This window comes from Maribacter sp. 2-571, from assembly GCF_050589625.1.
Taxonomy (GTDB): Bacteria; Bacteroidota; Bacteroidia; order Flavobacteriales; family Flavobacteriaceae; genus Pelagihabitans.
This window is the reverse complement of sequence record NZ_JBNGOP010000026.1, coordinates 1-57671: the sequence shown is the minus strand read 5'-3', so window position 1 is coordinate 57671 and position 57671 is coordinate 1. Positions and strand designations below refer to the sequence as shown.

Here is a 57671-nt window from a genome sequence, read left to right as displayed (position 1 = left end):
CATTTTTATTATTTTTTTAATACATTGCTAATAAGAACACTAAATACATATTAACAATGACAAGAACAACCACTTATTTGCTTGGAATTCTCATCACCATCCTGGCAGGTATCTTTCTTTATCTGAAGCTCTGCAGTTCCTGCGGAACCCAGATGGTAGCGGAGGAACCTGTAACGGAAGAGATCGTTCCGGCCGCTCCCGAAGCAAGCTCTTATCCATTCGCCTTTCGCGATGGGGACTACGCTTACAACGTAAACGACAATTATAACTTTAAGGTGTCGTCATCCACTATTTTAATGCCATTGTCCCAAAAGGTATCCGATGGGATAACAAGCCTTAAAGGCTTTTTGTCCGAAAACGCGAACAAGGTAATGAACGTTACCGGCTATTATAAAGCGGATGAAACCAATACCTCGGCCTTTCCAAATCTGGGGCTGGCCCGTGCGAACGCAGTTAAAAATCATTTGGTCAAAAACGGTATTCCGTCCACCCAGATCAATACCATGGGTGCCCTTATGGACGATATGGTGCCCAAAGAGGACACCTACCTTGGCCCTGTTGCATATGGGATAACCGAGACCGCGGTAGACGCGGAAGAAGAATTGAACGCATTGTTCGATAAAATTGTGGCGAATCCCTTGGTGCTGTATTTCGAAACAGGGGAAGCATCAATCAACCTTACACCGGAACAACGCCAAAAGGTGGCCGATATTTCCAGGTATCTTGACAAGGTCCCTTCCGCAAAAGCGCAAGTGGTGGGGCATACCGATAACACCGGTAGAAGGGCCAGCAATATCGCATTGGGGCAAGGCCGCGCCGATTTTGCCAAGGCATACCTTTCCCAAAACGGAATTGCCGATGCAAAAATTGTTGCCACAAGCAAAGGTCCGGATGCTCCTGTCGCATCCAATACCACCGACGAGGGGAAAGCAAAAAACAGAAGGACCGTAGTAACATTAATGAAATAACCACTTATAAAACGAAAGCAAAATGAATTTTGAAAATTTAAATATATGGTGCTGGTTGGTGCCTGCCCTTGTAGGGATCATCTCTGGAATATTAGGATATCTAATTGGTAAAGGAAGCCACACGACCATCGATAATTCGGCGGATTTAAACCTCTTAAAGGACAAGAACGCAAAATTACAGGCCGATCTGGATGCCTGTAACGGTAAACTAACAGCAGCCAGTGCGGCAGCTGCAGCGGCTACGGTAGCGGCGGTTGCACCGATCGTTGAAAAAGACCTTCCCTTTGATGCCGAGGCCGCCAAATTGGCCATGGGCAAGAAAATCAATCAAGACGACTTAAAAGTCGTGGAAGGAATTGGGCCCAAAATTTCCGAAATGTTCCAAAATGCAGGAATAAAGACCTGGAAGGCCCTATCGGAAACTTCTGTGGCCAAATGCCAAGAGGTACTGGACGGCGGTGGAGAGCGATACCGCATTCATGATCCCGCATCATGGCCCATGCAAGCAAAAATGTGCTACGAAGGAAAGTGGACCGAACTCGCCAAATGGCAGGATGAGCACGACCACGGAAAACTGTAAACGTACAAAACCAAGTTCCCCCATTGAAAAACCCGGCGCCAATCAAGGTGTCGGGTTTTTAGTTTTACTCGATAATCGAGATTTAAAATGCTCCGACGCTTGCGTCGAAATCAATGTTAATTTTCGTTCTAATGTCTCGTGGACCTGCCCGAGGTTATTTACTATTCACAAATGTAATGCTACCAATTGCTAGTCAAGGGGAGGCATTCTAACTAACAATTGGTATTATAGACCTATAGCATTCCATTGGCCTCTACCCACTTGAAACGATAGGTATCCTCCGGAAACTGCATTCGAGTGGCGATACGTTCCAAACGTTCGGGAAGTTTGAGCAGATAATCCCGTGCTTTTTGGGCCTCATCGTTCAACGCCCGAACGGCATCGAGTTGCCAATAGGCATTCAACTTTTTCAAAATATCGATATAATCCATAGCGGTATAGACACCCAAACGCTGTGCGCAGTTCGAAAAATTTTCAAAAGCGGTGCCCGCACTTCCTCCCGATTCCCTTAAAAAATGGGCCGGCATCACAATCTTTTTCTTCATCATATCGGCAAAGGCCAACATCATGCCGCTAGGGTCTTCTCCAAAAATCGTTTTTACGAATTCCCGATACGCCAAGTGATGCCGCATTTCATCACCTGCGATAATGGTACACATTTTACCCAACAGGGCATTTCCTTTTTTCTTTGCCATTTGACCGACCCGCTTATGGGAAATATTGGTGGCCAGTTCCTGAAAGCTGGTATATACAAAGTTCTTATACGGGTCACGATCGGTACCGATATCAAAACCATCGGAGATCAAATGTTGTGTGGTCATCTCGATTTCCCTCATGTTGACGCGGCCCGATAAATAGAGGTATTTGTTCAACACATCGCCATGTCTGTTCTCTTCTGCCGTCCAAGCACGAACCCACTTAGACCATCCGTTTTTATTTTCGGCATGCTGATCGATCCCCTCTACGTCCATCAACCAAGATTCGTAGGTAGGTAGTGCCTCTTCGGTAATGGTGTCGGCGACCATGGTAACCCAAAAATCGTATCCCAATTCTTGCGATTCGCCCCGAAGTTCCTTTACTTCTTCCAAAAAGCCGTCGCTTTGGGAATCGGGCAGAAAATCGGTCGGTTGCCAAATGTCCTCGACCGGAATCAAAAAATCGTTCATAAAACCGGTTACCCGTGGTTCTATAGCCCGCATAACTTCCAATCGTATATTTTTCGTTGCCATGTTCCGTTTTTTGCAAAGTTCGTCAATAAAAATCCGTAATCGTTCGGAAATGCCGACTTTTTCAATTTCTACCCCGTTCTTTGGGGTACAGCTCGTGAACGGGATCGCTCTGCCAAACTTCTTTGGTATCGACATCCATAATGGAAAGGGGGCCCTTGAACGCAGCGCCAGTATCCACGTTCCATACGTTTGCGGCACGCTGCGGCACCGTTTTACCAATTCGTGTAACCGGGGTATGGCCGATGAAAATTTCTTGGTAGTGCGTCAACCGTTTAGGATACCAAGGATCGTCCTTTCCCAATTTTGGATTTAGCGAAAGGGCAAGTTCCCAAAGGGTTCTGTCCCAATAGAAGGTTTTGGGAAAATACTCAAAACCGACGCCCTTTAAATTGGTAAAGCCTGCGTGTAAAAAAAGGCGGTTTTTTTCATCGATATGATAATTCTCCAAGGTTTCATAGAAGGCCATGTGTCTTTCCCGAGTTCCCGAACCACTGTTTTGATAAGACCGTATGGTAGCTTCGCCCCCATGTTGGCGCCATACGGGATTGTCTTTTTCCGACTTCAACCAATCGTTATAAAGTTCGTCATGGTTGCCCCGGATCAAGATACAGTGGTGCGTTTTCCGGAGTGCCAAAAGAAAATCGACGGTTTCTACGGCATCGCTCCATCCATCCACATAATCCCCCAGGAAAATAAGTTTATCCCCGACAACTACATTGGCCCGGTCCAAAAGCTGCTCCAGGGCCTTAAGACCGCTGTGGATATCTCCGATTACTAGTGTTCTCATGCCTGCACGTTTATGGTTTCAAAAGCTGCAAAGATACCGGAATAACAATGGAGATGCTCATTTCATATCAATGCCAAACCGTTTTCCCATTAATTTCACGACCCGGCCAACGTTTTAACGATATTGCTTCAAAAATTCCAATAAACTCCAATATTTTTTATACATTCCGCACCGACTAAATAATTTTAAAGACTCACCGTATGAAAACAAGATTACCCAACAAGGTTCGCCTTGTGCTTGGGCTGTTTTGCTGTTTTGCAATCAGTTCCTATTCGCAAGATTTAAAAACTACACAGGACGACGCGCCTCAAAAAGGCCACGCCCTCTACAAACAATCTAAAATTTATGACAGTAAGACCGGGGCCACCGGAGTTCGGCCTCCACGACAGGGCGATAGGGCATTGGACCGTATCGCTTATGAACGTAGAATGCTTCAAAACCCTTATACAAAGCAAATACCTACGGACATTCGTTTATTGGAATCCAAATTTTCGGATAATATCAAAGAGCGTAGTTTGGCTACGGAGGCATCGAAAAAGTCCAGCGAAATGTCTTCCAAAAGTAGATTCGAATACTGGAAGAACAGAGGGCCGGGCAATGTCGGAGGGCGAACTAGAGCGCTGGCAATCGACAGAATGGACGAAAATACCGTTTTTGCCGGAGGTGTTTCCGGCGGACTATGGCGTTCCACCGATTTGGGGCAAAGTTGGAAGAAAGTTACACTTCCTTTTCAGTCGCCCAGCATTACTTCCATTGTTCAAGATCCGCGACCCGGAAAGCATCGGATATGGTATTATGCCTCCGGCGAGCGATACGGAAACTCGGCAAGTGCCGGTGGAGCCTTTTATACCGGAACCGGAATTTACAAATCGGTGAACAACGGTAGAACTTGGTTCCGTCTTCGCAACTCCAATGATAATGACTTGACGGCCATTACTTCTTTGGATATTATAAACAGCATTGCTGTAGATCCTAAGAACGGAGATGTTTACGCCGCTACTTTTGAAGGTCTATTTCGATCTCAAAATGGTGGAAGGGACTTTGATCTGGTTCTTCCCAGTACCAGGGATAGTCAAACGGAGGTAATGATTACGCCGGAAGGAAAAATTTATGCTACCGTTGATATCGTACGTGGACCCGAAAACGCAGGGTTCTTTGTTTCTGACAATGGTGACGATTGGACCGCCATAACGCCCGAAAATATCGTTCCAGCCTATGGTAGGACCGTCATGGCGCATGACCCGTCCGATGAAAATCGAATCTTTTTCTTTTCTTTTGATGCCTCTGGCAATACAGAAGCCTTTTTATGGAGGTATCAAGCCGACGCCGAAACTTCGGAGGAACGATGGGTCGACCTCAGTGCCAACCTTCCTATTGCCATTGGGGGCAGGGCAGGCAATCTGAACCTACAGGGGGCTTACAATATGATTATTAGGGTACACCCTACCAAGCCCGATTTGGTTTTTCTGGGTGGTACCAACCTATATCGCTCAACAACGGGCTTCACCACTCCGACCGGTTTTGAGGGTTGGATCGGCGGATATACCAACTTAAGCGATAGTTTTGCATTATATCCCAACCACCATCCTGATCAACACAATCTGGTTTTTTTACCTTCGAACCCCGATCGTGCAATTTCATCGAACGACGGTGGTGTTCAGCTTACGGAAAATATTAGCGATACCGACAACTTTGTTGCCTGGACCTCTCTTAACAACAACTACGTAACCACCCAACCTTATGCCTTCTCCTTTGATCCCGAAGGAAATAGCGATGATCTTTTAGCAGGTTTTCAGGATAATGGAACATGGTTTACAAATTCGAAGAGTCTGAACGAACCATGGATCGAGGACTTTGGTGGAGACGGATCATACAATGCCATTGCAGATGGCGGACGTACCCGATACGTTTCTTCCCAATTTGGAAATGTTTTTAGAATCAACCTTGATGAAAACGGGGAGTTTGTAAGTTTTGCCGGGGTACAACCCGCCGGTGGAACGAATTTTGATTTTGTAGCCCCTTTCCTTTTAGATCCCGTGAACGACAACATTATGTATATGCCGGCTGGAGATCGTTTATGGAGAAACAATGATTTGGACGGCATTCCCTTAGGAATCCCCAGTGCTACCGATGTCAATTGGACGGAAATTACGCAAGCCGCTACTCCGGATGGCTCCTTTATCACTGCATTGGACGTTTCTAAATTCCCGATAGCGAACCGATTGTATTACGCAACTGAGACCGGAAAAGTTTTCCGAATGGACAAAGCCAATATTGATGGCCAAAAAGTAATCGATATCTCTACGGGAAAAGGACTTCCGGAAGGAAACATCAATAATGTCTATGTAGATCCAAAAAATCCCGATCGTGTGTTTATCGTATTTTCCAACTATGGAATTCCAAGCGTCTTCTTAACAAGGGACGGTGGAGAGAGCTGGCGGGATATCAGTGGTAACCTTGAAGAGAATCGCGATGGCTCCGGAAACGGGCCATCAGTGAGGTGGTTTGCCATGAACGGTAAAAATGATGGTTATTTTGTAGGGACCAGTACCGGTCTTTACTTCACTTCCCGATTGCAAGGAAAAAACACCTATTGGTTCAAGGAACCCTTTAGAATCGGAAACGGGGTAGTTGCGCAGGTCAAGACAAGGGCCGATGGTTTTGTAGGGGCCGCGATCCATGGAAACGGGGTGTTCAGCGCCAACTTTTATGTTAGGCCAAGGCCGGAACCTACCTTGAGCGTGGCGCGCTTGCTACCCGATGTTACCTTAGCGGTAAATAGCGACCCTATTGAGATAAACACAAAAGATCTCTTCGTAAGTTCGAAAGGAAAGAAACCAAAAATCACGTACCGGGTTCTCAACCCCGAAGTGGTGGATTTCCTTACCATTAAAAGAAACAAAATACTGATCGGCATAAAACCGGATACGGAAGGAACAAGTGTTATCGAACTTACGGCAAAACAAGGCCGGGAGGAAGTGGCGGAAGGTTTCACCATTAATGTTGTCGAACCGGCACTATACGAACAAAATGGACCTGTAGTTAGCAGTAGCCCATCTCAAAACTTCTTAGATTTTGGAGGTATTGCCCAATCTGCCGATGATTTTACAGTTCCGGAAGGAAATACCTGGACGATCAAAAGTATCATCGCCAACGGTGGCGCAAATGGCTCACCAGGAATTACCGATGCTACGGTTATTGTATACCAAAACAACAACGGGGTTCCGGGAGAAGAAGTTTACAACAGTGGATCGATCACCCCTACCTCAGACCCGAACAACTATAACTTAATGTTGGACCTACCCGAAGAAGTAGCGTTGGAAAGCGGATCCTATTGGCTATCCGTTTATACCAATCTACCTTTCAATGGAGGAGACCAATGGTTCTGGAATACCCAATCTACGGTTGCCGGAGCGGAAGGAACCTTCAAAGATGCAGCAGATCTTTTTGGAACCGGAGCGATTGATTGGACTCCACAATCCGTTGTCTTCGGCAAAGAATCGGAAGACCAAGTATTTCAAATTTTTGGTAAGGCTCAAGAAGTCTCTTTTCAAGAAGCAAATCCTTCCTCAAGGATAGCGGATACAGCCCTGGAAGATCAAAACCTCGCAGAAGTCAATGGCAACATGGTCTCTGCGGTATGGCCCAACCCTTCTTCTTCCGAGTTTTTCTTCTCTTTGAAAAACAATGTCGATACCAAGGTTACGGCAAGGGTTTATAACATGATTGGACAAATGATTTTCGAAATGAAAGATCTTGACGCCGCACAACCATTTTCTTGGAATGCTTCCTCTTCTCCAGCAGGAATTTATATCGTTAAGATTACGGGTAAGACAACCAATAAGAATTTCAGCATTGTTAAAAAGTAACTCCTTTTTAAAATCTATTTTCTGATCAAGGGCGCGACGTATCGCGCCCTTTTTCATGTTAAAAAAGGCTGCTTTATCCCAAGAAACTTTAACTTTATGTTATTGAATTCATTTAAACTTTTCGAGTCGGGGCGACCCCGATATTTCGAAACACGGTTCTTTTCCATTTTAAAGTCTTTTTTTGCTCAAATCGGGGCCAAGGACGGAAAGGAAGTCAAAAAAAGCGTGAGAAAGTATCCGTTTTTAGCTCCGTGCGGTTTAATAGGTAAAAGCTCATTAAATTCATCAAAAAGGGACCAAATGAAAATCCTGTTGCTTGCCCTGTTTCTAATTCCATATCTGGCATGTAATCCAAACTCGGGCGCGGTTTTGGAAGACACTTCGGATACTGCAGAAAATACGGACGAAACCTTGGCGGACAGTTCCAGTGTCAATCCAGGGGAAGTCGTATTTCACATCAAAATTTTGGAAACTTTTGATAACAAAAAGGATATTTGTGGGGTATCCAATGACCACGTGGTCTCGGTTGAAGTTTTGCAGGTGCTTGAGAGGGGAATGGGAATTTCCAATATTCCACGTAAAAAACGGCAACTACTAATGAACTTTATGCTGGCACCAAAAAACCTTCCTTCTATTGGAGTTTTAGAAGTTAAAGCACGGGAATCCCTTTGTATGGAAGTTTCCAAAAGTTACTTCACCATAATTTCACATAAAATATTGGATTAAGCCCCTTTTTGTGGCTACCTTGCCCTTCTTATGATGAGGTCCATATGACGGTTTTATCGGATGCTCGATGCTTACCATATTTAAGTATTGAAACCGTTCACCAAATAAAAAGTACCGGAAGTATATGAAGGATGTATTCTGTATTGGGGAATTGTTGATCGATTTTGTTGCCGAAAAACAGGGAAGCGACCTCTCCAAGGCAATGGTGTTTACCAAGAAGCCTGGAGGTGCGCCGGCAAATGTTGCCTGCGCCATTGCAAAACTTGGCGGTAACGGAAAGTTCGTGGGAAGTGTCGGCAATGACCCCTTCGGTAATTTTTTACTGTCGGTATTACAGGAAAACCAGGTGGATATCGCACATGCCCAACAATGCAAAACGTTTACGACTTTGGCTTTCGTATCCCTGTCGGACGATGGCGAACGTGATTTTGTGTTTAGCCGCGGTGCCGACAAACAACTGGTATACGATCCCGAACTGAAAAAGGGTATTAAGGACAACTTACTGCATTTGGGAGCTGCTACCGCGCTTTTGGGCGGTGCACTGGAAAAGGCATATGGCCGATACTTTTTTGATGCCCTTACCCAAGGGGCCTTTATCAGTTTTGACCCCAATTTTCGGGGCGATCTTTGGAAAGGCGAAGAAGATTGTTTTGTTAAAAAGTGTATGCCCTTTATTGAAAAAGCACATCTTGGCAAATTCAGTTTGGAAGAGGCCCAATTGCTTTCGGGCAAAAAAGAGTTGTCGGAATGCTGTGCCTTTTTACACGACGTAGGTACCAAGGTGGTCACCATTACCCTGGGTGCCGAGGGGACCTTGGTAAGTACGGCCAAAGGCAGGCATACCATACCAAGTATTCCCGTAAAACCCATTGATACCACCGGCGCCGGGGATGCGTTTATCGGTTGTTTGTTATACCAGATCGCCGACCTTAAGGACCCCTATGAAGTATTGGAGAACGAAGCGCTATTACTGCCCATGATCGCAAAGGCAAATACCGCGGGAGCATTGACCACCACGGGCTATGGAGCAATTCCATCCCTTCCAGTGGCCAGTGCCGTGTTCGACCGCTAACTGTAGCGTACCTTTCTCAGGATGCGCAAGGCCTCCTTTAGTCCCATATAGCTGTCGGCATCATATTTTTTTAAAACCGATCGGGCGTTTTCAAGTTGCTCTTTGGCCTCCTCAAAACCATTGAGATAACAGAGCAGATAAGTGTCCGGCAAATGTTTTAAATCGGCTTTCTCGCGAGGCCGTAATACCAGTCCTTTGGATAGCTTGTCCAGCAGTGCGTTGTTGGAATTGAATATGTGGTGAAGGGTTTTTTTATCGTATTGTGGAGGCTCGAAAAGTAGTTTGCTCTGCAGTTGATAGGTACCGTTTTCCTCAAAGGAGATTACCACTTGTTCCAGCGGGAAGTACGCCTGTTTTTTATCAAGCCCCAATTGTACGTATTCGATCGTGGTGAAGGAATGCTCGTCATAAGCAATGGTTACCTCGTCCAATGCGGAATAAAACAATTTCACCTGTTCGTTGATCAATTCAATGTCTACCCGGGAATAGTAGGTGCGATCCTTTACTTTTTTTTGATTCCCGGCCCAACAGACCACAAATTGCTCCTTAAAAACCTTATAATTGCTTTCGAGGTCCCTATGGCGGTGGTTCATGAAATCGATGACACCGTCCAAAGTAAGTTCAATATTGTTTTTGGCATGCTGCTCAATGGTTGCCACGGCTTCCGAATTTATGCTCTTCAACTCGATATCGAAAGCCTTGGGCATGCTTATACTCCCTTCCCGAAAAAAAACGGCCCCACCATAATACTTCCATATATTCTTGCGCAGGGCGCATACCGCGCCGCTGGATCGAATCGTGACCAAGCCCACCACCTTACCCTCCGACAAATGCGGAAAGGGAATGTTTTCATAAGCGATTAGCGGAGGGTTCTCCAAATAGGCATTTACCAGGTTCTGGATTTTACTGTCGTCAAAGAAATCGACCCCTACGATTTTATTGTCCTCGTCCTCGACCCCGATAACAATGAACGAATTGTTTTCGGGATTGCTGTTTGCAAGGGCACAAACATGTTTTAGAAACTTTGCCTTGCCTTCTTTTTCCCCTAAACTCAAAAAACGTTTTTTATCATAAAAACTGTTCTCATCATTATGGGCGAGCAAGTTTTTTATCAAAAGACGTTTGTTGATCATAGCAGGATTCCTTTTCGGCAATTTTTCCTTAAATATCGGAAACAATACTCAAAACGGAAACGATTACTAAAACTACCACAACCAAGGAGCTCCCGAATCAGGGGGTACTTCATGCTCCTTTTTTTCGAACAATGGTGCTGCTCGCCTGGGCCGTTGGCATGACCACTAAATCGGCGATGTTCACATGATAAGGACGCGATACCACAAAGTATACGATATCGGCGATATCGACCGCCTTCAGGGGTTCAAATCCTTGATATACACCCTCTGCCCGATGTTCATCACCCTTAAACCGCACCTTGCTGAACTCCGTTTCTACTAGTCCCGGATTAACGGCACCGACACGGATGCCATATTGGTTCAAATCCAACCGCATTCCCTTGTTTATGGCATCTACGGCATGCTTACTGGCACAGTATACGTTCCCCTTTGGGTACACCTCCTTTCCGGCGGTAGAACCGATGTTGATGATGTGGCCCTGTTCGCGCTCCACCATTCCCGGTAAAATTGCCTTGGATACGTACAACAGGCCCTTTACATTAATGTCCAACATGGCGTCCCAATCGTCCAAACTACCGGCTTCTATAGGGTCTAGTCCGTGGGCATTGCCCGCGTTGTTGATCAGCACATCGATCGTCTTGAATTCCGCTGGCAGTCCCATTATGGCTTCCTGAACCAGGGTACGATCGCGTACATCGAAATTAAGGGTCGTTACCTTCGTCAAAAGGGCCAGTTCGCTCTTTAATTCCTGAAGGCGACTTTCGCGACGGCCACACAAGATTAGGTGTATTCCCTCTTTGGCGAACCGTTGGGCGATCGCCTTACCAATACCACTGGTGGCACCGGTAACCAAAGCTGTTTTCGTCATGATAGCGAAATTTGAAATTTACAAAAGTATTGTTCGTTAGGGCACTTCTTGCCCCCTGCTTGCCTCGTGCAATATAAACCAATCCTGAAGGTCCATTGTAATGGTAGCTGCCTTTAAGGCATCGGCCAACCGTTCCTTGGTGGCCGTACCGACTACGGGATATACGTTCGCCGGATGTTTCATGATCCACGCCAACAACAGTTGGTCATAACTAGCGCCATAGGCTTCCGTCATCGGTTCCATTGCCTTTCGGATCCGCGCCGTTCGTTCTGTTTTTTCACGAAAAAAAGCACCGAGCGGACTCCACGACATGGCCATCCTTTTGTGGGCCAAACAATCGTCAAGGGTACCGTCGTACAGTACCTCATCCGCGGTCAGGGAAAACTCTACCTGATTTCCCATAACCGGAAGTTCGGTCTCCAATACCGCTATTTGGGAAGGACTGAAATTGGAGACACCAAAGGACCTTATTTTTCCGGCTTTCTGCAATGTCCGTATCGCCTCCCCAATTTCTCCGGGGTGCATTAACGGGCTTGGCCGGTGCAACAATAGCATATCCACATAATCGGTCTGCAAGCTTTTTAACGAACGTTCCACCGACGATATGATATATGCCTTGCCGTATTCGTAATGCTTGACCCGATTCGGACGCGTTTCGGCATCGAACTGTATTCCACATTTGGTAATCAGCTGCACCTTGTCCCGCGGCACACCGCTCTGCAAAAAGGCAGTTCCAAAAGACGCTTCATTGGTATAATCGCCATAAATATCGGCATGATCAAAAGTAGTAAGGCCCATACCAAAACAATACTGGATCATATCGGTCATTTGGGCCGTGGAAAACTGTTTCCCCCAACTTCCCCAAGTCATGGTACCGGCAATAATTTTTGAGTATCGGTCTTCTTCCTCCATAGCCTGTGAAATTAAAAAGAAATCCCTTAATAACTTCATAAAAATGGGGCCTTCCCCATTTTTTTAACCAATCGTTAACAGCATAACAATGAATTAATTTTCAATTTGCAATCCTGTTCAATAGTTAACCGATCAAAACCAAAATTTTAAACGTTTTTATGGAACAAAATACTACAGTAGATATTAGTGCAGTCAATGAAAAAATTGCCACGGAAAGCGCTTTTATCGACCTATTGGTATCCGAAATGAACAAGGTGATCGTCGGCCAAAAGCACATGGTCGAACGCTTGTTGATAGGCTTATTGGGCCAAGGGCATATTTTGCTCGAGGGTGTTCCCGGACTTGCAAAAACACTTGCCATCAACACCTTGTCAAAGGCGGTAAAAGGGAGTTTCAGCAGAATACAGTTTACTCCGGACCTGTTACCGGCGGATGTTGTAGGAACCTTGATCTACAACATGAAGGTCAGTGATTTTTCGATAAAAAAAGGTCCTATTTTTGCCAATTTTGTGCTTGCTGACGAAATTAACCGTGCCCCTGCCAAAGTACAGTCGGCCCTGTTGGAGGCCATGCAGGAGAAACAGGTGACCATTGGTGACGAAACGTTTATATTGGACAAGCCCTTTTTGGTCATGGCAACGCAAAACCCTGTCGAGCAGGAAGGTACCTACCCCTTGCCGGAAGCGCAGATAGACCGTTTTATGTTGAAAACGGTAATCGACTACCCGAAAATGAGCGAAGAACAGCTAGTGATGCGCCAGAACCTTTTGGGCAACTATGAAACGGTCAACCCCGTAGTAAGTCTTAAGCAGATCTTAAGCGCACAACAAACCGTGCGCGAGGTGTATATGGACGAAAAAATTGAACGGTATATTCTCGATATCATTTTCGCGACCCGTTATCCGGAAAAATACAACTTGCCCGATCTTAAACCGTTGATCAGCTTTGGGGCATCGCCTAGGGGAAGTATCAATATGGGTATTGCAGCAAAATGTTATGCCTTTATCAAAAGAAGGGGCTATGTCGTTCCTGAAGATGTACGGGCGGTAGTGCACGACGTGCTGCGGCACCGGATCGGGATTACCTACGAGGCAGAGGCCGAAAACATTACATCCGAAGAAATCATCAATCAGATCGTGAACGAAATCGAAGTGCCTTAAATGGGACCAAGACCGTTATCGGTAACAGTTAAAGACATCGGTAGTGCCGATAACCGGCCTACCTTGAAAACTGCCCCCCTGAGAAGATGGATACTAAAGAACTACTAAAAAAAGTACGTAAAATTGAAATAAAGACACGACGTCTCTCCGACCATATATTCGGTGGGGAATACCATTCTACATTCAAGGGTAGGGGGATGACGTTCAGTGAGGTACGACAGTACCAGTTCGGGGACGATGTTCGGAACATCGATTGGAACGTTACCGCCCGCTACAACGAACCTTATATAAAGGTTTTCGAGGAGGAAAGGGAACTCACCATGATGCTCATGATCGATGTAAGTGGCTCCGAACTCTTTGGCACCACCAACCAATTCAAAAAAGAGATCATCACAGAAATTGCGGCAACGCTTGCATTTTCCGCCCTTCAAAATAACGATAAGGCCGGAGTGATGTTGTTTTCCGATACCGTGGAACTGTACATCCCGCCAAAAAAGGGAAAAAGTCATGTGTTGCGCATCATCAGGGAGTTGTTGGAATTTCGTCCGAAGAGCAATAGAACCGATATCTCTGAAGCCTTAAAGTTCTTGAGCAGTGTAATGAAAAAAAAGGCGATCGTATTTATTCTCTCCGATTTTATATCCGAAGCCTATGAAAAAACCCTGAAAATAGCGGGCAATAAGCATGATGTTACGGGCATACGCATTTATGACCAACGGGAAGAACGTATTCCAAATTTAGGGCTCGTACAAATGCAGGACGTCGAAACCGGAACGGTCGGACTGGTCAACACCGGTTCCAAAAAAGTACGCCAGTCCTATGAAACCCATTATAAGGAAAGAGAAGCTTATTTTATGAATACCTTCACCAAGTCGGGCTGTGGTACCCTAAGTTGTCGCGTGGATGAAAGTTATGTGAAAAAACTATTGGGTTACTTTAAAAGAAGAGGGTAAAATGAACGATTCGAAGAGCCGATATAAAAATTCCTTATCGAGAACGCGCTGCTTGTTTTCGGTCGTCTTTTTGTTTCTGACACTTACTGCCATCCGAGCCCAGCAAAAACCTAAAATAAGCACTACTGTTGATACTACTTTCATAAAAATCGGGGAACAGGTTTTATGGAAAGTACAGGTAGAGGTCGATAGTACCGACCAGGTCATCTTTCCGGAAGGGCAAACTTTTTCGCCCCTGGAAACCGTTGAAGCCTTTGAAACGGATACCACTAGAAAAAAAAGTCGTTTACAGCTCCAAAAGACCTATGCGCTAACGCAGTTCGATTCGGGGATGTACAAACTTCCGCCGCAACGGATCGAAATAAACGGACAAGGTTATTTTACCGATTCGCTACAGATCGCGGTAGCTACTGTTCCCGTGGACACCCTAAAGCAAAAATTGTACGACATCAAGCCATTGATGGAGGTAAAGAAAAGTACGGGAATCCTTTGGAAAATTATTTTGGGAATCCTTCTCGCCTTAGCGATCATCTCGGGTATCCTGTATTGGTTCCTATTCCGTAAAAAGCCGCTTACGGAAGAAGAAAAAACGGCCCTGTTGCCGCCCTATGACCGTGCGCTGCTAGAGCTCAAACAGCTGGAGAACTCCAGATACCTCATTCAGGACGAATACAAACAATACTATTCGGAACTTACCGATATCGTGCGTTCGTATTTGGAGGAGGATGTTCACGTATCGGCATTGGAAAGCACCACTGACGAACTGATCGAGAAACTCGAGCTTTTAAAGGATGCCGGCGAACTAAAACTGGACGACCACACCTTGAGCCAGTTCAAAAACATCTTGAAAACCGCAGATCTGGTAAAATTTGCCAAATCGAAACCATTGACAAGCGTTGCGGAACAAGATCGAAAGGCCATTGAAGAAATCGTTATAAAAACACACGAGGCGCTTCCGGAGCCTACGGAGGAGGAACTTATGGAACAGGCCGAATTTCAGGAGGCCCTAGCACAAAAACAACAACGTCGGAAAATAATCATCGCCTGTGCAAGCGTAGTAGGGCTCTTGCTGTTGGGGGGAGCGGCCGCAACCTGGTATTATGGATTTTCAAATGTAAAGGATACCATATCAGGCCACCCGACCCGAAAATTACTGCATACCGAGTGGGTGACCAGTTCTTATGGCTATCCGCCCATAACATTGGAAACGCCCGTGGTACTGAGAAGGCAACAGCTTACCTTGTCCACCGAAGAAAAGGAGACGGTTTCCGAACTTACCGCTTTTCGGTACGAACACCCCGAAACGCTGTTCAGCATTGCGGCCTCTTCCTTGATCGGCGTAAAGGAAAAGGAACTCAAGCACGACGCCGCAATTGAAAAGTATTTAAAGGAATTGGAGTCCCAAGGCACGAAAAACATCATTACCAAACAAGAGGAGTTTAAAACCCTGAGCGGAGTACCGGGGGTAAAGGTATATGGTAGCGGAAAATTCCCGATGAAGGGAAGCGAAGAACTTGTCGCCGGAAAATATGTAGTGCTCTGTTTTGGAGGAGCAGCGTTTCAACAACAAGTGGCCCTAACGTGGCGCAAAGAGGATTCGTACGCACAAGAAATTATAGATCGCATTTTAAAAACCATAGAAGTAAAAACGGAAATTTAAATGCTGAACAAGGTCGAATTTGCAAATCCCGAATTTTTTTGGTTGCTCCTACTGCTTCCATTGGCCGTTGCATGGTATGTGTTCAAACGAAAGGAGCAGACCGCTTCCCTTCGTATTTCCAGTATTCAGGGTTTTGGAAAACAGAGTATCCTTTCCCGGTTAAAGCCGGCGCTCCTGTTGTTGCGCCTTGCGGCATTGGCGGCCATCATAATTGCAATGGCGCGGCCGCAGACCGAAGATATTTCTACCCGTACCAAGACCACCAAGGGAATCGACATTGTAATGGCGATCGACGTATCGTCGAGCATGCTCGCCCGCGACCTCAAGCCCAATCGGCTTAGAGCCCTTAAAAAAGTGGCCGGTGATTTCATAAAAAAACGTCCGAACGATCGTATCGGCCTGGTGGCCTATGCAGGTGAAGGGTATACCAAAACCCCGATTACCAGTGACAAGACAATTGTATTGAATTCCTTAAAGGAAATTACCTACGGCCAGTTGAACGACGGTACGGCCATTGGTATGGGGTTGGCTACTTCCGTAAACCGGTTGAAAGAGAGCAAGGCGATCAGTAAAATTATTATTTTGCTGACCGATGGCGTGAACAATTCCGGATTTATAGAACCGCAGACGGCCGCCGAACTGGCATTGGAGTACGACATTAAAACCTACACCATAGGCCTGGGAACCAACGGGAACGCCCTATCGCCCATTGCCTATAAGCCAGATGGCACCTTTCGCTATGGCATGCGACAAGTGGAAATTGACGAAAAACTGTTGAAGGACATCGCCAAATCTACCGGAGGAAAATATTTTCGTGCGACCAATAATGAAAAGTTGGAAGAAATATATGATGAGATCAACAAATTGGAAAAAACCGAAATAGAGGAGTTCAAATACTACAAGTACGAAGAAAAGTTTCGCCCATGGATTTTGTTGGCAGGCGCCTTGTTGTTATTTGAATGGCTTTTGAGAAATACCCTGTTTAGAAGTTTTATATGATTCAGCTCGACGAGAAAATATACTTTTACCTTTTGGCCGTGATCCCGGTTGTGGCCATCGTTTTTGTCCTGCTACAAATTTGGAAAAAACGCACCCAAAACCAATTTGCCGACACCGGTCTGTTCAAAAAACTGGTCCCCAATAAGTCCCGTTTTAAGGCGACCTTAAAATTACTGCTCTTTTTAACGGGATTGGCCTTTTTGATCATGGGGCTCGTAAATCCAAAAATGGGCACCAAACTCGAAACGGTGAAACGGGAAGGTGTCGATATCGTTTTTGCGGTGGACGTCTCCAAAAGCATGTTGGCCGAGGATATCGCCCCAAACAGGCTGGAAAAAGCAAAACGTTTGGTATCGGAAATCGTAAACCAATTGGCCAGTGACCGCATCGGCATCATTGCCTATGCCGGGCAGGCCTATCCGCAGCTTCCCATTACCACCGACTACGGTGCGGCAAAAATGTTCCTACAGAGCATGAATACCGATATGCTTACCTCTCAAGGTACGGCGATCGATCAGGCCTTAGACCTTGCGGCCACCTATTATGACGATGAGGAACAGACCAATAGGGTATTGTTCATTATAAGTGATGGCGAGGACCATTCCGCGAACGCGACCTTGGAGGCCGTTGAACGTACGGTGGAAGAAGGAATCCGAATTTATACCATCGGGGTAGGGAAACCCAAAGGTGCACCGATTCCCATCAAAAGAAATGGAGTGGTCGAGCGGTTGAAAAAAGACTCGCAGGGCGAAGTGGTCATTACCAAGCTCAACGAATCGGTATTGACCGATATTGCCGAGGAAGGCAACGGGGAATATATTGACGGGGCCAATACCGATGCGGCAGTGGCATACATAAAGGAACAGTTATTGCAGATGGACAAGAAGGAGTTCGAAGCAAAACAATTTGCCGAATTCAAAGACCAGTTTCAGTGGTTTTTGGGCGCGGCCCTACTATTGTTTTTCTTGGATATTTTTGTGCTGGACAAAAAAACCACCTGGCTCCGACGCCTGAACCTTTTCAACGATAGCCCAAAGCGCCAGTAGGAAACAAAAAACGATTTTTAACGTATAACAGCGAATTATGAACAGTAAAAGACCCATAGCAGCGCAACGGTACCCCATCGATGGCTTTTTCCGTTCTGAAAAACCGGGACATGTTCGTATAAGATCATATCTCACCTATTTCTTTTTTGTAGCATCCTTTGTGGTAGCTGCCCAAGATAATGAGGAACAGGAAAGGCTCGAAGCATTAAAAGAATCCAAAAACCTAACTTGGACGGGCAACAAGAACCTGTCCGAAAACAATTATGTAGAAGCCGAGGTAGCTTATCGTAAAGCAATCTCGAAAAGCGATAAAAACGTTGCGGCACCCTTCAATTTAGGAAATGCCCATTACAACAACGCTACCTATAGCGAAGCATTTGGTCGCTTTAAAGAGGCAGGGGAAACGGCAGATCAAAAAGATCAAAAGCATAAGGCCTACCACAATATGGGCAATGTTTTTATGAAAAGAAAAGAATATCAAAAAGCGGTAGAGGCCTATAAGGAAGCCTTAAGGAACGACCCCAAAGACGAAGAAACACGATACAACCTTGCCTTGGCAAAGGAAATGCTCAAAAAGGAAGAACAAGAAAACAAGAACGACCAAAATAAGGACAGTAAGGACCAGAACGAGGACAAGGACCAAAAGGACAAAGACAAAAAGGACGGCGATAACAAGGAGGACAAGCAAGACCAGAACAAGGAAGGCGACGAAGGGGATAAAAAGGAAGATGATAAAAAAGACGATAAGGAAGGTGAGGGAAAGGACAAAGAACAACAGCAAAAAAAACCCAACGAAAATGGGGATAACGAGCAAAAACCCCAACAACGACGGCCCAATCAATTGAGCAAACAGCAGATACAAAATTTGCTCGACGCCATGCAACAGGAAGAAAAAAAGGTACAGGAAAAAATTGATGCCAAAAAGGTGAAGGGGGTCAAGGTCAAAAACGAGAAAGATTGGTAATCGTGATGGTTTTCAAAAAATACATACCGTTATTGGCACTGTTCGTCTGCTTTAATACCCTAAGCGGCCAGGGCGACGATGGTGGCGTAACGTTCGAGATGAACCTGAGCAAATCCAAGCTGGGCATCAACGAGCGCCTCAGGGTCGACTTTAAAATGAATAAGGACGGTGATAACTTTACCGCCCCCGATTTCAATGGCTTCAAGGTACTTATGGGCCCTTCCCAGGCCATCAGCTCTTCATGGATCAATGGGGTCCGTAGTTTTTCAAAAACGTATTCGTATACCTTGAGTCCGACTGCGAGGGGTACGTTCACGATCGGTCAGGCCTCCATAACAATCGGTGGCAAAACGTATAAATCGAGTCCAAAAAAGATAACGGTAGGCGCTGCCGTAGATAAGCCGAGCGATCAAATGACGGTAGATGATGTTGCCGATGAAAGCTTGCATTTGGTGGCCGAAGTTTCTAAAAACGCCCCCTATTTGAACGAGGCGGTAAGCGTCGTGTATAAGTTGTATGTGAGCCCTACCATAAGTGTGTCCAACTATCGTCCTTTGGACAATCCGAAATACAATAACTTTTGGAGTCAGGACATTCCCGTTACCCGACTCAACGCACAAAACGGGTCGTACCGTGGAAAACCATACCGCTATGTCATTTTAAAACGTGTGGTGCTCTACCCCCAACGCTCGGGGAAATTGGAGATTGAACCGCTTTCGTTGGAGGTTACCGTTGATGTGCCCACCAGCAGGCGCGATTTTTTTGGAAGAGCGGTATATGCTTCCACCAACAAAACCGTTTCTGCCGGAAAGCGCACCCTAAACGTAAAAGCACTGCCCGAAGAAGGGAAGCCCGCCAATTTTAGCGGCGCGGTAGGCGATTTTGATTTTTCCGTAACTACCAGCAAAACCAATCTTAATGCAAGCGAATCGTTACAGGCCATAGTGGCCGTAGAAGGCAAGGGAAACCTAAAATTGTTTCAACTTCCCGAACCGAGTATCCCAAGTTCATTGGAAGTATACGAACCGGAGTTCGAGGAAAACGTTCGCACTACCCTTTCGGGTTCACAGGGAAAGGTGAGCAACAACTATACTATTGTCCCATCCTTTAAGGGGAAATATCCCATTCCACCAATATCCTTTAGCTACTTCAATCCAAAAACACAAAAATATACCACCATCGAAAGCGATGAAATTGTGGTGAACGTAATTTCCGGGCCGACTAGCGGTTCGGCCGGCAATACCGCAGTAACCTCCAACGACAAGCAGGTGGTAACGGCCACGGGAAATCAATTCAATTTTATAAAACTGAACCCCAATCTTGTTCCCATAGGCACCGATCATTTTTTCGGCTCTACATATTTTTGGTTATGGTGGCTGCTACCACTTTTGTTAATTCCTCTCGCCATTTTGGTATTGAAAAAGAAACGGGCCTTAGATGGTGATGTAAGCGGAAACAGGGTGAAAAAGGCGAACCGGTTGGCCAGAAAATATCTTTCTACCGCCAAAAAGACCTTGGGGAACAAAGAGGAGTTCTACATTGCTTTGGAAAAAGCCTTGCACAACTATTTGAAGGCCAAACTAAAAATAGAGACCTCCGATTTTAGCAAAGATAAGATCGCATCCCTTTTGGAAGAGCGGCAAGTGGACATGGAAACCAATAACGGCTTTATCGGACTACTGAAAAACTGTGAAATGGCCCGTTACAGTCCATTTTCTGACGTGCAAATGAAACAGGACTATGAACTGGCCAGCGAAGTCATATCCACAATGGACAAGCAATTGTAACAGAACGGTACGGAACATGAAAAAGACTGGAACGCGAACAACATATAGCCATATCATCAAAAAGCTACTGCTGCTTTTTATCCTAGGGAACTGTTTTTGGGCTTGGGGTCAGGAAAAATCGTCCTTTGAGCGTGCTAACGCCGCATATAACGAAGGTGACTTTGAGACGGCGATACGCCTGTATGAATCCATTTTGGAATCGGGGAGGCATTCAGCGGAGCTCTACTACAATTTGGGCAATGCCCATTACAAACAAAATGAAATTGCCCCAAGCATCTATAATTTTGAAAAAGCGCTCCTGCTAAAGCCCAATGACCCCGAAATAAAGAACAATTTGGGTTACGCACAAAAAATGACCCTAGATGCCATAACGCCCCTGCCGGAAGTAGGCCTTTCCAAATTCTATAAAACGTTTACCAACTACCTGTCGTTCGATCAATGGGCCTACGCAGCGGTAGTTTTAATGATTCTTTTTACCGTTTTTTACATTGCCTTTTACTATTTCGGATCTGCCTTTAGAAAACGCATCGCTTTCATCTTTAGTTTGACCATGTTGGTATTTTCGATCCTTGCCGTAACAATGGCCTATATACAATATAAGGACCTGCAGGCCAATCGACCGGCAATCGTTTTCGCCGATGAGGTTCGCATTCAGTCGGATCCCAATGAAAAGGCACAGGAAGTATTCGTACTTCACGAAGGGGCTAAAGTGTCCATTTTGGAAACTTATAACGACTACTTCAAAATTCAGATCGCCGACGGTAAATCTGGATGGATCCCTAAAAAAAGCATCAAAACGCTTAGAGATTTTTAAAAAATCCGAACAAAATTGAAAGTGTTACTAGTATCTTTACCTAGAAGTGCTTTCAAGTTTTGTAGTTCATGCAAAAAATCAACATCTTTATCTTTATTTTTATGACTAGCGATATCGGAAGTTATTAAATTGTGACTGTTCCGATATACACTATTGTTTGTTCTCCGTGGGGGCACGGTAAAGAGCAAATGATAACAATGATTTTTAACGTAACAACCAGCCTTACCGTTTTTTGGATGGCGTAACACATTCGTACTATGTTCAAACATTTAAAGCAAGATCTACCGGCAAGTATTGTCGTGTTTTTTGTTGCCCTACCACTTTGTCTTGGTATTGCCCTGGCCAGTGGGGCGCCTTTGTTTTCTGGCTTGATCGCCGGTATTATCGGTGGTATTTTGGTGGGTGCCCTTAGTGGATCCCAAATCGGTGTCAGCGGTCCCGCCGCCGGCTTAGCTGCCATAGTTTTGGCGGCCATTGGCTCTTTGGGCTATGAACCCTTTCTTGTGGCCGTGGTTTTGGGGGGTATCATACAAATTGCCTTCGGTATCCTAAAAGCAGGGGTTATCGGATATTATTTCCCATCCTCCGTGATTAAGGGGATGCTCACCGGTATCGGTATCATCATCATCTTAAAACAAATTCCATACTTCTTTGGTTTCGATAAAGATCCGGAAGGGGATTTCGCCTTTTTGCAGATCGATGGCGAAAATACCTTTACGGAAATCCTGAATGCCTTGAACGCGCTTTTGAGCGGAAACTTTGACAATGGGGCTACGCTTATCGCATTGATCGCTATGGGCATTTTGCTGCTGTGGAACAATGTACTCTCCAAAAAAGGCAAGATCTTTCAATTGATCCAAGGACCTTTGGTCGCCGTTGTGACCGGAATCATATTTTATCTCTTGACCAAAGATGGCGATCTGGCCCTCGCCAAGGAACATTTGGTCGCCGTACCGGTACCCGAAAACTTTAACGGCTTTATAGGCCAGTTCAGTTTTCCCGACTTTAGCGCAATCACAAAAAGTGAAGTATGGGTTACCGGGTTCACCATAGCCCTGGTAGCTTCATTGGAAACCTTGCTTTGTGTGGAAGCGACCGACAAACTGGATCCCGAAAAACGGGTAACACCGACAAACAGGGAGCTTTTAGCCCAGGGTGCGGGAAATATCGTATCCGGTATGATCGGTGGCCTGCCCATCACCCAAGTTATCGTTCGTAGTTCGGCCAACGTACAATCCGGTGGAAAAACAAAGATGAGCGCCATCGTTCATGGGTTCTTTTTACTGATTTCCGTAGTGGCCATACCCGCGGTGCTGAATTTAATTCCAAAATCGGTACTTGCCGCCATTCTATTCATTGTGGGGTACAAACTTGCAAAACCCGTTCTTTTTAAAACCATGTACAAAATGGGCTGGAAACAGTTCGTACCTTTTATCGTTACGGTGGTGGGTATTATTTTCACCGATCTTTTAGTAGGTATCGGACTCGGTTTGGGCGTCGGCATTATCGTTATCCTTATCAAAAGCTATCAGAACTCCCACTTTTTGCACAAGGAAGGGGAAGATGTCGACGATGGCAGAATAAAAATGACCTTGGCGGAAGAGGTGACCTTTTTTAACAAAGGCGCGATATTAAAGGAACTGGATAAACTTCCTGAAAATTCCTATCTTGAATTGGACGTGACCAAAACACGGTACTTGGATAACGACATTATTGAAATACTGGACGATTTTGGTGAGAAGGCACGTAATCGAAACATTACCATAAAGCTGGTTTCAGAGCGGGGAGTCGTTGAAAATCCAGAAAGTTATTCCGACTTTTTCAGGCTTCGGCCCAAGCTGTCTACCTGATGCATCTCAAATGCCATCGTTGTACTAAAATTTTAATTATGAAATGAGCATAAACTTTTTTAAGCATACCCTACCGAGATGATTAAAATAAGTTTATGCGAATTACTGAATGTGCAGAAATTTTTAGTTTCTTCATTTTCAGCAAACTACAAAATTTTAAACAGATGAAATGAGCCATAACAATTCTTGATACCAACCGAAATGATTATTGGCGAATTACATCTGACCATTAAAAAACAATAAATATAAACAGATGAAAGCACTTACTAAGGAAAAACAAGCGGCCATATCGCCTGATATTGCCATACAATTGTTAAAGGAAGGAAACGAACGTTTTGTACATAACAAAACGGCAGAACGCGATCTATTGGAACAAGTGTCCGATACCGCTTCTGGGCAATATCCCTTTGCGACCATTCTAAGTTGTATCGATTCGCGGGTATCCGCCGAACTTATTTTTGACCAGGGTGTTGGCGATATTTTTAGTGCCAGGGTCGCAGGAAACATTGTCAACCAAGATATTTTGGGAAGTATCGAGTTCGCCTGTAAACTCGCGGGTACCAAGGTAATCGTTGTTTTGGGACATACGGCCTGTGGTGCCGTAAAAGGAGCCTGCGATGATGCCCGATTGGGGAACCTCACCATTCTGCTCGATAAGATCAGGCCTGCGGTAGAAGCGGTAAGCAATCCCTCGGATACCAGCTTACGCAATTCCAAAAATATTGACTTTGTTAACGAAGTCGCCGTAAAAAATGTACAATTGACCATTGATAAGACCCGAAGAATAAGTCCGGTACTCAAGGAAATGGAAGATAACGGGGACATCAAAATTGTGGGTGCCATGTACGATATACAGAATGGTAAGGTGACCTTCGTATAAAAATTTACGCGTTGGAATGCGCTTTCAAACACTTAATGAAAAAGAGCGCTATATGCGCTCTTTTTTAATACCGACTCGGGACCAAAGGTATACCAACGCGCCATTTACAACTTCCAGATTATACCATTTCTGGTGTTACGGCCGGCCGGCCTGTATAGGCCCTATAAAAACCATGCCCCCATAATTTCATTTTTCCTTGTTTTATCCACTGCGGTCATGGCCGGCATTGGTGTTCTTTTTCTTTAAAAAAGAGTATATTCACCCGTAGCAAACAACATACTCATGAAACAACTTTTTTCGAACGTGAGGGGCGACCTTTTTGGAGGGATTACCGCAGGAATCGTCGCACTCCCTTTAGCGCTGGCCTTTGGGGTCAGCTCCGGATTAGGGCCGAGTGCCGGACTCTATGGTGCGATCTTTATCAGTTTTTTTGCCGCACTTTTCGGGGGCACCAACACCCAGATCTCCGGTCCGACCGCCCCGATGACCGCAGTAAGCATGCTCGTAATTGCCAGTATTATCGCCTTGAACGATGGTAGTATCGAAAAAGCATTACCGGCCATATTGACCGTTTTCCTTTTGGCGGGACTCCTACAAATGGGGCTTGGTGTCCTGGGGCTAGGGAAATATATCCGCTACATTCCGTACCCAGTGGTTTCAGGGTTTATGACTGCCATCGGACTGATCATCATCATCACACAACTGCTTCCTTTGGTAGGCTATTACCCTAAGGAAGATCAGGGCTTTGTAAAACAATTCGAGACCAGAGCAGAGGCCTCGTTATTGGATAATACCCTGCAAGACGAAACTGGGGAAGGCACCCTAACCTTGAAAGATTTTGAAAACACCCTTAAAAGAGCAGATGAAATTAATGACGCCGCCATTCTGGAAGAAGCCCAAAATCTGGCATCCAATGCGTCTTCAGGAGTTTTGGGAGCGCTTAAGGTGCTGCCCAACGCATTGCAAAACATAAATTGGATCGAATTGCTATTGGCACTTGCCACCATAGTAATCGTTATCGGTTTTAAACGGATCACCACGGCGATACCGAGTACCTTGGTCGCACTTTTGGCGGTTTCGGGAGTGGCCTACGGGTTTAAACTGGATTACCGTACCATCGAAAAAATACCGGAAGGCCTTCCTATGCCACATCTAGAGATAATTACGCAATTCGATCTGGGCATGATCGCCCCTTATTTTTTTAGTGCACTTACTTTGGCCTTATTGGGCGCTATCGATTCGCTACTCACCTCGGTGGTGGCCGATAATATGACCCGAACCAAACACAAACCCAATCGAGAATTGATCGGACAGGGCATCGGGAACAGTATTGCCGCAATATTCGCGGGAATACCAGGTGCCGGAGCTACTATACGCACCGTAGTAAACATTAACTCCGGCGGAAAAACGAAACTCTCGGGAATGATCGCCGGTGTCCTCCTTTTGTTCGTGCTATTGGCGATGGGGCCTATCGCCTCCAAAATACCGGCCGCCGTGTTGGCGGGAATATTGCTCACGGTCGGTATCAGTGTGATGGACTACAAAGGCCTAAAAGCGATTTCCACCATGCCCAAGGACGTAAGGTTGGGACCGTTAAAATTAAGTTCCGAGGTCATCATCATGATTGTGGTCATGTTGCTTGCAACTTTCTGGAACCTCATCTATGCGGTTGGAATAGGAATGGTACTGGCCAGTCTTATGTTCATGAAAAAAATGGGCGACCTTACGGCCAAACGTTCCCATGTAAAGCCCTTGTTGAAAGAGGCCGTTTGGGAAGATGAAAAGGATTTTCCCGAACAGCTTCGTGAAGAAGTATTCATCAAACATCTTGACGGTCCGTTATTTTTTGGCAGCACCAGTGATTTTCAGATGCTTTCGGAGCAGGTTCCCGATACGGCCTCTACCATTGTGATACGTATGGGACTGATGCGGTATATGGACCAATCGGGACTCTATGCCTTGGAGGACATGCTAATTCCCCTGAAAAATGCCGGTGTCGATGTTCTTTTGGTAAAAGTACCTTCGCAACCCCGTTTTATGATGGAACGGATCGATATTATTCCCGATCTGATTCCCGAAGCCCATATTTTTGACAATTTTGAGGACTGTTTGGTATGGATACGCAAGAACGTTACTAATGAAGTGGCCATTTAGCAAGTAGAACATATCCCCGTACTGGACCAAAAGCTTTAAATTTGCCCTTTTTACCGTAGTACCATGATTGATAAGATAAAAGAACATATTTCGGAAGTAGAACAATTTACCACGGATTCCAAGGAAACCCTGGAGGCCTTCCGAATAAAATATCTGGGCAAAAAAGGACTTTTGAAGGATTTTTTTGCAGAATTCAAGAACGTTGCCAACGACCAGAAAAAGGAATTTGGGCAAACCATCAACGCCCTACAAAAAGCGGCCAACGAAAAGGTGAACCAGCTTAAAAATGCACTGGACCAATCTTCAGAGGCGGAAAGTGTTTACGGTGATCTTACACGACCGGGCGAACCCGTATCGTTGGGAGCGCGCCATCCCATTTCCATTGTTAAAAACCAGATCATCGATATCTTTTCCAGAATAGGTTTTAACGTTTCGGAGGGCCCTGAAATAGAAGATGATTGGCACAACTTTACCGCCCTGAACCTCCCGGAATACCATCCGGCCCGGGACATGCAGGACACCTTTTTCATTCAGACCGACCCCGACATCCTTCTTCGTACCCATACCTCATCGGTTCAGGTACGGTATATGGAGAACAACACACCGCCCATACGCACCATTTCCCCGGGAAGGGTATACCGTAACGAGGCCATTTCCGCAAGGTCACATTGCTTCTTCCATCAGGTAGAAGGGCTTTACATTGACAAGGACGTATCTTTTGCCGATTTGAAGCAAACCTTGCAGTTCTTTACCACCGAGCTGTTCGGGAAGTCAAAAATTAGGCTAAGGCCATCGTATTTCCCTTTTACGGAACCTAGTGCCGAAGTGGACGTTTATTGGGGCTTGGAGACCGAGACCGACTATCGTATGACCAAGGGTACCGGCTGGTTGGAAATCATGGGCTGTGGCATGGTAGACCCCAATGTTCTCGACAACTGCGGAATCGATTCAAAAGAATATTCGGGCTTTGCGTTCGGTATGGGAATCGATCGTATTGCATTGTTGTTGCACCAAATTTCGGACATCCGTCTTTTGAGCGAAAACGACATTCGCTTTTTGGAACAGTTTAAGAGCGCCCTTTAATTTTTACCGTGAAAAAAGACATTGAAATCCCCATTGTAAAGGACGTATACGTCGCTTTGGTACAGGAATGGACCGATGATTTTCTGAACAAGGAATGGAATGCCGTTATCATTAACGATAGAACGTCTCAAATTGATATGGTACTGGTGGTTTCCAAAGGCTATGATGGCGAAAGAAAAACGTCCACCATGCGACACGGTATCGGTGTCGTAGCGGCAAAATCCTTTGAAAAAATTGAATTGGTCCAAGAAGAGGTTCTTCGTTTGAACAATGAATTTTTTGTGACCTTTTATGCGGACGGGAAGTTATACGAAAAACGCTTCCTTTTTGAAAAGCATACCGTAGGGGAACAAAATTTACAGCAAATCCCCTTTGTCGATAAACCGGGTATTTTGGCACGGTAGCTGTTTAATACCTTTTCTACCTTAAAATTATCCATTAAAAATTACCCTTTTTCGTTTATACTTCAAAACAAAAAACGACCGTAGTGACTGCTATGCTTGAATTTTCTTTTTTGTCTAAACAAAAAATCACAGCTTTTTATTTGGGTAATTTTAAAGCAAAAATGGTATAATTGAATCACAGTAGTGCCAAGGGTGCCAAGCCGTTGTGCGATCGCAGCAGTGCCGAGTTTTTCCCGAACTACTGGACTTCAGGTTTCAGCAATTGGTATTATTTCTTTTTTGCCTATTGGAATATCATAAATATCCACTTTCAAAAATCGGATAACCCTATTTTTCAGGCTTGATTTTTATCATATTTCCACCGACTTTTCAGACGGATTCCTGTAACTTGGGATAACCTCCATAGGCTTCGGGCCCGCACGTTCCGCGATGCTCCGGGAGGCGTAAAACACAAGGCCATTGCATTCTTTTTTAGCAACGGGCCTTAAGAAGTTCTTGATTTTGGCAATGACTTCCGAGCGCGTAAATATTGTTTTATCATTGCCTTGATTTTCTTATTCTCGGGCTCGACTTCGAAGTTATTGCCATTTTTTACAATCCATAAAAATTACGGACCGCCCAGTGCAACGTCCCACTTGTTGAAGATTTGTAGCTTGGAATACTCCCAGGAAAGATTTGCCCTAAAGTGTAGTCTTTCAACGAATACCATGAACTCATTTAGACTTTTTTAATTGGCTAAAAAATTGTCCTTTACAGCCCTGTTTTTGCCTTTTTTTCCTCTCGTAGCCCTGCTATGAAACTCAAAAAAGTCTTCAACAGGCCTTTAAATCACTAATTTTCGCTTCAATCCAAAAAGTCTAAATGAGTTCAATTTTAACTTTGAAATAGCAGGTATAGCAATAGTTTCTTTTTCAGGTCTACCAAGTAGCAAAAGGTTGTTTGCTCAAATGGGAATTGTAATACCGTACATCACCGGTTACCTCCGCCCCCAACCACTCCGGAACCTCAAAAGCCTCGGTTTCCGATTGTAGCTCTACCTCCGCTACCGTCAAACCTTTATTGGCACCTTGAAACTCGTCTACCTCAAAAACATGCTTTCCCTTGGGCACGTAAAACCGTATTTTTTGAATGACCCCTTCCTCACAAAGGAGCAATAACGCTTTTGCTTCCTGCAACGGAATCTCCCGTTCCCATTCAAACCGTGTAGTTCCCGAACTGTTCGATCTTCCCTTAACGGTCAAAAAACCTTTGTCGCCCATTATTCGCACCCGTACGGTGCGATCTGGGTGCGTATTTAAAAAGCCCTGCTCCATAGCTTTTTGGGCTTTGGCCTCGTTACGGTACGCATCCGAACGCACTAAATACTTACGCTCTATTTCGATCATCGTGCTGCTATCTCAAAAATTTCGTCGGACTTAATGATCTGCTTCTCCACCTGATGGTTGGCCACCCAAACCATAGCCTTCGCAATGGTTTGGGGGTGTATGGTACGGTATTTTTTTAGGGGACCTACCAAAAGGCGGTCCAAACCCTTCATCACTAGTTTGCCTAGCCACTCTCCGGTACGTTTTTCGGTACGGTCGCCCCCGATCAAGGAGGGCTGCATGATATGGGTTTTCGTAAGCCCCAAGCGTTGTACCGCATCCTGCATCTCTCCTTTCACCCTGTTATAGAAGATAGCGCTCTTACTGTCGGCGCCAAGGGCCGATAGCACCACAAAAGTGTCGATGCCATTTTGCTTACACAATTCGGCCGCAGCTACCGGGATGCCCAAATCAATAGTGCGATAGGCGTCTTTGTCGGGAGTTTTGGCTTTGGTGGTGCCGATACAACAAAAAACGACATTGCCCGCAAAGTCCTTTTTAAAAGATGCCAAGTTTTTCAAATCGCCTATAAACTCCACCAACTTGGGATGCTCAAAGCCAATGGCCCGTCTCGAAAAAAGTCGGATCTGGCTGTAGCGCCCGTCCTCCAGTAGCAACCGTAGCAAATGGCCGCCGGTAAGGCCGGTAGCCCCGAGTAATATCGCCGTTTTTGGTTGTTTCGCCATTCCGCTAAATATAGCCTAATTTTGTGGTATGCACAACGAACCGCTATCGCGAAAGATCATTCATGTAGACATGGACGCCTTCTACGCTTCGGTGGAGGAACTGGACGATCCCAGCCTAAAAGGGAAACCTGTGGCCGTAGGCGGCAGTGAAAAAAGAGGGGTCGTTTCCGCCGCGAACTATGAGGCCAGAAAATATGGTGTGCGCAGTGCAATGAGCGGCTATTTGGCAAAAAAAAACTGCCCTCATATCACCTTTGTAAAACCAAGGTTTGCCCGTTACAAAGAAATTTCAAAACAGGTAAAGTCGATTTTTTTTGACTACACGGACTTGGTAGAACCCCTTTCTTTAGATGAAGCCTACCTCGATGTTACGGTCAACAAAAAAGGAAATCCTTCGGCGACGTTGATCGCCAAAGAAATTCGGGAACGTATTTTTAAGGAGATCGGCTTGACCGCCTCTGCCGGAATCAGTATCAACAAATTCATTGCCAAGATCGCCAGTGATCATAACAAGCCCAACGGTCAAAAAACGGTAGGCCCGGAGGAAGTGATCGCTTTTTTGGAAGCGTTGGAAATTCGAAAGTTTTACGGGGTAGGAAAGGTTACCGCCGACAAAATGTACCGCCTGGGCATCTTTACCGGAACGGACCTTAAAACAAAATCATTGGCCTTTTTGGAAGAAAACTTTGGTAAAAGCGGGCGTCATTACTTTAACGTGGTACGCGGCATACACCACAGTGCAGTGAAGCCGCATCGAATTCCAAAGTCCGTTGGTGCGGAACGGACCTTTAGCGAAAACCTCAGCAGCGAGATTTTTATGCTCGAACGCTTGGAACACATCGCGCAAGAACTCGAAAAACGCCTGAAAAAGGCCGATATCGCAGGAAAAACGGTTACATTGAAAATCAAATACAGTGACTTCACCTTACAGACCCGAAGCAAGACCCTTCCTTATTTTATTGCGGACGGCACCTTAATTTTAGAAACCGCCAAAGAACTGTTATACCAAGAAAAAATGGAGAACTCCGTTCGCCTGTTGGGCATCTCCTTGGCCAATCTCAATACCGAAAAAGGAAGTACCCCCATAAAAAAAGATGCCGTATCGGTACAGTTAAAGTTCGAGTTTTAAACGATGGGCTTTGTCCCTAACTTCTTATTCATACCATTTTAACTTTGAAATCGCGCGTATAGAAATTGAATTATTTTTTAGTTGTTCGAGACAAAAAATCTAAGCATAGCCTTAGCTACGGTTATATTTTTCAACGAAGAACAGCTGAAAAAGAAACGATTTATTAGTGCTATTTCAAAATTAAAATGGTAATAGTAAAAAAAAAAACGCGTTATGAAACTGGTCCATAACGCGTTCGATGTGGAGTGAATTGTTAAAACCCTCTTTTCATTTCAAGTTAAAACGGTATTATTCTACCGTTAAGGTGTTGTCGGTGGCCGTAGGGTTCATAGGGCAAAAGTAAACGTACTCCCCTTTTTCCAAAACGGTGGGCTGTGAAGTCCCTACCGCACCTGTTGCTACAACTTCGGTTACATAGGCCGTTTTAATATGGTTTTCGGCTTTACTAATGTCCTCTCCTTTTTTGACCAATACAAAACCGACATCATGTCCGACATCCTTGTTCGCAACTTCAAAAACATAGGTTCCCGCAGGAACCGTAAGGCTCTTTTGCGTGAACTCTCCCGGTGTTTGTTCCAAACTTATGGTTTTTGCGGCCTTTTCCATAGTGTCTTGCGCATTGGAGGAAAAGGTGGCTACAAAAAACAAGGCTACTACTGCTGTGATTACTTTTTTCATGGGTACTGATTTTATTTGTTTAAATTATGAATGAATATGTATTATTGTTTCCATCTCGATTTTCGGCAAATCCGTTATCGATAATGACAAGGCAAAGATGCCCCTAAAAAACACCTTGGGGTACGTACGTTTTTCCCAAGAACTTGTACATTGTTCCCATAACGGAAAAAACAGGAGATGAAGGTCTAAAAAGACCTCACTTTCAGGCTTCCCACAAGCGCATTACGGTATTTTATCACCGTCAGATCAGCTGTATTAAGCTAGTTTAGTGCTAAAAAGCGCTTTTTTTTGTTCATCCTTAAGCATCCAGATAAATTTTAACAAGACTAATAATTAAACAAAACTGTTAATCATTGCTTTAAATTTTAGAGGGCTGTATTCTTTTATTAGTATTGTACCGTAGTGATTACGAAATGACAGTATATGAGTAGTCCGAATCGCTAGAGAATAGCGCGGTCGATTTCCTAAAAAATCCCGCTTTTTTATCCCCTTTACTATGATAGAGTTAAAACAATACGATATTGCCGCACAGAAGTTTTATGATACGCAACAGATCAATAGTTTGCCCATCCTTTCATGGGATTCCTATGGTCTGCATTTTGATCGTTTGACAAAATTCAGTAGGGATATCGTTGTATTGAACCAATTGGCAAAAGAGCACGGTTGGCAAAGCAGTCTTTCCCTAAACGAGGCGTTGCTAGAAAAGGATAATGTTATCGTTGTTACCGATGCCAAATTGAAAATCGTGCATGCATCCCACAACATTATACACATGAACGGTTATGAAGTAACGGATATCATCGGGGAATCACCAAAAATGTTTCAGGGAAAGGATACCTGTAAAGATACCTCGGTATATATTTCCAATGCCATCAAACGAAAATGTGGTTTTGAAGCTACCATTCTAAACTACCGCAAAGATGGTAGTCCGTATAAATGTTGGATCAAGGGGGAACCTTTGTTTAACAAGAAAGGAAAAGTTGTGCACTTTATAGCCTATGAAAAAGAAGTTGCTTAAGTGTTTATTTATGAACGAAAAAGCCCCGATCCCTATACAGGTCGGGGCTTTTTTATAAGTCCTTTTTTTAGTTATGGGTCCTATCTATGAAGGACAGCTCTCTATTTCGGTAACCCGCAGCGTATTTACCATACCCTTGTCTTTGATGGGCATTGCCGCCAAACTGATCAGCATGTCGCCCACATCCAAAAATCCTTTTTTGCAAGCGATCTGGTTTACATCCTCAATGGTTTCGTCGGTAGAAACGTAGCGATTATAAAAGAAAGCGTGTACGCCCCATAGCAAGCTCAGTTGCGTAAGTATGCGACGGTTGGAGGTAAATACCAAGATATGCGCATCTGGCCGCCAGGCAGAAATTTGAAATGCGGTATACCCACTATTCGTTAAGGTAGATATGGCTTTCGCCTTAATTTCATTCGCCATAATGGCCGCATGATAACAGACCGATTTGGTGATATACCGTTTTGTTCTAATGTGTGGTGGGTCATGCGGTACTTTGATCAAATCGGAGCCTTCTACACTTTTTAAAATGCTCGTCATTTTCTCGATGACCTGCACCGGGTAATTCCCGACAGAAGTTTCGCCGGAAAGCATTACTGCATCCGCACCGTCCATTACGGAGTTTGCCACATCGTTTACCTCTGCCCTGGTCGGGGTAAGGCTGGTGATCATGGTCTCCATCATTTGGGTGGCAATAATTACGGGAATACGGGCTTTTTTGGCCCTAAGTACCAATTGTTTTTGGATCAAGGGCACTTCTTGTGCCGGAACCTCAACGCCCAAATCGCCCCTTGCGACCATCAGACCGTCGCAATACGAAACGATTTTATCGATATTCTGCACCGCCTCGGGCTTTTCGATCTTGGCAATAATCGGAATCTTATCGTTGGTATGTTCCTTGATCAGATCCTTCAAGTCGATAAGGTCCTGACTAAAACGCACAAAGGAAAGTGCGATCCAATCCACTTTTTTGGAAATGGCAAATATGGCATCCTTTACGTCCTTTTCGGTGAGGGCCGGTAACGAAATATTGGTGTTCGGAAGGTTGACCCCCTTTTTAGATTTTAAGGGACCCCCTTGAATCACTTTTGCCCTTACTTTATTTTCTCCATTGGTAGCAAGCACTTCGAACATCAGCTTTCCATCGTCCAATAGAATGTTTTCCCCTGGCTTTACATCCCTGGGGAACGCACTATAGTTCATGTATACGCGTTCTTCATTTCCCTCAAAAGGTTCTCCGGTTATAAAATCGAGCTCATCGCCCGGAGAAACTACCACTTCCCCTGCCATGACCCCTACCCGCAATTTTGGGCCCTGTAGGTCGGCCAAAATAGAAGTATAGGTATTCATTTCTTCGTTCAGTTCCCGAATGATCTTGATGCGTTCGGTTACGTCGTCATAATCGGCATGGGAAAAATTGATGCGAAAGACATTTACCCCTGCCTCGATCATTTGTTTTAGCACTTCCTTCTTGCTTGTCGCGGGGCCTAAAGTGGCAACGATTTTTGTCTTCTTCCTGGTTGGCATTATACAAATATTAAGTTGTTCTTAGATTTTAATGTACTGGTGTCGATCGTATAGGCCGTTATAATTTTAGGCACTTTCAGCAATGGGCGCAATACCTCTTGCTCCAAATCGAAGTTGTTTTGTTCTATTTTCAGAAAATAATCTACTTCTTTATGTTCCGGCACCAGATGATGGGTCGTAAAAGAGGGTTCCCCTGTAAAAAGATCGCTCCTTGGTGAGGCGTCCTGCCGAAAACTATCATTTTTTATGAGTGACCAATAACTCTCGTCACCCTGATCTTTCCATTCAAAAATCGGAAAGGAAAGCAGTGGTGTCAGCTGTAGGTCTTCACGGCAACGTTTGAAGCGGGTCTTTAAATACAAATTGATGGCATAAACCAACTCATAATCTTCCGAACTGCTGTGTAAAGCCACTAAATCAAATGGGTCCTCGTAAAAATCACCCATAATTTTATGCACCGCTGCCATGCTAGAACAAAATTATGTAAGCTGTAAATATAAGGCTAATAACGAAATCTGCCTAGATTAAGCCCTCGTAAACCGATATTTAAGGTTCTAATGACGTTCTGGTAATGTACCTAGGGCGGGTTATCGCTTATCGATTTTATTCTGCAAGGCAAAATAAGCCCGTTTGGATGCTCTTTCCTCCGCTTTTTTCTTGGAAGTGGCCCGGGCTTTGGCCACAACCTGGTCCCCTATGGAAAGTTTTACGGCAAAATGCTTTAGTTGATCGTTGCCCGTATCCTCATAAACATCGTAATTAAAGTGCTTCTTTTTCTTTTGGCACCATTCGATCAAAAGGCTTTTGTAGCTGATTACCTTTCCCTCGAGCTGTTCGATATCGATATAGGGGTCGATTACCCGTGACCGTATGAACCGATTGCAATACTCGTACCCACGGTCCAAATAAATGGCCCCGACCAATGCTTCAAAAACATTGCCGTGAATATTGTCGCCAAAATGGGATTTTGGAATGCGGCTTTCTACGAATTTGATCAGCTCCAGATCTTTTCCCAATTCGTTCAAATGTTCCCTACTAACGATTTTTGAGCGCATTTTGGTCAAATACCCCTCGTCGCCCAAAGGTACTTCGATAAACAGGTAATGTGAAATAATGGTTCCCAACATGGCATCGCCCAAAAACTCCAGCCGTTCATAGTTCATGGGATTTCCATCATCGTCGCGCTTATTGGCCGATCGGTGTAAAAACGCCTTTTTATAGATGTGAATCTTTTTCGGTTTGAATCCCAATATGCGCTGTATCCCTAAAAAAAAATCCCCATCCTCTTTGGGACGGGAACTAAAGATATTTTTAGGAAAGCCCATGTACCCTATTCGCTTATTTTTTTGAAGACAACACAAGCATTGTGCCCTCCGAACCCGAAGGTATTGCTAATCGCAATGTTTACCTCCCTTTCCTGTGCCTTGTTCAGGGTCAAGTTCAAATTGGGATCGATGTTTTCGTCTACCGTAACGTGGTTGATGGTCGGTGGCACCAAGTTATGCTCCATTGCCTTTATAGAAGCGATCGCTTCTATGGCGCCCGCGGCACCCAACAGGTGACCGGTCATCGATTTTGTAGAATTGATATTGATATTCGGGGCATGGCTTCCGAACACCTCGGTAATCGCCTTCAGCTCGGCCACGTCGCCCAAAGGTGTCGACGTTCCGTGCGTGTTGATATGATCTACCTGCTCGGGCCGCAGTCCTGCATCCCTCAAACAGTTTTTCATTACCTGTACCACACCGATCCCTTCAGGATGCGGGGCGGTAATGTGATAGGCGTCGCTTGATAGGCCGCCGCCCAACACCTCGGCATATATTTTTGCGCCCCTGGCCTTGGCGTGTTCGTATTCCTCTAGAATGAGCGCACCCGCACCTTCACCGAGTACAAACCCGTCGCGATTGGCATCGAACGGTCGTGAAGCCGTTTCCGGACTATCATTTCGGGTACTTAGGGCGTGCATGGCACCAAAACCGCCCATACCCGCTATGGCGACGGCCGCCTCACTACCTCCGGAAACTACAACATCACAATACCCTAAACGAATATAGTTCATGGCATCGATCAACGCATTGGCCGAGGAAGCACATGCGGATACCGTGGTATAGTTAGGTCCCATAAAACCATGTTTGATGGAAATATGTCCCGGAGCGATGTCCGCTATCATTTTGGGAATAAAAAATGGGTTGAACCGAGGGGTTCCGTTGCCTTGGGCAAAGGTCATCATCTCATTTTGGAAGGTTTCCAGACCACCGATACCGGCGCCCCAGATCACCCCTACCCGAAATTTATCCAATTTATCGAGGTCCAGGCCTGAATCCGTAATCGCCTCATCCGAGGAAACCAACGCATATTGTGCGAAACGATCCAGTTTTCGGGCCTCTTTTCGGTCAAAAAAATCGGCCGCATCGTAGTTTTTTAATTCGCAGGCGAACTTCACCTTAAACTTTTCCGTATCGTAATAAGTTACGGGTGCGGCACCACTTTTACCGTTCTTAAGGCCGTCCCAATACGCTTCGATATTGTTACCGATGGGTGTCAAAGCCCCCAAACCGGTTACTACCACTCGTTTTAATTGCATTGAACTACGTTTTATTTACCGTCAACCATCGGTTATCGGCCATTCGTTTACTAAAGCAACCCTAGTAAGCAAGTGAATTTAAAAAAAATTATCCATGCGGCACGGAGACGGCATGGATAATTCTGAAACTTGTTCAAGAAAACATAAAGTTACTTCGCTTCTTCTATATAACTAATGGCTTGGCCAACGGTTGCGATGTTTTCAGCTTGATCATCAGGGATTTGAATATCGAATTCTTTCTCAAACTCCATTATCAACTCAACGGTATCCAATGAATCTGCCCCTAGGTCGTTCGTAAAGCTAGCTTCGGTTACAACTTCGTTCTCATCTACACCCAACTTATCAACGATGATAGCTTTTACTCTTGATGCAATGTCTGACATAATTATTTTGGTTTTAAAAATTTAAATTGTTGGCAAAAATAAAAAACTTTGGACTAAATACAGCATTTGTCGTTAAAATGTACCTTAAATTAAGTGAAATAGGGTTCGGTGTAGTATTTTCGCCCAGATGAACGAACCACCGCCAACGATAATCGAACAGGGGAAATTGTAATGTTTTTTTCGAGTTTTGGCCCCTTTCCCAAATGTGGACGGGACGGGCCGTTTTCGACGATGTAAGGGATTCCCCAATATGGATTTTCGATGGCAAATTAAGATGTTAAACCTGTAGTTATTCCATGGCTCCTAAACGTATTGTACTTTTTGCTTCCGGTTCCGGCTCCAATGTGGAGCGGATTATCCGCTACTTTCAGGACAAACCTAATGTTACGATTGCCATGGTGCTCACCAACAAAAGTGATGCCAAGGTTTTGGAGCGATGTAAAACCCTAAAAACAAGCGCTTTATATTTCAACAGAACGGCGTTTGCCCGGACGGACGGGTTATTGGACGTTTTAAAAGGGCTTCGGCCGGACCTCATCGTTCTCGCCGGTTTTTTACTGAAAGTACCCGAACACATCATACAGGCCTTTCCTAACAAAATAGTCAATATCCATCCCGCCCTATTGCCCAAATACGGTGGAAAAGGAATGTATGGAGACCATGTGCACGCCGCCGTAAAAGAAAACGATGAAAAAGAGACCGGTATTACCATTCATTACGTAAATGAAAATTACGACGAAGGGGCCATCATCTTTCAAGCCACCACAGCGGTCGTCCCCGAGGATACCGTGGCCTCCATAGCCCAAAAGATACACCGTTTGGAGCATGCCCATTTCCCGAAAGTCATCGAAACCCTACTGACCACCCCATAATGGCAAAAAAAGCAAAATTTTATACGGTCTGGAAAGGAAAGCGCTCAGGGATATATATGAGCTGGGACGATTGTAAGGCCGCTATTTCCGGTGTAAAAGGGGCACAATACAAATCGTTCGCCACCTTTGACATGGCCAAAAAGGCATTTAACGGCAACTATGAGGAATACAAGGGCAAGAAAAAAGGGGAAACCTCGCTCTCTTCGGAGCAATTGCTACAAATAGGGAAACCCAACCTACATTCCATTTCCGTAGATGCCGCATCGAGCGGTAATCCCGGCGTTATGGAATATCAGGGTGTCGATACCAAAACGGGAAAAAAACTGTTCGGACAAGGTCCTTTTGTCCAGGGCACCAATAACATCGGCGAGTTTTTGGCCATTGTACACGGTCTGGCCTATTTGAAGGAGCGGAAAAGCGACAGGGTACTCTATACGGATTCGCGAACGGCAATGAGCTGGGTCCGAAAAAAAACATGCAATACCAAACTGGCCGAGACGGAAAAAAACAAGCCCTTGTTCGATTTGATCCGCAGGGCCATACAGTGGTTGAAAAGCAACCCACACCAAACCCCGATCGTAAAATGGGAGACCAAGGCATGGGGAGAGATTCCCGCTGATTTTGGAAGAAAATAAAGAACCCGTCAGCTGCCCGGCAATGCTAACAATATGCTTCTTGTTTTTACCGTCATAATCACGGACATCACATCAATTAAAACACTTAGCGAACGACCAAAGAAGCGTTGTGCCGCGTAGGGTACGGACTACTAAAAAAGGCCATGTTTGAACAAAGGCCAAAACGGTTTCCTTCCTTACCGGCATACAGGTAGCCGTTTGACGGTAGTGTAGGCCTAAATCACATTTACAATATCATTTTGGCAATACAAAACTGTATATTTGCAGCTTAATTTTTGAACCCATGGGGAAACTGGTCATTGTTGGTACCGTCGCCTTTGACGAAATTGAATCGCCTTTTGGCAAAACGGATAAAATATTAGGGGGAGCAGCTACCTTTATCGGATTGGCGGCCGCCCAATTTGAAGTAGATGCAGCAATCGTTTCCATAGTGGGCGACGACCTTCCACAGGCGTATTTGGATATGCTAAAGGGCAAGGGCATAGCCCTGGAGGGCATTGAAATTGTACCTGATGGGAAAACGTTTTACTGGAAAGGAAAATACCATAACGATCTGAATTCCCGCGACACATTGGTTACGGAATTGAATACCTTGGCCGATTTTAACCCGGTGGTCCCAGAAAATTATAAAGACGCCGAAGTGGTCATGTTGGGCAATCTGCATCCCGGCGTACAGATGAGCGTTATCCAACAAATGGAGCCCAGACCAAAGCTGATCGTGCTCGATACGATGAATTTTTGGATGGACAATGCCCTGCCCGACCTGCTTGAAACCATAAAACATATCGATGTCATTACCATAAACGACGAAGAGGCACGACAGTTGACCGGGGAATACTCCTTGGTAAAGGCTGCGGCACGTATCCAGGAAATGGGACCAAAATACGTGGTCATCAAAAAAGGGGAGCACGGAGCACTCTTGTTTCATGGGGCACATGTGTTCTTTGCTCCGGCACTTCCGCTTGAAGATGTCTTCGACCCTACCGGGGCGGGAGATACCTTTGCTGGCGGTTTTACCGGGTATTTGGCGAGCACCGGCAACCTATCGTTCGAAAACATGAAACGGGCCGTGATCTACGGATCCAATCTGGCCTCGTTCTGTGTGGAACGTTTTGGCACCGAACGCATGGAAGACCTAAAAAAGGAGGCGGTGCAACAACGGTTACATCAATTCAAGGCATTAACACAATTTGATATTGAATTGGAATAATGATACGCCCTGCAAAACAGGGCTTTTTTTATACCTTTCCCCTACGGTCCGTCGGCAGATAAAAACCGTCGCAGCCTATTGAAAGGTTTTGTTCAACTGATGTTTTAAACAAAAAGGAGCGTTAAAATGAGTGATGCGATCAAACACGAATGTGGTATTTCGGTAATACGTTTGCTAAAGCCTCTCGAGTACTATCAAAAAAAGTACGGCACGGCTTTTTATGGGGTCAATAAAATGTACCTCATGATGGAAAAGCAGCACAATCGTGGCCAGGACGGGGCCGGTTTTGCAAGCATAAAATTGGATATGAATGCTGGGGAACGTTACATGAGCCGTGTTCGTTCTGCCGAGCAGCAGCCCATTCAGGATATTTTTTCACAGATCAATCACCGTATCAATTCCGCCATATTGGAGCATCCGGAATATGCGGACAATGTCGCCCTGCAGAAAAAACATATTCCCTATATCGGGGAGCTCCTTTTAGGACATGTGCGTTACGGAACCTTCGGAAAAAATAGTATCGAAAGCGTACATCCATTTTTACGCCAAAACAACTGGATGCACCGGAACCTCATCGTTGCCGGTAACTTTAACATGACCAATGTACACGAACTGTTCGATAATTTGGTGCACTTAGGGCAACACCCCAAGGAAATGGCCGACACTGTTACGGTAATGGAAAAGATCGGGCATTTTTTAGATGATGAGGTCGCCAAGCTCTACAAACAGATCAAAAAGGAAGGCTACAATAAAATGGAAGCCTCCCCTTTGATCGCCGAGCGCCTAAAAGTGCATAAGATATTGAAACGGGCGACCAAAAACTTCGATGGCGGCTACGCTATGGCAGGTTTATTGGGGCATGGCGACGCCTTTGTACTGCGGGATCCGGCCGGGATACGGCCCGCTTATTACTATAAGGACGACGAAATTGTGGCCATTGCCTCCGAGCGCCCCGCTATTCAAACCGTTTTCAATGTTCCTTTTGATACCGTAAAAGAGCTTGATCCGGGCCATGCCATTATTATTAAAAAGAGCGGTAACACGGTTATAAAGGAAGTGTTGCCCCCTACCGAACGCAAAGCCTGTTCTTTTGAACGTATTTACTTTTCGCGGGGCAGCGATAAGGAAATTTATCAGGAACGAAAAGAACTGGGAAAACTCATTTTCCCGAAAATATTAACGGCAATAAAGGGCAACCTGCACAAAACCGTTTTCTCGTACATCCCCAATACCGCCGAAACTTCCTTTTTTGGAATGGTAAAGGAAGCACAGAACTATCTCAATAAAAAAAAGGAAGAACAAATCTTGGCCCTTGGGCCAAAGATTACCAGTGAGCAACTGCACGATATTCTTAAAGTACGCCCACGTATCGAAAAAGTGGCCATAAAAGATGCCAAGCTGCGCACCTTTATTACTCAGGACAGTAGTAGGAACGATCTGGTAGCCCATGTTTACGATATCTCTTACGGATCGGTAAAAAAAGGGGACAACCTCGTTATAATCGACGATAGTATCGTTCGCGGTACCACGCTCAAAAATAGTATTCTACGCATATTGGACCGGCTATCGCCTAAAAAAATTGTGGTCGTTTCGTCCGCGCCCCAAATCCGATATCCCGATTGTTATGGTATCGATATGGCCAAATTGGAGGATTTTATCGCCTTTAAGGCGGCGCATGAACTGCATAAGGACCGCAATTCGCTGGCCCTTGTCGATACGATCTATCAAAAATGCCTGAAACAGGTAAACTCCAAGGACCATGAGGTAATCAATTATGTAAAAGAGTTTTATGAGCCTTTTACCGCCGAAGAAATTTCTGTGAAGATTGGACAACTGCTGAGTCCCGAAGGCATTAGGGCCGAGGTGCAGATTATTTACCAGAGTATCCAGAACCTGCATCAGGCGTGCCCAAAAAACTTGGGGGACTGGTACTTTACCGGAAATTATCCGACCGCTGGTGGAAACCGCGTAGTCAACCGAGCTTTTATCAACTTTTATGAAGGTAAAAACCAACGTGCTTATTAAGGCTTTTATCGATGAACGACACCAAATTGTGCATTTCATCGATAAATTATAGCTTTCATCGGCTTTTTACACGTAAAGGTACGATCCACTCCTATTTTAGAACTGCCATAGCATAAGTAGGTTAAGTTCATGGTAAGATTTGGGGCAAAAAAGGTGGAGTCTACTCCACCTTTTTTATTTTCATATGTTTCCGCAGCCATCACCGACCTGTCTTCCCTTCAATAGTTCAAATTCGCTTTTTTATGGAAATTTTTTATTGGCCAAAGGCCCCTTGCCGATTATTCCGCTCTACTTTACCGCATGGGTACTATTGTATTTCAGCCTTCTTTAAAAGTAGGTCATAGTCCTTTACTGCCTCCCTAAGGATTTTCCATAGCAGTTGCTACCTCAAATTATAACAACAAAGATAAATGGAAAATGGTCCCATTGGACTGGCCTATTCAAAACAGCGGTCGTTCGCTATCCAAAGAACGCCAAGCTTAACAAAACCTTTTGGAGAAATTGAATCCGATTTTCCCAACACCATTCAAAGTGCGCAAAACGTAAAACCGATGCATTTTACCCCCTTATAACGCCATAAACGTCTGATGAACTTCAAAATCGTGCATTTCAACCCATTTCGAGGGAGTTCAACAAAGATATTTTTGAGGCCTGGGAGTATGTTTTATTTTTGGAGGACCATAGCATAAGTAGGTTAAGTTCATGGTAAGATTTGGGGAAAAAGGTGGAGCAATGCTCCACCTTTTTATTTTTAGCTACTGTATACCATTTCTACCTTAATATTACCCGTTACATCAACATCTCTTTTGACACTTCCCCACACCTTTAAGACGGTCGTTCGGTATGCGTTCTGTTGTAACTAGGCCAATGGAACAAAACGGATATCTGCAATCGCTTTGGTACGTCTTTGTAGAACAATAACGCCATATAGGTATTTCGACCTTTTAAACGTGCGTTCGTCTAAAACCTTTTTTTGGTCTCGGCCTTTGCACTATTTTTGGAGGACCATAGCATAAGTAGGTTAAGTTCATGGTAAGATTTGGGGAAAAAAGGTGGAGCTATGCTCCGCCTTTTTTATTACCGAAACCCCTGAAATTAACAAGGTTAACCTCACTTTTAAGTGTTTTTACCCATCTCCTCTCCAATCAAAGGTGCTTAAATTTTCTTAAATTTTCTTTTTTATTTCCCACAATACCAGTAATTTAGTAATGCCATAGCATAAGTAGGTTAAGTTTATGGTAAGATTTGGGACGAAAAGGGTGGAGACTTCTCCGCCCTTTTCTATTTTTAATAAGGTCCCTAATCATTTGATTTTCATCGATATAATAATACCGTTTATCGGATTTTATCGTGTAGTACGCCTCACTTTTTGTCCCGTTTTAAACCTGTTTGTTCATTGTGTTTTTTTTTCTTGATTCCGAAAAACGGGCCTCCTATCTATCGGATTTTGTCTTTTTTCACTCGAAAAAATTACTTTTTTAAAAAAAAATACCCTCTGGCACCACTATACCTAAGATACCGCTTACTTCTTATACCAATTCACCTTTAATAAAGTAAGTCACAATCCTATTTGATAGCAGAAAACAATCACACCTTCACGAAAGTGAGATTCCATAAGAAGCGATGCCTGATCTTTTTCAGATTGAATTGCGATTCATTTGATATATCGGCTGTTGGTCCAATAGGACTCAAACCAAAATTCTTATGCCATCCAGCGATATGGTATTGGTGTATGGAGCCGTTACATGCATTCCCCTTCTGATAGAGATCATCATCAAAACCAAAAAAGCTTCCCCTACCTTACGGCAAGAGAAGCTTTTCAAATCGATTTCAGGGCCTTTCTCCCTAAAAGTGTCTACTACTTGTTGGCCTCGTAATGTTCAGAAACCTTGTTCCAATCGATTACGTTAAAAAATGCACTGACGTAATCGGGTCTTCTATTCTGATAGTTGAGGTAATAGGCATGTTCCCAAACGTCCAATCCTAAAATTGGAACGCCGCCACAACCGGTATCCGGCATTAAAGGGTTGTCCTGGTTTGGTGTAGAACAAACTTCCACCTTTCCACCTTTCTGTACGCATAGCCAAGCCCATCCGGAACCAAAACGGGTTCCTGCCGCGGTACTGAATTTCTCTTTGAACCCTTCAAAGGAACCGAAGGCCTCGTTAATGGCATCCGCCAAAGCACCTGAAGGTGTTCCACCTCCATTGGGAGACATAATTTCCCAAAAAAGCGAGTGGTTGTAAAAACCGCCCCCATTATTTCGAACGGCACCGTTGGACATGTCCAAACCGGACAATATGGTTTCGATGGACTGGTTTTCCAAATCCGTACCGTCGATTGCGGCGTTTAGCTTGGTCGTATATCCGTTGTGATGTTTTGTATGGTGTATTTCCATGGTACGTGCATCGATGTTCGGTTCCAATGCATCGTACGCGTACGGTAAATTAGGTAATTCAAAAGCCATAAATCCTATGTTTTTAAGTTAAAAGTGTTTAACAAAATTACATTTTTTAATAAACATATTTTTTTAATTATTTGTTAAGGAAATGCCCCAATGGATGCAGATGCGCTTCTTTTTGCCCCAAATGCGGGCTTCATGGCTTTCTAACCCGATCGATGCACATTCAAGAAGTTTCTTATGCTTCCCAAACCGCTGGAAAATGTGATATTTGCAACAAAAAAAGGTGATAGGCGATTCCTTCCGTATTTATAATGCTTCCGCAGGGTCTGGAAAAACCCATACCCTTACCAAGGAATACCTGAAAATAACGCTTACCTGTGCGCGAAGTTTTGGGGCGATACTTGCCCTTACGTTTACCAACAAAGCGGTCGGCGAAATGAAGTATCGGATCCTCGATAGCTTGGCGGTCTTTGGAAAGACTGACGGTCAGGAAACGCCCGGTCCGCTGTTCGTTCAGCTTTGCGAGGAACTGGGGCTGGAACCCGATACCCTTCGCAAAAAGGCACGGCAGACCCTAAAGGAAATACTGCACAACTACGCTTTTTTTGATGTCTCTACCATCGATAAGTTTACCCATAGGCTCATTCGAACGTTCGCCAAAGACCTGAAAATTCCCCAGAATTTTGAGGTGGTGCTCGACTCGGAACTGTTGCTTGCCGAAGCGGTGTCTCGACTGTTGCTCCAAGCGGGCAAGGATAAGGAACTTACCGAAGTGCTCGTGGCCTTTGCGCTGGAGAAAATAGACGACGACAAAAGTTGGGACATTGCCCTGGACCTTCAACGGATCGGAAAATTGGCCTTTAATGAAAACCATGCCGCCCACCTGCACAAGCTACGTGATAAAAGCATTTCCGATTTTAAAGGCCTTCAAAAACAACTTTTGGCCAATGGCAAAGCGGCACAGGAGCACATGCGGTCGGAAGCAAGGGAAATTCTTGCCCTGATCGAGAACAATGGGCTGGTCTTCGGCGACTTTAAAGGCGGATACTTCCCGAAATACATCGAAAAAATTGTCCAGGGAGCGGACCGTCTCGATTTTGAATCGTCCTGGCGGGCCGACTTCGGCACCAAACCTTTATATAACAAATCGTGTCCCGAAGCGACCCAACATACCATCGATACCTTGCTCCCTTCTTTTATTAAGCGCTTCGAACAAATCAAAAAAGCATTTTACGATCATGCGTTTTACAAAAACGTTTACGGCAATCTGGTTCCGTTAACGGTTTTGAACAGTTTGCAAAAAGAAATCCAAAAAGTACTGGAAGAAAAAGACCAGCTTTCCATTGCCCAGTTCAATACCATTATTTCCGAAGAGATCAAAGACCAGCCCGCTCCCTTTATTTATGAAAGGCTCGGGGAAAAATACCGTCATTATTTTATCGATGAGTTTCAGGACACTTCCAGCTTACAATGGCAAAACCTCGTTCCCCTGATCTCAAATGCGTTGGAAAGTCAGGACGAGCAGGGCCAAACGGGATCTCTATTTCTGGTCGGTGATGCCAAACAGGCCATATACCGATGGCGCGGCGGAAAGGCCGAACAGTTTATAGACCTCGTGGCAAAACGCCACAACCCCTTTACCATTGCCCCGGTGGTTACGGCCTTACCGACCAATTATAGAAGCGCGGAGGAAATCGTTCGGTTTACCAACGACTTTTTTACGACATCGGCGGTTTTTATGGACCATCCGTTGTATGAACAACTTTATATCGCCGGAAATCAGCAGCTGCCCACCACTAAAAAGGGAGGACTTATCGATATTCAGTTCATAGACGAGCAAGCGGTAAACGATAAAAAAGAGGGCTACGGCGCCGCTGCCCTTGCCATCATCGAAGAGGTTCGGGCCAAAGGTTACGGCTACAAGGACATTTGTATTTTGGTTCGTAACCATAAGGATGGCGTTGCCATGGCCGATGTGCTCACCCAGCAAGAACTACCGGTGGTATCCTCCGAAAGCTTGCTGTTAAAAAGTAACGGAGCGGTCCGTTTTCTTATTCATTTGTTGCAGCTACAAAATCAGCCCGACGACCTGGCGGTCGCCTATGAACTGCTTGCCTTTCTCTCGCAAAAACAAACGGACCGCCACCGATTTATCTCCGAGCATTTGCACGACATCGAGGGCTTGTTTCGCGACCGGTACGATTTCGACCTGACCGTCATGAAACAAAAATCGGTCTATGACGGACTTGAAATCGCCATCAGACAATTCGAATTGGCAACGGACACCCAGGCGTACCTACTGTTTTTTATGGATACGGTGCTGGACGTGGAGCAAAAGGAAGGTACGGGGATTCAGGCTTTTCTTTCCTACTGGGAGAAAAAGCAGGACACCTTAGGTTTGAGCGCACCCGAACACCTGAACGCCATACAGATCATGACCGTGCACAAGGCAAAGGGATTGGAGTTTCCCATCGTTATCTTCCCTTATGCCAACGAACACCTATATAAAAGGATGGAAAAGAAATTATGGTTGCCCGTTTCAAATACGGAGCACTATGGTTTTGAAGAAGTACTCGTTTCGGAAAAGAAGGAAGTTGTGCACTACGGCGAAACGGCGGGCGCACACTACAGGGAAGAGGAGCAGAAAATGGAACTGGATGCCTTCAACGTACTCTATGTAGCCTTGACGCGGGCCGAACAAGCCTTATATGTCATCAGTAAAAAACAATTGGATGCCGCGGGCAATCCGAACACGGACTATTACTCGGGTCTCTTTATTTCCTTTCTGCAACAAAAAGGGATGTGGAACACCGAGCAAGACCGGTACCGTTTTGGCGCATTGGGTATGGGCAGCTCCAAAAGTCCCGTTGCGCCGCAAAAAGTATCGTACCCCTATACCTATAAAGAACGGCCCGGTTTTAGGCTCCTGGCCAGTGCCGGAAATCTCTGGGACACCGAAAGGGGGGCCGCATTGAACAAAGGAAACTTGGTACACCATGCCATGGGAATGATAACCCATGGCGGCGATATCGAAAAAGCGTTGCGGCAATTATCGCGCAACGGGGACATCCCTACGGAAACCCTGGATACTTTTGAGCAAAGTATACGCCGCATTGTAGAACATCCCGAATTAAAACCGTATTTTGAAATTGGCAATACGGTAAAAAACGAAAAGGATATCATAACCGGGGAAGGGCGATTGTTGCGCCCCGATAGACTGGTGTTCCACGGTAACAAGGTGACCATTATCGATTACAAGACCGGCCAAAAAAACAAAAGCTACCACCAACAATTGGAGGCATATGCAGTGGCCTTGGAAGCCATGGGCCATAGCGTAGAAAACAAGATCATCGTATATATCAACGATACCATAACGCCTGAATTCATTTAAATTTTAAGCATGTACGGAAAACTGAAAGCACACCTACAAACGGAACTGGAACAGATCAAAACGGACGGTCTGTATAAAAAGGAACGCATTATTACTTCCCCACAGGGTGCGGTGATCAAGATCGACACCGGAGAGGAGGTCATCAACTTTTGCGCCAACAACTATCTGGGGCTCTCCTCGCACCCGAAAGTTGTTCAAGCGGCAAAGGACACCCTGGACTCCCACGGGTTCGGAATGTCCTCGGTACGGTTTATCTGCGGCACCCAAGACATCCATAAAACGTTGGAGAAGAAAATCGCGGATTTTTATGGTACGGAGGATACCATATTATATGCTGCTGCCTTCGACGCTAACGGAGGCGTTTTTGAACCGTTGTTGACCGCTGCCGATGCCATTGTTTCCGATTCGTTAAACCATGCCTCGATCATCGACGGCGTTCGCCTGTGCAAGGCAAAACGGTACCGCTATGCCAACAACGACATGGCAGACCTTGAAAAACAGCTGAAACAGGCCCAAGCGGATGGTGCACGCTTTAAGATCATTGTAACCGACGGTGTTTTTTCCATGGACGGCGTATTGGCGCCCTTGGATGCCATTTGTGATCTTGCCGACCGTTACGATGCCCTTGTGATGATAGATGAGTGCCATGCCACCGGGTTTATAGGTGCTACCGGAAAGGGCACCTTGGAAGAAAAAGGGGTCATGGGCAGTATCGATATTATAACGGGCACCTTGGGCAAAGCACTTGGCGGCGCCATGGGCGGATACACCACCGGTAAAAAAGAGATCATCGAAATCCTACGGCAGCGCTCCCGGCCCTATCTGTTCTCCAATTCATTGGCCCCGGCCATAGTGGGCGCCTCCATAAAAGTGTTTGACATGCTCCAGAACGATACCGCGCTACGGGACACCCTCGAAAAGAATACCAAGTATTTTAAAGCAGGGCTGCAACAAGCGGGTTTCGATATTATCGATGGCGACTCGGCCATTGTGCCGGTAATGCTGTACGATGCCAAACGTTCACAGGATATGGCGGACCTGCTTTTGAAGGAAGGCATTTACGTCATCGGTTTCTTTTATCCTGTCGTTCCAAAGGGAAAAGCACGTATTCGCGTGCAGTTATCGGCCGCGCACACCCAAGAACATTTGGACAAAGCCATCGCTGCATTTGTTAAGGTGGGCAAAGCGCTCCATATCGTTTAAATGCGTTATTTAGCCCACGAAACGCGATAAAAAAAATAAACGATTGATTTTGTTAATAATAATTAACAACTTACATTTGCTGCTAATAAACACTTAAACTTAAAAATTTGAACATGAAACATCTTAGCAAATTAGTGATTGCTGCCCTGCTTTTCGTAGGTTTTAACAGCATGCAAGCTCAAGACGAAAATAACCCCTGGCAGGTTAGTTTTGGGGTTAATGCCATAGACACCTATCCAACAGGTGATGGAAGTTCTTTTGGAAATGAATTGTTTAACGCCACCGACCACTGGAACGTTCTTCCATCTATTTCTTACATCGGTGTGTCGCGTTACATCGGCGATGGCTTTTCCGTAGGTGCTAGAGGTTCACTCAATAAAATATCAAAGTTAGGAGATGTTGATGTGGAAGACCTTTCACATTACGCAATCGATGGAACCATCAAATATGCGTTCCTTAAAAATACCGTGATCGATCCGTTTATCGAAGTAGGTGGTGGATACACATGGGTAGATGAAATTGGTGCCGGTACCGTTAATGGTGGTGTTGGAACCAACATCTGGTTTACCGAAAACATCGGTCTTACCTTGCAAATGACATACAAGCATGCCTTTGAGGATTACGGTGTGAAGCACTGGCAACACTTGGCTGGTATCGCTGTTAAGTTTGGTGGTACCGATACCGATGGTGACGGAATCTACGACAAGGATGATGCTTGTCCAGAAGTTGCAGGTCTTGAGGCCTTCAACGGATGTCCAGATGCTGACGGTGACGGAATCGAGGATAGTAAAGATAGCTGCCCTAACGAAGCTGGATCTAAAGAAATGAACGGTTGTCCAGATGCTGATGGTGACGGTGTTGCCGATAAGGATGATGCTTGTCCTAACGAAGCTGGATTGGCCAACTTGGCCGGATGTCCTGACGCGGACGGTGACGGTGTTGCCGATAAGGATGATGAGTGTCCTGAAGAAGCAGGACCTGCTGAAAACAAAGGATGCCCATGGCCAGATAAAGATGGTGATAGCGTATTGGACAAAGATGATAACTGTCCAGAAGTTGCCGGTACCGTAGCCAACAATGGTTGTCCAGAAGTAACCGAAGAAGTTCAGAAACAATTGAACGACTACGCCAAAACAATCTTGTTCGACACTGGTAGATCTAGCTTGAAGCCAGCCGCTACCTCTGTATTCGTTGACATCATCAGAATATTGAACGAGTATCCTAACGCTAAGTTCTCTGTTGAAGGACACACCGATAGTGTAGGTGGTGCGAAAACAAACCAGAAGCTTTCCGAAGAAAGAGCTAACTCTGTTAGAGATTTCTTGATCGCTGAAGGTATCGCAGCAGATAGATTGACCGCCATCGGATACGGTGAGGACAGACCTATCGCCGACAACAAAACTTCTAAAGGAAGAAAAGAAAACAGAAGAACGGAAATCAACTTGATTAAGTAATTTCCAAACCCTTCAAATAAAATAGAAGCCCCGGCATTAAAATGCCGGGGCTTTTTTATTTTTGAACATGAAAAGTTTTCTCGAAGAAGTCGTCGTCAAAATATCCCAGCAGTACGCCTCCCTTGAAAACGTTATTTTCGTACTTCCCAGCAAACGCGCAGGCACCTTTATGCGCAATAGCATCGCCGAAACTACCGAGCATACCATTTTTGCACCCGAAATTTTCAGTATCGAGGGTTTTATCGAACATGTGGCCACACTCTCCTATGCCACCAATACCGAACAGTTGTTCGCACTGTATGAAAGTTATCGGGCCACGCGCCAAGGCGAGACGGATTCCTTCTACGCCTTTTCCAAATGGGCGCAAACGGTATTGCAGGATTTTAATGAGATAGACCGTTACCTGATCGATACCGAACGTTTGTTCGCCAACCTGTCCGCAGTACAGGAAATCAGTATTTGGTCGCCAGAGGCCAAAAAAACACGAATGATGGAGGACTATCTATCGTTTTGGAAACAACTGCCGGGCCTGTACCGGCATTTTAATGAAAATTTATTACGACAGCATATCGGGCATCAGGGCCTGATATACCGCACCGCTTGTGAAAAACTAACGGAGTATTTGGAACGTTCCCCGGACCAGCGACATATTTTTGTCGGGTTCAATGCGCTCAACACTGCCGAATCGCAAATCATCCAAACCATTTTGGGCAACGATCGCGGTGAAATTTTTTGGGATATCGACCGCTCTTTTGTGGAGGACCCCATCCATGACGCGGGGCTCTTTATCCGTCAACATTTACGCGAATGGCCATACCTGAAGGAGCATGGCATAAACGGACTCAGCGCGCACTATTCCGATTCAAAGGATATCGAAATTATCGGTATCCCCAAAAATGTGAGCCAGGCAAAGTATGTAGGGCAACTGCTCAAACAAATGCACGATGAGCGACCGGCCCAGCTCAAACGGACGGCAGTGGTTCTCGGAGAGGAAAGTTTGTTGAACCCCATTATCAACGCTGTTCCCTTGGAAATTCCCGACGTCAACATAACCATGGGCTACCCCTTGGACAAAAGCCCATTGGCCGCACTTTTTCAACAGTTTTTTGCACTGTACCTGCATCGGGACGAACAAGGTTGGTTCCACAAACCGCTTTTAGATTTTTTATCACATCCCTACCTACAATTGCTTTTCTCCGCGGAAAAGACAAATTGGGCCACCGAATTATCCATTGAAATCAAAAAACGCAACTGGGCCTATGTAAATGTGCGGCAACTGTTACGCAGCACACAAGAACACGAGTATGTGGCCTTTCTTTTTTTTGATGCCCCACCTACTCCCTCCCTTATGCTTGAGAAGTGTATCGGGCTCATCACGCTATTAAAGGAACGGGCGAACCTTGATGCCCATCCACTATCCCTCGAATACCTCTATCGGTTTTATACCCTGTTCATCCAACTGGATGGCCTGCTGAAAAAACATGGGTTCCTTACCGATCTGCGTTCGCTCATTAGTCTGTATCAAGAACTGTTATCGGCGGAGACCCTCGATTTTCAAGGGGAGCCTCTGCGCGGCTTACAGATCATGGGTATGTTGGAAAGCCGTAACCTCGATTTTGAAACGGTTATCCTCACCTCGGTGAACGAGGGCATTCTGCCTTCCGGAAAATCGAACAATTCCTTTATTCCCTTTGATCTAAAAAAGTACTTTGGCCTTCCTACTTACAAAGAGAAGGACGCCGTATATACCTATCATTTTTATCGTTTGCTACAACGGGCCAAAAAGGTTTATATCCTTTATAACACCGAGCCCGACGTACTTGAGGGCGGGGAACCCAGCCGGCTGATCCGACAATTGCTTACCGACGACCATCGTAGCTCGGACGTAAGCTCGGCCCTTGCGACCCCACATATCGCCCCTACACCGTACCGTTTGGAAACCATTACCAAAGACCCCGGGCTGATGGCGTTGATCCGGGAGCATGCCACCAAAGGCTTTTCACCCACCTCGCTCAGTAATTATATTCGTGACCCTTTACAATTTTACAAGAAGCACCTGCTCCGTATCGATGATTCGCTCGAAGTAGAAGAGACCATTGCGGCCAATACTTTCGGTACCATTGTGCACGATACCTTGGAAGAACTGTATCAACCTTTTATCGGTACCGATCTTACCGTACCCGGATTACAAACGGCACGGGCCAATGCCAAGGAAACCGTACACAAACATTTTAAGAAAACCTATCTTGAAGGCGATATCACTCGGGGAAAAAACCTGATCGCTTACCAGGTAGTGATCCGGTACATCAAGAATTTTTTCGATAAGGAAATAGAGACCGTACAAAAACACCAGGTTCACCTTGTGGCCCTGGAACAAAACCTGAACATAACCCTCGACCTAAAGGCCATTCCGTTTCCCGTAATCCTCAAGGGAAAACTCGACCGTGTGGACCGTGTGGACGGCCAGTTACGGATTATCGATTACAAGACCGGAAAGGTAACCGCGGCACAGGTAGAAATTTTCGATTGGGACCTACTGGTTACCGAATACGATTACAGCAAGGCCTTTCAACTGTTGTGCTATGCCCTAATGTACGATGCTTCGCATGTATCGGAACCCTTAACCGCCGGCATCGTTTCCTTCAAAAACCTTGGGGCGGGCGTACTTGGGTTCGCAACCAAAGAAAAGAAAGGCGGTAGAACCAAAAACGGTGTTATCGACGACGAAGTGTTGGCCACCTTTAAGGACCGGCTCGCAGCCCTGATCTCGGAAATATGCCATCCGGAAACTCCATTTGAAGAAAAGCTTTTGCTTTAACCGTGAAACATACCAAAGCCTTCCTAGGGCGGTCCACTATTTCAAATCGGGCCTGGTAGGGCGTATCTCCACCTTGCTGGGCAAGGTCCTTGGATGCATTTTTAACAGGTCGTATACAAGCTCCCCAATATCTTCGGGCTGAATTTTCCAAGCGTCGGAAGCATCGGGTTCGTTTCCGTTAAAATGGGTCGCCACCGAACCGGGCATTAAGGTCGTCACCTTAATATCATACTTACGGAGGTCGAGCATGGCCGCCTGCGTAAACCCGACCACCCCGAATTTGGTGGCATTATAACCGGATCCGCTCGCAAAAAAATTGGTGCCCGCCAAACTCGCCAAGGTCATATAATACCCTTTCGATTTTTTCAATGCGGGCAAGGATGCTTTTAGGGTATGAAAGACCCCGTTCAAGTTGGTATCGATCATTTGGTGCCATTGGGTATCGGAAAGTTCATCGATCGGGGCAAAATGCCCGACTCCGGCATTGGCCAGGACCACATCGACCTGGCCCCATTTATCCAATATGGCCCCTACTGCCTTCTCCTCATCGCTGCGTTGAACCACATCCGATTCCAAGGCCAGTACCTGTTCGGAATTTCCCAAATAGCTCGCCGCCCGTTCCACCGTTTTTAAGGTACGCCCACTAATGGCTACCCGCATTCCTTCCGCAATCAACTTTTTGGCCACTCCAAAACCGATTCCCTTGGAACCACCGGTAATGTAGGCCACTTTATTTTTTAAATCCATATGTCAAATACTTTTTATCTGCCCGTTATAGTGTACGGGAACTATATCGGATAAAGATAAGGGGTTCATGAAAATCGAAATGGGATGGTGCTGTTATTCTTTTATTAAAACCGGCGTCCCTTAAACTGGTTACAGAAATTTAACGATGGCCAACCCCTAGGATTGCTACATTATTATGTATCTTTAAAATGCTCCAAAGTACCCAATTGAACATAAGAAACTGTATATGGCACTTAGCATCGGTATCATAGATGACGATCTCGTATCCCAATACGCGACGCAATATTGTATTGAACAGACCCTTTCAGAATCAAAGGTGTTGGTTTGGGACAGCGGGGAGGAAGCCCTTTCCCAGTTCATCAAATTCTTGCAAGAGGGGAAACCATTGCCCGACATCCTCTTTTTAGATCTGGTTATGGGCGGCATGAACGGTTGGGAGTTCCTTGAGGCCATCCGGCCTCTAACGGGAAAGAAACAAAAGACCCAAATCTATATTCTATCGGCCTTTACCAATACCAAAGATCGGGAGCTGGCCAAAAAACATACCATGATCAAGGGCTATTTTGACAAACCCTTATCCAAAAGTATGATGAGCAGCATACTGGTATCCCAAACCCTCTAACGAATGCGTTTTCCTTGCATGCAAAAGGGATTCTAATGCCTTAGACCGGTTTGCCGCGCTCGGGTTTACTGGGGCCACCACCCAAATATGTAAGAATTACGCTACTTTGTCATGCCCTAAAAGCTTATTTTCGTGTTTCGGACCATGAACCACAACAGATGCGACGCCCAATATTGACCCTATCGCTTTTCTTGGGACTCTTTGTGCATGCACAAGAAGAACATCTAACATCTTACGCTACGGGATACCGTGTTGCACATCCATTCCGTAACACAGTTCAACGCTTTGGACGCAACCTACCAACTGTTCGGCGCACGATTGGAGGTGCTGGCGGAGGACGACCCCTTGCTAACCCCCAAACTAACGGCCCTTACCGAAGGGGATACGCTTTCCGTTTTGGAAAATGGGGAGGTACAGCTGTACCGCTTTCTGGAACGGCAAGCACTACCGGAATACCGGGCCAGTTATATTTATCTGGACGGGGCTATTCTGGGCCGGTCCCAAATCGATTCGCTGCGAAGCCTTATCATCGCGCGATACAAATCGGGAACACCGTTCGCCGACCTGGTATCGGAATATACTATGGACGGCAACCCGAACCAAGGTGACCTGGGCTGGTTCGCCAAAGGGGATATGGTGCCGGAGTTTGAAAGTGCCGTACGGGAACATGAGGTCGGTGCGATTTTTACGGTAAACGTCCCCCATAAACAATGGTACCATGTGGCCTTAAAAACACATGCAAATAGAGAAAAAACCCATCGGTATTTTATCAAGATTTACCAAAGGCTTCTGGGCTTGCCGTTAGTGCTGCTACCGCATCCATAACGCCAATTTTTCCATATGGCAAGGTTCATTGGTATGGTTTGACTATTTTTAGACGGTTTGATACCTTTTTAACTTTTTGTCTATGAAGACCATTGCTTATTGTTCGCTGTTTTTTCTTCTGTTTTTTGGATGCAAGCATTCCCAAAACTTACGGCAACCAAAACAATTGCCAACCGTTTGGCAAATACAAAAAAGCACCGACCAAAGCGAACCCATTGCCCGCCATGAGACGGCCTTTGTTCGCGTGGGAAGCAAGTGTTATCTTATGGGCGGGCGCAGTATTCGCCCTGTGAGCATTTACGATATCAAGAGCCGTACCTGGTCGCAAGGAAAAAAACCTCCGATAGAACTGCACCATTTTCAACCCGTTGTTTACGAAAACGATATTTATGTTATTGGTGCCCTTACCGGTGGTTGGCCTAACGAAACCCCAACCACAAAAATATACAGGTACCATCCGGAAGAGGACCTTTGGTCCGAAGGGCATGAAATTCCGGAGGACCGTCGCCGTGGCGCTTCCGGAGTGGTGCTGCATGATGGTTATGTGTATGTTTTGGGCGGTATCAAAAACGGCCATATCGGCAATCATAAAAACTGGTTGGACCGTTACGATCCGGCTACTGGCGCATGGAAAAGCTTATCGGACGCCCCACGGACACGGGATCATTTTCAGGCCGTTTACGCCAACGGCCACATTTATGCGGTTGCCGGAAGAAATACGGGAAAAGATTCCGATGACCCCTTTGGTGCCACCATTCCGGAAGTAGATGCCTATGACATTGCCACCGATACCTGGAGTACCTTACCCAACCCTTTACCTACCCAACGTGCCGGAAATGCGGCCACCTATTTTAATGGAGAGGTGTTGGTCATCGGTGGCGAATCTTCTTCCCAAGAAAAGGCCCATGCTCATGTGGAAGCCTTGAATCCCCAAACCGGGAAATGGCGTTCGGCAGCTCCTTTGGTCGCAGGGCGGCATGGCACCGGAGTAATCGTTTGGAAAAACAGCCTTTATATTGCCTCCGGATGCGGTAACCGCGGCGGCGAACCGGAACTGGCGACCATGGAACGGTTTGAATAGGAGGGTTCAAATTCTAACTCAAAAATCAAATTCAAATACAAGTTCAAAGTCATCTGTTTACACCCGTTACTTACTGAATACTTCGTACTAACTACTTTGTACTATTCATTAGAAAAAAGACCGCTGCGCTGAAAGAACAAGGAAGAAAGACAGATTCAAGTTCAAGCTCAAGTGTCAAGTTCAAGCTCATTCTGCTCATTACTCAATACTAAATACTTTGTACTAATTACTAACTAGAACAAAGACCGCTACGCTGAGTGAGCAAAGATAAAAGCACTCTTCTGCCAATCGAAAAAACGAATGTCATGCCGAGCCTGTCGAGGCACCTGTTCAAATGCAAGTTCAAAAATCAAATTCAAATACAAGTTTAAAGTCATCCGACTACCCCCCGTTAACTTCTGAATACTTGGTACTAACTACTTTGTACTATTCATTAAAACAAAGACAGCTACGCTAAAAGAACAAGGAAGAAAGACGGATTCAATTTCAAACTCAAGTGTCAAGTTCAATATTAAATGATATCTACTAACCACTTTTTACTAATTACTACCACCCCTTTTACTCAATACGAATTACTTTTTACTGATAACAAACAACCTGTTCATTGTTTATTGCCTAATTGCTAATTGAAACAAAGACCGCTTCGCTGAAAGAACAAACATAAAAGCGTTCTTCTGCCAATCGAAAAAACGCATGTCATGCCGAGCCTGTCGAGGCAACTGTTCAAATGTAAGTTCAAAAATCAAAGTCAAACGCAAGGATTGTTGGTCAACGGGCCGTTGCTTATAAAAACGTACTGTCCGGTCGAACGCAGTTGAGACCTCCGTTCAAATGCAAGTTCAAAAATCAAATTCAAACACAAGTTCAAAGTCATCCGCTCAATACCCCAATTACTTACTCAATACTTCGTACTAACTACTTTGTACTATTCATTAGAAAAAAGACCGCTGCGCCGAAAGAACAAGGAAAAAAGACAGGTTCAAGTTCAAACTCAAGTGTCAAGTTCAATATTACAAGAATCCCTACTAACCACTTTTTACTAGGGCGTGTTAACACAAAATAGGTATCTTTGTTAAATGGAATTGACGGATACCCAATTTGAAACAATCAGCTCTCA

Annotated in this window: 48 protein-coding genes; 33 read left to right on the top strand and 15 right to left on the bottom strand. The window is 45.2% G+C overall.

Features of this window, described 5'->3' with window-relative positions; all coding sequences use genetic code 11:
* Window positions 1–56: 56 nt before the first annotated feature.
* Together ACRD7P_RS16555 and ACRD7P_RS16550 are read left to right on the top strand one after the other, a co-directional pair.
* On the top strand, window positions 57–968 hold the full coding sequence (locus tag ACRD7P_RS16555) for an OmpA family protein (protein WP_430908772.1): 912 nt from the start codon (window positions 57–59) through the stop codon (window positions 966–968).
* Between the two features lie 22 nt (window positions 969–990).
* Window positions 991–1548, top strand: a complete 558-nt coding sequence (locus ACRD7P_RS16550; RefSeq protein ID WP_430908771.1) for a hypothetical protein — start codon at window positions 991–993, stop codon at window positions 1546–1548.
* Between the two features lie 233 nt (window positions 1549–1781).
* Here the strand turns inward: ACRD7P_RS16550 and ACRD7P_RS16545 are convergent, their stop codons facing one another.
* Window positions 1782–2777, bottom strand: a complete 996-nt coding sequence (locus ACRD7P_RS16545; protein WP_430908770.1) for an acyl-ACP desaturase — start codon at window positions 2775–2777, stop codon at window positions 1782–1784.
* Window positions 2778–2838: 61 nt separating this feature from the next.
* Window positions 2839–3564 carry a metallophosphoesterase gene (locus ACRD7P_RS16540; protein WP_430908769.1) on the bottom strand — a complete coding sequence of 242 codons (726 nt, stop codon included), beginning with the start codon at window positions 3562–3564 and terminating at the stop codon, window positions 2839–2841.
* A gap of 200 nt (window positions 3565–3764) precedes the next feature.
* Between ACRD7P_RS16540 and ACRD7P_RS16535 the strand changes: the two genes are divergently transcribed.
* From ACRD7P_RS16535 to ACRD7P_RS16525, 3 genes are all read left to right on the top strand, one after another.
* Window positions 3765–7433 carry a T9SS type A sorting domain-containing protein gene (locus ACRD7P_RS16535; RefSeq protein WP_430908768.1) on the top strand — a complete coding sequence of 1223 codons (3669 nt, stop codon included), beginning with the start codon at window positions 3765–3767 and terminating at the stop codon, window positions 7431–7433.
* A gap of 300 nt (window positions 7434–7733) precedes the next feature.
* Window positions 7734–8159, top strand: a complete 426-nt coding sequence (locus tag ACRD7P_RS16530) for a hypothetical protein (protein WP_430908767.1) — start codon at window positions 7734–7736, stop codon at window positions 8157–8159.
* 124 nt (window positions 8160–8283) lie between these two features.
* On the top strand, window positions 8284–9231 hold the full coding sequence (locus tag ACRD7P_RS16525) for a carbohydrate kinase family protein (RefSeq protein WP_430908766.1): 948 nt from the start codon (window positions 8284–8286) through the stop codon (window positions 9229–9231).
* On the opposite strand, the gene ACRD7P_RS16520 is transcribed toward ACRD7P_RS16525, so the two are convergent.
* The 3 genes from ACRD7P_RS16520 to ACRD7P_RS16510 all read right to left on the bottom strand — a co-directional run bounded on the left by ACRD7P_RS16520 (window position 9228) and on the right by ACRD7P_RS16510 (window position 12183).
* Window positions 9228–10364 carry an ATP-binding protein gene (locus ACRD7P_RS16520; protein WP_430908765.1) on the bottom strand — a complete coding sequence of 379 codons (1137 nt, stop codon included), beginning with the start codon at window positions 10362–10364 and terminating at the stop codon, window positions 9228–9230. The genes ACRD7P_RS16525 and ACRD7P_RS16520 overlap by 4 nt on opposite strands.
* Window positions 10365–10473: 109 nt before the next feature.
* A complete protein-coding gene (locus ACRD7P_RS16515; protein WP_430908764.1) occupies window positions 10474–11232 on the bottom strand; it encodes an SDR family NAD(P)-dependent oxidoreductase in 759 nt (252 codons plus the stop codon).
* A 36-nt stretch (window positions 11233–11268) separates the two neighbouring features.
* Window positions 11269–12183 (bottom strand): aldo/keto reductase, encoded by a 915-nt coding sequence (locus tag ACRD7P_RS16510; protein ID WP_430908763.1) that lies wholly within the window; start codon window positions 12181–12183, stop codon window positions 11269–11271.
* Between the two features lie 119 nt (window positions 12184–12302).
* Between ACRD7P_RS16510 and ACRD7P_RS16505 the strand changes: the two genes are divergently transcribed.
* The 14 genes from ACRD7P_RS16505 to ACRD7P_RS16440 all read left to right on the top strand — a co-directional run bounded on the left by ACRD7P_RS16505 (window position 12303) and on the right by ACRD7P_RS16440 (window position 28242).
* Window positions 12303–13304, top strand: coding sequence for an AAA family ATPase (locus tag ACRD7P_RS16505; RefSeq protein ID WP_430908762.1), 1002 nt, complete (start codon window positions 12303–12305; stop codon window positions 13302–13304).
* A gap of 86 nt (window positions 13305–13390) precedes the next feature.
* On the top strand, window positions 13391–14257 hold the full coding sequence (locus ACRD7P_RS16500; RefSeq protein WP_430908761.1) for a DUF58 domain-containing protein: 867 nt from the start codon (window positions 13391–13393) through the stop codon (window positions 14255–14257).
* Between the two features lies 1 nt (window position 14258).
* Complete coding sequence (locus tag ACRD7P_RS16495; protein ID WP_430908760.1) at window positions 14259–15917, top strand: hypothetical protein; 1659 nt, start codon at window positions 14259–14261, stop codon at window positions 15915–15917.
* Complete coding sequence (locus ACRD7P_RS16490; protein WP_430908759.1) at window positions 15918–16916, top strand: vWA domain-containing protein; 999 nt, start codon at window positions 15918–15920, stop codon at window positions 16914–16916. It begins immediately after the preceding gene.
* On the top strand, window positions 16913–17962 hold the full coding sequence (locus ACRD7P_RS16485) for a VWA domain-containing protein (RefSeq protein ID WP_430908757.1): 1050 nt from the start codon (window positions 16913–16915) through the stop codon (window positions 17960–17962). The genes ACRD7P_RS16490 and ACRD7P_RS16485 overlap by 4 nt, the downstream gene beginning before the upstream one ends.
* Before the next feature lie 37 nt (window positions 17963–17999).
* The gene (locus ACRD7P_RS16480; protein ID WP_430908756.1) at window positions 18000–18926 is read left to right on the top strand and encodes a tetratricopeptide repeat protein; all 927 of its coding nucleotides are present in this window, start codon (window positions 18000–18002) and stop codon (window positions 18924–18926) included.
* A gap of 5 nt (window positions 18927–18931) precedes the next feature.
* Window positions 18932–20713 carry a BatD family protein gene (locus tag ACRD7P_RS16475; RefSeq protein WP_430908787.1) on the top strand — a complete coding sequence of 594 codons (1782 nt, stop codon included), beginning with the start codon at window positions 18932–18934 and terminating at the stop codon, window positions 20711–20713.
* Window positions 20714–20729: 16 nt separating this feature from the next.
* Window positions 20730–21527, top strand: coding sequence for a tetratricopeptide repeat protein (locus tag ACRD7P_RS16470; protein ID WP_430908755.1), 798 nt, complete (start codon window positions 20730–20732; stop codon window positions 21525–21527).
* A 257-nt stretch (window positions 21528–21784) separates the two neighbouring features.
* Window positions 21785–23377 carry a SulP family inorganic anion transporter gene (locus tag ACRD7P_RS16465; RefSeq protein WP_430908754.1) on the top strand — a complete coding sequence of 531 codons (1593 nt, stop codon included), beginning with the start codon at window positions 21785–21787 and terminating at the stop codon, window positions 23375–23377.
* A 253-nt stretch (window positions 23378–23630) separates the two neighbouring features.
* Window positions 23631–24257 carry a carbonic anhydrase family protein gene (locus ACRD7P_RS16460; RefSeq protein ID WP_430908753.1) on the top strand — a complete coding sequence of 209 codons (627 nt, stop codon included), beginning with the start codon at window positions 23631–23633 and terminating at the stop codon, window positions 24255–24257.
* Window positions 24258–24539: 282 nt separating this feature from the next.
* Window positions 24540–26411 carry a SulP family inorganic anion transporter gene (locus ACRD7P_RS16455; RefSeq protein WP_430908752.1) on the top strand — a complete coding sequence of 624 codons (1872 nt, stop codon included), beginning with the start codon at window positions 24540–24542 and terminating at the stop codon, window positions 26409–26411.
* Window positions 26412–26474: 63 nt separating this feature from the next.
* Window positions 26475–27494 (top strand): phenylalanine--tRNA ligase subunit alpha, encoded by a 1020-nt coding sequence (pheS, locus tag ACRD7P_RS16450; protein WP_430908751.1) that lies wholly within the window; start codon window positions 26475–26477, stop codon window positions 27492–27494.
* Window positions 27495–27502: 8 nt separating this feature from the next.
* On the top strand, window positions 27503–27898 hold the full coding sequence (locus ACRD7P_RS16445) for a hypothetical protein (protein ID WP_430908750.1): 396 nt from the start codon (window positions 27503–27505) through the stop codon (window positions 27896–27898).
* Between the two features lie 170 nt (window positions 27899–28068).
* Entirely contained in the window at window positions 28069–28242 is a 174-nt protein-coding gene (locus ACRD7P_RS16440; protein WP_430908749.1) for a hypothetical protein, read from the top strand.
* A gap of 573 nt (window positions 28243–28815) precedes the next feature.
* On the opposite strand, the gene ACRD7P_RS16435 is transcribed toward ACRD7P_RS16440, so the two are convergent.
* Both ACRD7P_RS16435 and ACRD7P_RS16430 read right to left on the bottom strand, forming a co-directional pair.
* On the bottom strand, window positions 28816–29283 hold the full coding sequence (locus tag ACRD7P_RS16435) for a CYTH domain-containing protein (RefSeq protein WP_430908748.1): 468 nt from the start codon (window positions 29281–29283) through the stop codon (window positions 28816–28818).
* Window positions 29280–29948, bottom strand: a complete 669-nt coding sequence (locus tag ACRD7P_RS16430; protein ID WP_430908747.1) for an NAD(P)H-binding protein — start codon at window positions 29946–29948, stop codon at window positions 29280–29282. The genes ACRD7P_RS16435 and ACRD7P_RS16430 overlap by 4 nt, the downstream gene beginning before the upstream one ends.
* Window positions 29949–29976: 28 nt before the next feature.
* Between ACRD7P_RS16430 and dinB the strand changes: the two genes are divergently transcribed.
* On the top strand, window positions 29977–31077 hold the full coding sequence (gene dinB / locus ACRD7P_RS16425) for a DNA polymerase IV (protein WP_430908746.1): 1101 nt from the start codon (window positions 29977–29979) through the stop codon (window positions 31075–31077).
* 288 nt (window positions 31078–31365) lie between these two features.
* Here the strand turns inward: dinB and ACRD7P_RS16420 are convergent, their stop codons facing one another.
* On the bottom strand, window positions 31366–31755 hold the full coding sequence (locus tag ACRD7P_RS16420) for a cupredoxin domain-containing protein (protein WP_430908745.1): 390 nt from the start codon (window positions 31753–31755) through the stop codon (window positions 31366–31368).
* 496 nt (window positions 31756–32251) lie between these two features.
* Here ACRD7P_RS16420 and ACRD7P_RS16415 point away from each other — a divergent pair, with 496 nt between their 5' ends.
* A complete protein-coding gene (locus ACRD7P_RS16415; protein ID WP_430908744.1) occupies window positions 32252–32773 on the top strand; it encodes a PAS domain-containing protein in 522 nt (173 codons plus the stop codon).
* A gap of 84 nt (window positions 32774–32857) precedes the next feature.
* Here ACRD7P_RS16415 and pyk read toward each other — a convergent pair whose 3' ends face one another.
* The 5 genes from pyk to ACRD7P_RS16390 form a co-directional block, all read right to left on the bottom strand.
* Entirely contained in the window at window positions 32858–34300 is a 1443-nt protein-coding gene (pyk, locus tag ACRD7P_RS16410) for a pyruvate kinase (protein WP_430908743.1), read from the bottom strand.
* Window positions 34300–34746 (bottom strand): IPExxxVDY family protein, encoded by a 447-nt coding sequence (locus ACRD7P_RS16405; RefSeq protein ID WP_430908741.1) that lies wholly within the window; start codon window positions 34744–34746, stop codon window positions 34300–34302. The genes pyk and ACRD7P_RS16405 overlap by 1 nt, the downstream gene beginning before the upstream one ends.
* 141 nt (window positions 34747–34887) lie before the next feature.
* The gene (rnc, locus tag ACRD7P_RS16400) at window positions 34888–35625 is read right to left on the bottom strand and encodes a ribonuclease III (RefSeq protein WP_430908740.1); all 738 of its coding nucleotides are present in this window, start codon (window positions 35623–35625) and stop codon (window positions 34888–34890) included.
* A gap of 5 nt (window positions 35626–35630) precedes the next feature.
* Window positions 35631–36884, bottom strand: coding sequence for a beta-ketoacyl-ACP synthase II (gene fabF, locus ACRD7P_RS16395; protein ID WP_430908739.1), 1254 nt, complete (start codon window positions 36882–36884; stop codon window positions 35631–35633).
* A 149-nt stretch (window positions 36885–37033) separates the two neighbouring features.
* Window positions 37034–37267, bottom strand: coding sequence for an acyl carrier protein (locus ACRD7P_RS16390; protein ID WP_008269813.1), 234 nt, complete (start codon window positions 37265–37267; stop codon window positions 37034–37036).
* 296 nt (window positions 37268–37563) lie between these two features.
* On the opposite strand from ACRD7P_RS16390, the gene ACRD7P_RS16385 reads away from it, so the two are divergent.
* The 5 genes from ACRD7P_RS16385 to ACRD7P_RS16365 all read left to right on the top strand — a co-directional run bounded on the left by ACRD7P_RS16385 (window position 37564) and on the right by ACRD7P_RS16365 (window position 42581).
* Window positions 37564–38139, top strand: a complete 576-nt coding sequence (locus ACRD7P_RS16385) for a phosphoribosylglycinamide formyltransferase (protein ID WP_430908738.1) — start codon at window positions 37564–37566, stop codon at window positions 38137–38139.
* On the top strand, window positions 38139–38774 hold the full coding sequence (locus tag ACRD7P_RS16380) for a viroplasmin family protein (protein WP_430908737.1): 636 nt from the start codon (window positions 38139–38141) through the stop codon (window positions 38772–38774). The genes ACRD7P_RS16385 and ACRD7P_RS16380 overlap by 1 nt, the downstream gene beginning before the upstream one ends.
* Window positions 38775–39057: 283 nt before the next feature.
* On the top strand, window positions 39058–39984 hold the full coding sequence (locus ACRD7P_RS16375) for a PfkB family carbohydrate kinase (protein ID WP_430908736.1): 927 nt from the start codon (window positions 39058–39060) through the stop codon (window positions 39982–39984).
* Between the two features lie 126 nt (window positions 39985–40110).
* On the top strand, window positions 40111–42009 hold the full coding sequence (locus ACRD7P_RS16370) for an amidophosphoribosyltransferase (RefSeq protein WP_430908735.1): 1899 nt from the start codon (window positions 40111–40113) through the stop codon (window positions 42007–42009).
* Between the two features lie 410 nt (window positions 42010–42419).
* Window positions 42420–42581: a hypothetical protein gene (locus ACRD7P_RS16365; RefSeq protein WP_430908734.1), complete on the top strand. Its 162-nt coding sequence runs from the start codon at window positions 42420–42422 to the stop codon at window positions 42579–42581.
* Window positions 42582–43867: 1286 nt separating this feature from the next.
* Here ACRD7P_RS16365 and ACRD7P_RS16360 read toward each other — a convergent pair.
* Window positions 43868–44476 (bottom strand): superoxide dismutase, encoded by a 609-nt coding sequence (locus ACRD7P_RS16360; RefSeq protein ID WP_430908733.1) that lies wholly within the window; start codon window positions 44474–44476, stop codon window positions 43868–43870.
* A 205-nt stretch (window positions 44477–44681) separates the two neighbouring features.
* Between ACRD7P_RS16360 and ACRD7P_RS16355 the strand changes: the two genes are divergently transcribed.
* The 4 genes from ACRD7P_RS16355 (at window position 44682) to ACRD7P_RS16340 (ending at window position 53279) form a co-directional block, all read left to right on the top strand.
* On the top strand, window positions 44682–47804 hold the full coding sequence (locus ACRD7P_RS16355) for a UvrD-helicase domain-containing protein (protein WP_430908732.1): 3123 nt from the start codon (window positions 44682–44684) through the stop codon (window positions 47802–47804).
* Between the two features lie 9 nt (window positions 47805–47813).
* A complete protein-coding gene (gene kbl / locus ACRD7P_RS16350) occupies window positions 47814–49007 on the top strand; it encodes a glycine C-acetyltransferase (protein WP_430908731.1) in 1194 nt (397 codons plus the stop codon).
* A gap of 113 nt (window positions 49008–49120) precedes the next feature.
* Complete coding sequence (locus ACRD7P_RS16345) at window positions 49121–50461, top strand: OmpA family protein (protein ID WP_430908730.1); 1341 nt, start codon at window positions 49121–49123, stop codon at window positions 50459–50461.
* Between the two features lie 67 nt (window positions 50462–50528).
* A complete protein-coding gene (locus ACRD7P_RS16340) occupies window positions 50529–53279 on the top strand; it encodes a PD-(D/E)XK nuclease family protein (protein ID WP_430908729.1) in 2751 nt (916 codons plus the stop codon).
* 36 nt (window positions 53280–53315) lie between these two features.
* Here ACRD7P_RS16340 and ACRD7P_RS16335 read toward each other — a convergent pair whose 3' ends face one another.
* Window positions 53316–54026 (bottom strand): SDR family oxidoreductase, encoded by a 711-nt coding sequence (locus ACRD7P_RS16335; RefSeq protein ID WP_430908728.1) that lies wholly within the window; start codon window positions 54024–54026, stop codon window positions 53316–53318.
* 226 nt (window positions 54027–54252) lie between these two features.
* Here ACRD7P_RS16335 and ACRD7P_RS16330 point away from each other — a divergent pair, with 226 nt between their 5' ends.
* From ACRD7P_RS16330 to ACRD7P_RS16320, 3 genes are all read left to right on the top strand, one after another.
* Window positions 54253–54648, top strand: a complete 396-nt coding sequence (locus ACRD7P_RS16330) for a response regulator (RefSeq protein ID WP_430908727.1) — start codon at window positions 54253–54255, stop codon at window positions 54646–54648.
* Between the two features lie 285 nt (window positions 54649–54933).
* On the top strand, window positions 54934–55473 hold the full coding sequence (locus ACRD7P_RS16325) for a peptidylprolyl isomerase (RefSeq protein ID WP_430908726.1): 540 nt from the start codon (window positions 54934–54936) through the stop codon (window positions 55471–55473).
* Window positions 55474–55555: 82 nt separating this feature from the next.
* Window positions 55556–56554, top strand: a complete 999-nt coding sequence (locus ACRD7P_RS16320; RefSeq protein WP_430908725.1) for a Kelch repeat-containing protein — start codon at window positions 55556–55558, stop codon at window positions 56552–56554.
* Window positions 56555–57671: the final 1117 nt, after the last annotated feature.

Excerpts from the sequence above, each read along its gene's own strand:
- ACRD7P_RS16555 (WP_430908772.1), top strand. The coding sequence starts at position 57 with ATGACAAGAACAACCACTTATTTGCTTGGAATTCTCATCACCATCCTG.
- ACRD7P_RS16550 (WP_430908771.1), top strand. The coding sequence starts at position 991 with ATGAATTTTGAAAATTTAAATATATGGTGCTGGTTGGTGCCTGCCCTT.
- ACRD7P_RS16545 (WP_430908770.1), bottom strand. The coding sequence starts at position 2,777 with ATGGCAACGAAAAATATACGATTGGAAGTTATGCGGGCTATAGAACCA.
- ACRD7P_RS16540 (WP_430908769.1), bottom strand. The coding sequence starts at position 3,564 with ATGAGAACACTAGTAATCGGAGATATCCACAGCGGTCTTAAGGCCCTG.
- ACRD7P_RS16535 (WP_430908768.1), top strand. The coding sequence starts at position 3,765 with ATGAAAACAAGATTACCCAACAAGGTTCGCCTTGTGCTTGGGCTGTTT.
- ACRD7P_RS16530 (WP_430908767.1), top strand. The coding sequence starts at position 7,734 with ATGAAAATCCTGTTGCTTGCCCTGTTTCTAATTCCATATCTGGCATGT.
- ACRD7P_RS16525 (WP_430908766.1), top strand. The coding sequence starts at position 8,284 with ATGAAGGATGTATTCTGTATTGGGGAATTGTTGATCGATTTTGTTGCC.
- ACRD7P_RS16520 (WP_430908765.1), bottom strand. The coding sequence starts at position 10,364 with ATGATCAACAAACGTCTTTTGATAAAAAACTTGCTCGCCCATAATGAT.
- ACRD7P_RS16515 (WP_430908764.1), bottom strand. The coding sequence starts at position 11,232 with ATGACGAAAACAGCTTTGGTTACCGGTGCCACCAGTGGTATTGGTAAG.
- ACRD7P_RS16510 (WP_430908763.1), bottom strand. The coding sequence starts at position 12,183 with ATGAAGTTATTAAGGGATTTCTTTTTAATTTCACAGGCTATGGAGGAA.
- ACRD7P_RS16505 (WP_430908762.1), top strand. The coding sequence starts at position 12,303 with ATGGAACAAAATACTACAGTAGATATTAGTGCAGTCAATGAAAAAATT.
- ACRD7P_RS16500 (WP_430908761.1), top strand. The coding sequence starts at position 13,391 with ATGGATACTAAAGAACTACTAAAAAAAGTACGTAAAATTGAAATAAAG.
- ACRD7P_RS16495 (WP_430908760.1), top strand. The coding sequence starts at position 14,259 with ATGAACGATTCGAAGAGCCGATATAAAAATTCCTTATCGAGAACGCGC.
- ACRD7P_RS16490 (WP_430908759.1), top strand. The coding sequence starts at position 15,918 with ATGCTGAACAAGGTCGAATTTGCAAATCCCGAATTTTTTTGGTTGCTC.
- ACRD7P_RS16485 (WP_430908757.1), top strand. The coding sequence starts at position 16,913 with ATGATTCAGCTCGACGAGAAAATATACTTTTACCTTTTGGCCGTGATC.
- ACRD7P_RS16480 (WP_430908756.1), top strand. The coding sequence starts at position 18,000 with ATGAACAGTAAAAGACCCATAGCAGCGCAACGGTACCCCATCGATGGC.
- ACRD7P_RS16475 (WP_430908787.1), top strand. The coding sequence starts at position 18,932 with ATGGTTTTCAAAAAATACATACCGTTATTGGCACTGTTCGTCTGCTTT.
- ACRD7P_RS16470 (WP_430908755.1), top strand. The coding sequence starts at position 20,730 with ATGAAAAAGACTGGAACGCGAACAACATATAGCCATATCATCAAAAAG.
- ACRD7P_RS16465 (WP_430908754.1), top strand. The coding sequence starts at position 21,785 with ATGTTCAAACATTTAAAGCAAGATCTACCGGCAAGTATTGTCGTGTTT.
- ACRD7P_RS16460 (WP_430908753.1), top strand. The coding sequence starts at position 23,631 with ATGAAAGCACTTACTAAGGAAAAACAAGCGGCCATATCGCCTGATATT.
- ACRD7P_RS16455 (WP_430908752.1), top strand. The coding sequence starts at position 24,540 with ATGAAACAACTTTTTTCGAACGTGAGGGGCGACCTTTTTGGAGGGATT.
- pheS (WP_430908751.1), top strand. The coding sequence starts at position 26,475 with ATGATTGATAAGATAAAAGAACATATTTCGGAAGTAGAACAATTTACC.
- ACRD7P_RS16435 (WP_430908748.1), bottom strand. The coding sequence starts at position 29,283 with ATGATCGAAATAGAGCGTAAGTATTTAGTGCGTTCGGATGCGTACCGT.
- ACRD7P_RS16430 (WP_430908747.1), bottom strand. The coding sequence starts at position 29,948 with ATGGCGAAACAACCAAAAACGGCGATATTACTCGGGGCTACCGGCCTT.
- dinB (WP_430908746.1), top strand. The coding sequence starts at position 29,977 with ATGCACAACGAACCGCTATCGCGAAAGATCATTCATGTAGACATGGAC.
- ACRD7P_RS16420 (WP_430908745.1), bottom strand. The coding sequence starts at position 31,755 with ATGAAAAAAGTAATCACAGCAGTAGTAGCCTTGTTTTTTGTAGCCACC.
- ACRD7P_RS16415 (WP_430908744.1), top strand. The coding sequence starts at position 32,252 with ATGATAGAGTTAAAACAATACGATATTGCCGCACAGAAGTTTTATGAT.
- pyk (WP_430908743.1), bottom strand. The coding sequence starts at position 34,300 with ATGCCAACCAGGAAGAAGACAAAAATCGTTGCCACTTTAGGCCCCGCG.
- ACRD7P_RS16405 (WP_430908741.1), bottom strand. The coding sequence starts at position 34,746 with ATGGGTGATTTTTACGAGGACCCATTTGATTTAGTGGCTTTACACAGC.
- rnc (WP_430908740.1), bottom strand. The coding sequence starts at position 35,625 with ATGGGCTTTCCTAAAAATATCTTTAGTTCCCGTCCCAAAGAGGATGGG.
- fabF (WP_430908739.1), bottom strand. The coding sequence starts at position 36,884 with ATGCAATTAAAACGAGTGGTAGTAACCGGTTTGGGGGCTTTGACACCC.
- ACRD7P_RS16390 (WP_008269813.1), bottom strand. The coding sequence starts at position 37,267 with ATGTCAGACATTGCATCAAGAGTAAAAGCTATCATCGTTGATAAGTTG.
- ACRD7P_RS16385 (WP_430908738.1), top strand. The coding sequence starts at position 37,564 with ATGGCTCCTAAACGTATTGTACTTTTTGCTTCCGGTTCCGGCTCCAAT.
- ACRD7P_RS16380 (WP_430908737.1), top strand. The coding sequence starts at position 38,139 with ATGGCAAAAAAAGCAAAATTTTATACGGTCTGGAAAGGAAAGCGCTCA.
- ACRD7P_RS16375 (WP_430908736.1), top strand. The coding sequence starts at position 39,058 with ATGGGGAAACTGGTCATTGTTGGTACCGTCGCCTTTGACGAAATTGAA.
- ACRD7P_RS16370 (WP_430908735.1), top strand. The coding sequence starts at position 40,111 with ATGAGTGATGCGATCAAACACGAATGTGGTATTTCGGTAATACGTTTG.
- ACRD7P_RS16365 (WP_430908734.1), top strand. The coding sequence starts at position 42,420 with ATGGAAAATGGTCCCATTGGACTGGCCTATTCAAAACAGCGGTCGTTC.
- ACRD7P_RS16360 (WP_430908733.1), bottom strand. The coding sequence starts at position 44,476 with ATGGCTTTTGAATTACCTAATTTACCGTACGCGTACGATGCATTGGAA.
- kbl (WP_430908731.1), top strand. The coding sequence starts at position 47,814 with ATGTACGGAAAACTGAAAGCACACCTACAAACGGAACTGGAACAGATC.
- ACRD7P_RS16345 (WP_430908730.1), top strand. The coding sequence starts at position 49,121 with ATGAAACATCTTAGCAAATTAGTGATTGCTGCCCTGCTTTTCGTAGGT.
- ACRD7P_RS16340 (WP_430908729.1), top strand. The coding sequence starts at position 50,529 with ATGAAAAGTTTTCTCGAAGAAGTCGTCGTCAAAATATCCCAGCAGTAC.
- ACRD7P_RS16335 (WP_430908728.1), bottom strand. The coding sequence starts at position 54,026 with ATGGATTTAAAAAATAAAGTGGCCTACATTACCGGTGGTTCCAAGGGA.
- ACRD7P_RS16330 (WP_430908727.1), top strand. The coding sequence starts at position 54,253 with ATGGCACTTAGCATCGGTATCATAGATGACGATCTCGTATCCCAATAC.
- ACRD7P_RS16320 (WP_430908725.1), top strand. The coding sequence starts at position 55,556 with ATGAAGACCATTGCTTATTGTTCGCTGTTTTTTCTTCTGTTTTTTGGA.